Genomic DNA, 57,671 nt, shown 5'->3' with positions numbered 1-57,671 from the left:
CGTTTCTCGCTGGCGCGTTCAGCTCCGTACGATCAACGCTTGAGCGCGGCACCGAAACGCTTGTTGAAGCGCTCGACGCGACCACCGGTGGTGGCCTGCTTCTGCTTGCCGGTGTAGAACGGGTGGCACTGAGAGCAGACGTCCAGGCTCAGGTCGTGGCCAGCGGTGGAACCGACCTCGAAGGTGGCGCCGCAGGAACAGGTCGCATTGACCGTCTTGTAATCCGGGTGGATACCTTGTTTCATCGTGAACCTCACTTTTCGGTATGCCGCCACCTGATCCATTGCCAGGCACCGCATACGGGTAATGGCACGGGCACTCGTTGGTGCGTCGTCAAGCCCCTGTGCCGGCCGGTGATCCGCTCCCATCAAGGAAGCGGCGGAGTATTCTAGCAGACTTCATTGTGGAGGCCAATTGGCTGACTCTCCTGCCCCGCGCGTGCTGCGGATCGCCATTCCATCCCCCCTTCGCCGCCTGTTCGACTACCTCCCCCAGGGGGTGCCCCCGCAAGGGGGCTGGTCGCCGGGACTGCGCGTGCGCGTCGAGTTCGGCCGCCGCCAGGTGGTGGGCGTCATCGTCGACTGTCGTGACGACAGCGACCTGCCGCTGGCCAAGCTGAAGCCGATCCAGGCCTGTCTGGACAAGGCGCCGCTGCCAGGCGATTGGCTGTGGTTATGTCGATTCACCTCGCGCTACTACCAGCACGCCCTCGGCGACACCCTGGCCCATGCCATGCCGGTGTTGCTGCGTCAGGGACGCCCGCTGGAGGCGCGGGTACGCGAACGCTGGCAGGTCGCTTTGAACGGCGATCCTGCCCGCCTGGGCCGAGCTCCGCGCCAGGCCGAACTGCTGGAGATGCTGCGCCAGCATCCCCAGGGCCTCACCACCCAGGTGATCCAGGCGCAATCCTTCACCCGCGACCAGCTCAAGGCGCTGGAAGCCAAGGGGCTGGTGAGCTGCCACGAGGAAACCCTCACCGGCCCCACCCCCGACGACAGCCAGGGCCTGCTGGCGAGCCCGGCGCTGGCCCTGAACGACGAGCAGGCCAAGGCGCTGAACCAGCTCCACCAGGGGCTCGATCGCTTTCACCCTTGCCTGCTGCACGGGGTGACCGGCAGCGGCAAGACCGAGGTCTACCTGCAGTTGATCGAGGCGGTGGTGGCCAAGAAGCGCCAGGCGCTGGTGCTAATTCCCGAAATCGGCCTGACTCCGCAGACCCTGGGGCGCTTTCGCCAGCGCTTCCGGGTCCCGGTGGTGGCACTGCACTCGGGGCTGACCGACCACGAGCGCCTGGACGCCTGGGAGGCGGCGGCCAGCGGGAGGGCGCCGATTGTCATCGGCACCCGCTCGGCCATCTTCACCCCGCTGGCTCGCCCAGGCCTGATCATCGTCGACGAAGAGCACGATGGTTCGTTCAAGCAGCAGGACGGGCTACGCTACCACGCCCGCGACCTGGCGGTGGTGCGCGCCAAGCGCCATGGCATTCCGCTGCTGCTGGGGAGCGCCACGCCGTCGCTGGAGAGCCTGCACCGCGCGCGCACCGGTGACTACGCTCACCTGCGGCTGACCCGGCGGGCCACTCGCCACGCTCCCGCTCGACTGGAGCTGGTCGACCTCAAGGGGCGCCCTCGACGCGGCGGTCTGATTCCGCCGGTCATCGACGCCATCAAGGCAACGCTGGATGCCGGCCACCAGGTGCTGGTGTTCATCAATCGCCGCGGTTTCGCCCCCACCCTGGCCTGTCACGCCTGCGGCTGGATGGCCGAGTGCGACCACTGTGACGCACGCATGACCTGGCACCGCCAGCCGCCGATGCTGGCCTGCCACCACTGCGACCGCCGCCGGGTCATTCCCGACGCCTGCCCCGACTGCGGCAGCGCCGACCTGCGTCCGCTGGGTAGCGGCACCGAGCGTACGGAGGAGAGTCTGGCCGAAACCTTTGCCGAGACCCCGGTCCACCGCATCGACCGCGACAGCACCCGGGCCAAGGACGCGCTCGAGAAGATGCTCACCGAGGTCCGGCGTGGCGAACCAGCGATTCTGGTCGGGACCCAGATGCTGGCCAAGGGCCACCATCTGCCCCACGTCACCCTGGTCGTGGTGGTCAACGCCGACGCCGGCCTCTACGCCAGCGACTTTCGCGCGCTGGAGCACTCGGCCCAGTTGCTCGAGCAGGTGGCCGGGCGCGCCGGCCGCGCCGCCCACCCTGGCCGAGTGCTGGTGCAGACCATGCACCCGGACGACCCCAGCCTTCGCCTATTGGCCGAGCGCGGCTACGACGCCCTGGCCGAGTCGCTGCTGGAAGAACGCCGCATCGCCGCCCTGCCGCCACTGCGCTTCATGGCCCTGGTCCGCCTGGAAGGCCCCCGGGAAGACGCCCTGACGGCACTCGCCCGGGAGATCGCCGGCGAATTGCGCGAGCAGGTACGTAGCCTGGCTCTGGATCTCGACTGCCTCGGCCCGGTACCTGCCCCCATGGAGCGCCGTCAGAACCGCTACCACCTGCAGATCGCGCTGATGGCGGAGCGACGCAGTCAGCTGCACCCCGCGCTCGAATGGCTAGCCCACCGTCTGGAAGCCTGGCCCGAGGCGCGGCGCATCCGCTGGTCCATTGACGTCGATCCGCAGACCCTGAGCTGAGGTCCGATACGCTGAGCTTTGCCGCCCCGGCCTTTAAAGGCCAGGCGCAATCATCGATAATACGCGGTCTGCCCGCCGACAGGTGCTCCCGCCAGGATTCGCCACGCTCGGCCACCGTGCCACAGGACATAGACGCCTCATGAAAGACACCATCGTTGCGCTGCTGGATGCCGCTCTTGCCGAGCTCAAGCAGCAGGAAGTCGTTCCCCAGGAGCTTTCCCCGGCCTACAAGGTCGACCCGACCAAGGACAAGGCCCACGGCGACTACGCCACCAACCTCGCCCTGATGCTGGCCAAGCCGGCCAAGGCCGCACCGCGCCAGGTGGCGGAAAAACTGGTCGCGGCCCTGCCCGAAAGCGCCGCCGTGTCCAAGGTCGAGATCGCCGGCCCCGGCTTTATCAACTTCTTCGCCGCCACCGACGCCGCGGCCCAGGTGGTGCGCCAGGTGCTGGACGCCGGCGACGCCTTCGGCCGCAGCCTGGCCGGCGCTGGCGAAAAGGTGCAGGTGGAGTTCGTTTCCGCCAACCCCACCGGCCCCCTTCATGTCGGCCACGGCCGAGGCGCCGCGGTGGGCGACTGCCTGTGTCGCCTGCTCGAGGCCACCGGCTACGACGTCACCCGCGAGTTCTACTACAACGACGCCGGCGCCCAGATCACCAATCTGGCGCTGTCGGTGCAGGCCCGCGCCAAGGGGCTGGGCCCGGACTGCGACGGCTGGCCGGAGGACGGCTACCGCGGTGGCTACATCGAGGACGTGGCCAAGGCCTACCTGGCCGGCGAGACCATCCACGCCGACGACCGCCACGTCACCGCCAAGGGTGACCCGGAGGATCTCGACGCCATCCGCGAGTTCGCAGTGGCCTACCTGCGTCGCGAACAGGACCTGGACCTGCGCGCCTTCGGCGTCGGCTTCGATGTCTACTTCCTCGAGTCCTCGCTGTACCAGCAGGGCAAGGTCGAGGAGACCGCCCGTCGCCTGACCGATAACGGCCACACCTACGAGCAGGACGGCGCCCTGTGGCTGCGCACCACCGACTTCGGTGACGACAAGGATCGGGTGATGCGCAAGAGCGAGGGCGGCTACACCTACTTCCTGCCCGACGTGGCCTACCACCTGGACAAGTGGCAGCGCGGCTTCACCAGCGTGATCAACGAGCAGGGTGCCGACCACCACTCCACCGTGACCCGGGTACGCGCCGGCCTGCAGGCGCTGGATGTCGGTATCCCCCAGGGCTGGCCGGACTATGTGCTGCACCAGATGGTGCTGGTCACCCGTTCCGGGGTCGAGGTCAAGCTGTCCAAGCGGGCCGGCAGCTACGTCACCCTGCGCGACCTGATCGACGAGGTCGGCCGCGACGCCACCCGTTTCTTCCTCGCCGCCCGTCGCGCCGACTCCCAGCTGACCTTCGACATCGATCTGGCGCGCTCGCAGTCCAATGACAACCCGGTGTACTACGTCCAGTACGCCCACGCCCGGGTGTGCAGCGTGCTGCGCAAGGCCGAGAGCGAAGGCCTGGCCTTCGACCACGCCACCGCCATGGCCAACCTGGGCCTGCTTGAGGCAGACCAGGAAAAGGCCCTGCTCAATCGCCTGGCGCGCTATCCCGAGGTGGTCGAGCACGCCGCCAAGGCCCGAGAGCCGCAGCAGATCGCCCAATATTTGCAGGATCTGGCAGCCGACTTCCATAGCTGCTACAACGCCTGCAAAGTCATGGTCGACGACGACGCCCTGCGCAATGCGCGCCTGGCGCTGGGCCTGGCCGCGCGTCAGGTGCTGCGTAATGGACTCGACCTGATGGGCGTCGGTGCACCGGAGGAGATGTAAGCCATGGCCACTCGCAAGGCGCCCCCGCGCAAGCGCGGAGCAACCACCAGCCAGAAGCGCAGGCAAGCACCCAAGCAGGCCCGCGGAGGTATCCCCGGCTGGCTGTGGGCCGCCGTCGGCGTGGTCGCGGGCTTCCTGCTGGCCCACCACCAGAACGGTACCGCTCCCTGGCAGGATCCCCGTTCACCGGTGGCGGCGGTACTGCCCAAGCCCTCCAGCGGCGAGCAGCAGGGCAACAATGCGAGTGGCAGTGCACAAGGCGGACAGGCCAGCGAAAGCGAGCCGCCGATGCCGACGTTCGAGTTCTATACCCTGCTGCCGGAGTCCGAAGTCATCGCCTCCGACGAGGAGATGCCGGCGTCCACCGCCAAGCGCCCCGAGGCGGCCCAGCCGAGCGAGGACGAGATCTCCGCGGACGACCCCATCGCCGCGGTGATCGCCGCCAACTCCCGCGAAGAGGAAGCGTCGTCCACGCCATCCGAGACACCGCGCAGCGCCGAGCGTCGCTACATGCTGCAGGCGGCCTCCTTCCGCGAGGTCAACGATGCCCGACAGCTCGCCGGGCGACTCAAGGACTTCGGCCTGCTGGCCAAGATCAGCGAGGTCGAGGCCACCGGCGGCGCCACCTGGCATCGCGTGCAGGTCGGCCCCTACAGCGATCGCAATGAACTGTCGCGGGCCCAGGATCTAATGAGCACTCAAGGCATCGAGCCACTGCTGATCCAGCTGCAGAACTGACGTCGGCACACCTCCTCCTTCTGAAGCTACGCCCACCAGGCCCAGAACATCACGTCTGGGCCTGGTGCGTGCTGGCCACCGCTCAAGCACCCATCGTGGCGGCGTCTCTCTTCCTCTGTTGCACCGTCTTCTTGGCGCAGCGAGCCGCATTCCCGAGTCGCCCGCGCTTGAAATCCTTGCGACCCGCCCGCACCTACCAGCCTATCGCTTATGCAGAGGGCTCTGCCCCTCGACAGTCACCGGAGGCCTCGGCTTCCCCAAGGAGAATTCTCCATGACCACGATCGTTTCCGTTCGCCGCGGCGACCAGGTGGCATTGGCCGGCGATGGCCAGGTGTCACTGGGCAACACGGTGATGAAGGGCAACGCCAGCAAGGTGCGTCGCCTCTATCACGGCCAGGTGCTGGCCGGTTTTGCCGGCGGCACCGCCGACGCCTTCACCCTGTTCGAACGCTTCGAGGCCCAGCTGGAGAAGTACCAGGGCAACCTGGTCAAGGCCGCGGTGGAGCTGGCCAAGGACTGGCGCACCGATCGCGCCCTGCGCCGCCTCGAGGCGCTGCTGGCGGTGGCCGACAAGAAGGCCTCGCTGATCATCACTGGCAACGGTGACGTGGTGGAACCCGAGCGTGGCATCATCGCCATCGGCTCCGGCGGCAACTACGCCCTGTCCGCCGCCCGCGCGCTGCTCGAGAACACGGAACTGTCGCCCCGCGAGATCACCGAGAAGTCGCTGGAGATCGCCGGTGACATCTGCGTGTTCACCAACCATCACGTGACCCTGGAAGAGCTTTGATCATGACCCAGATGACGCCCCGCGAAATCGTCCACGCGCTGGATCAGTACATCGTCGGTCAACAGGATGCCAAGCGCTCCGTGGCCATCGCCCTGCGTAACCGCTGGCGCCGCATGCAGCTCGACGGCGAGCTGCGCCAGGAGGTCACCCCCAAGAACATTCTGATGATCGGCCCCACCGGCGTCGGCAAGACCGAAATCGCCCGGCGCCTGGCCAAGCTGGCCAAGGCTCCCTTCATCAAGGTTGAGGCGACCAAGTTCACCGAGGTGGGCTACGTCGGCCGTGACGTCGAGTCGATCATCCGTGACCTGACCGAGGCAGCGATCAAGCTGGTACGCGAGCAGGCCAAGGAAGAGGTCGGCCACCGCGCCGAGGACGCCGCCGAGGATCGCATCCTCGACGCCCTGCTGCCGCCGCCCCGTGGCCAGGAAAACGAGCCGCGCGAGGACTCCTCGACGCGCCAGATGTTCAGGAAGAAGCTGCGTGAAGGCCAGCTCGACGACAAGGAGATCGAGATCCAGGTGTCGCCCCAGGCGCCCAACCTCGAGTTCCAGACACCGCCGGGCATGGAAGAGATGACCAGCCAGCTACAGAACCTGTTCTCCGGCATGGGCAAGGGCAAGACCGAGACCCGCAAGGTCACGGTCAAGGAGGCCTTCACCATCCTGCGCGACGAAGAGGCCGGCAAGCTGGTCAACGAGGACGACATCAAGTCCCGCGCGGTGGAGGCGGTGGAGCAGAACGGCATCGTCTTCCTCGACGAGATCGACAAGGTCGCCAAGGGCAGCGGTCAGTCCAGCGGCGGTGAGGTCTCCCGCGAGGGCGTCCAGCGCGACCTGCTGCCGCTGATCGAAGGCTCCACGGTGTCGACCAAGTACGGCATGGTGAAGACCGACCACATCCTGTTCATCGCCTCCGGCGCCTTCCACCTGTCGCGTCCCTCGGATCTGATCCCCGAGCTGCAGGGCCGTCTGCCGATCCGTGTCGAGCTGTCGGCGCTGACGCCGGACGACTTCAAGCGCATCCTGACCGAGCCGTCCGCCGCCCTGACCCGTCAGTACGAGGCGCTGCTGGCCACCGACGGCCTCGAAGTGCGCTTCACCGATGACGGCATCGAGCGCATCGCCGAGATCGCCTTCAACGTCAATGAAGGCACCGAGAACATCGGCGCCCGTCGCCTGCACACGGTAATGGAGCGGCTGCTCGAGGAGGCCTCGTTCAAGGGCTCGGATCTCGGCAACCCGCTGATCATCGACCGTGCCTACGTCGATTCTCAGCTCGGCGAACTGGCCATGGACGAGGATCTGAGCCGGTATATCCTGTAACCACCGGCCAAGCACCCTCGATGACCGGGCCGCCGCGCACTGCGCCGCGGCCCGGTCGTGCTTTCGATGCCGCAAATGCTGAAGTCAGGGCACGCCCACCGTGCTGAAACAGAGAGGATCGCCATGAGCGCCCCCACTCCGACCCTGGTGCACTACCACAGAAAGGCCCGCGAGCTCGAGATCGGCTACGCCGACGGCTCCCGCCACCGCCTGTCGGTGGAGTACCTGCGGGTGTTTTCTCCTTCCGCCGAGGTCCGTGGCCACGGCGGCGACACCGCCACCCTTCAGGTGGGCAAGAAGGACGTGGGCCTTGCCGACATCACCCAGGCGGGCCGCTACGCCCTCAAGCTGCACTTCGACGATGGCCACGACAGCGGCCTTTACAGCTGGGACTATCTGGACTGGCTGATCCGCGAGCGCGAGGCCAACTGGACCGACTATCTCAAGCGTCTGGACGAGGCCGGCGCCAGTCGCGAGCCGCTGGGTATCGAGATCCGTCAGCTGTAGCGATCGACACCGGTGTGGCGACAAGCCGGGTGACGGTCAAAGACAAGCCACCTCGGCAAGGCTACAATGGCCGCTGCCAAAGAGCCCCCATCGGCTCTTCTCGCAATCGCTCACGACTCGGGAGTCCCATGGATAAGCGCACCACCCACTTCGGTTTTCAGGACGTGCCGGTCGAGGAAAAGGCCTCACGTGTCGCCGATGTCTTCCACAGCGTGGCGGCTCGCTACGACGTGATGAACGACCTGATGTCCTTCGGTATCCATCGGCTGTGGAAGCGCCTGACCATCGAACGTTCCGGCGTCCGGCCTGGTCATAACGTACTCGACATCGCCGGCGGTACCGGCGACCTGGCGCTGAAGTTCTCGCGCATGGTGGGACCGCGCGGCAAGGTGGTGCTGGCCGACATCAACGCCTCCATGCTTGGGGTGGGACGCGACAAGCTGATCGACCGTGGTGTCGGTGGCAACGTCGAGTACGTCCAGGCCAATGCCGAATGCCTGCCATTTCCCGACAATACCTTCGACTGCATCACCATCGCCTTCGGTCTGCGCAACGTCACCGACAAGGACGCCGCCCTGGCCTCCATGGCGCGCATCCTCAAGCCCGGCGGCCGCCTGCTGGTGCTGGAATTCTCCAAGCCCGACAATCCGCTGTTGACCCGCGCCTACGACGAGTACTCCTTCCGTCTGCTGCCGAAGATGGGCGAAATGGTGGCCGGCGACGCCGACAGCTATCGCTATCTGGCCGAGTCGATCCGCATGCACCCGGATCAGGAAACGCTCAAGGGCATGATGGAAACCGCCGGACTCGAGCGCGTCGAATACACCAATCTCACCGGCGGCATCGTCGCGCTGCATCGCGGCATCAAGCTTTGAGGACATGATGGCCTTGACCCCGACCCTGCTGCTGGCCGGCATCGAGAAGACCGTCAACGCCCTGCTCGCACGCGACCCTGCCTCGCCTTCTCGGCTGCGCTCGCTGGCCGGCCAGCGGGTGCTGATGTGCCTGGAGTCCCCGCGTGTCCGGCTGGCGCTGTGCTATCACCCCCAGGGGGTTGACCTGCTGCTGGTGGACGAGGTCGATGAAGGCGCATGGGACGCCATCGTCGAACTGGACAGCGACACCCTGGGCCGGCTGGCCGGCGGCGCCGACATGGAACGGCTGATGTTCGAGGGCCGTCTGGCGGTGCGCGGCAAGATCCACCTGCTCGAGGCGACCCGCGACCTGCTGCTGGATCTCGACCTGGACTGGGAGGCTGAGCTTGCCCGCTATCTCGGCGACCTGCCGGCTCACCAGCTCGCCGAAGGCCTGCGCGGCCTGTCCCGCTGGGGCCTGCGCACCCACCGTGAGCTGTGCGCCGATGTCTCCGAGTACGTCTTCGAGGAAGCCCGCTGGCTACCCGGCCGCCATCAGCTCGAGGCCATGCGCGAGGCGCTGACCGAACTGGAGCTGGCCACCGACCGTACCGAGGCACGTCTCAAGCGCCTGACCCGTCGCCTGGCCCGGGAGAACGACGTCTCATGATCCTCCGCCCGCTGCGCATCATCTGGGTCGTCACCCGCTACCGTCTCGACACCCTGCTGCCGCTGGAAAAGCTGCCCTGGTGGCTGCGACTGATATTCACCTGGTCGCCGCTCAAGCTGATTCCCGTCGGCGAGCGCTCCCGCGGCGAACGCCTGCGTCTGGCGCTGGAGTCACTGGGGCCGATCTTCATCAAGTTCGGCCAGATGCTGTCGACCCGTCGCGACCTGTTCCCCGACGATATCGCCAACGAACTCAAGCGGCTGCAGGATCAGGTACCGCCCTTCCCCGGCGAGCAGGCCGAGGCACTGATCGAGGAGTCCCTGGGCGAGCCGCTCGAGGTACTGTTCGCCGAATTTTCCCGTGAGCCGCTGGCCTCGGCCTCGATCGCCCAGGTCCACACCGCCAGGCTGCCCGACGGCCAGGACGTGGTGGTCAAGGTGATTCGCCCAGGCATCGAGCGGGTCATGCGCCAGGACATGGCGCTGATGTACCTGGTGGCGCGAGCGCTGAACAAGGTGCCGGAAGCGCGCCGGCTGCACCCGGTGGAAGTGGTCCGCGACTACGAGACCACCCTGTTCGACGAGCTCGACCTGACCAAGGAAGCGGCCAACACCTCCCAGCTCAAGCGCAACTTCGACAAGTCGCCACTGTTGTATGTGCCGTCGATCCACTGGCCGCTGACCCGCCACAAGGTGATGGTCCAGGAACGCATCCACGGCGTGCCGGTGGCCGACATCGAGGCACTCAAGGCCCAGGGCACCGACCTGAAGCGCCTGGCCGAGCGCGGCGTGGAGATCTTCTTCACCCAGGTGTTCCGCGACAACTTCTTCCACGCCGACATGCACCCGGGCAACATCTTCGTCTCCCGCCAGGCGCCGTCCGACCCCCAGTACATCGCCATCGACTGCGGCATCGTCGGCAGCCTTACCCGGGAAGACCAGGACTACCTGGCGCGCAACCTGCTGGCCTTCTTCCACCAGGACTACTACGAGGTCGCGGCGCTGCACATCGAGTCCGGCTGGGTGGCCGAAGATACCCGCGCCAACGAGTTCGCGGCGGCGGTACGCACGGTGTGCGAGCCGATCCTCGAGAAACCGCTCAAGGACATCTCGTTCGGCCAGGTGCTGCTGGGCCTGTTCCAGACCGCGAGGCGTTTCAACATGGAGGTCCAGCCCCAGCTGGTGTTGCTGCAGAAGACCCTGCTCAATATCGAGGGGCTGGGCCGTCAGCTCTACCCGGACCTGGACCTGTGGGCCACCGCCAAGCCCTACCTGGAGCGCTGGATGAAGGAGCGCGCCGGCGCCCAGGGCCTGTGGGAGTCGTTCAAGCGGCAGGCGCCGGAGCTGACCCGACAGCTACCGGAATTGCCGGTGCTGGCCCACCAGGCGCTGTCCCAAACCGAGAAGCGATCGCGCCAGATCACCCAGCAGGGCGAGGTCATGACCCACATCCTCGGCCAGCTGACCCGCCAGGCCAGGCGCATACGCCGGACCCGACTGGGGCTCGCCCTGGCCGCGGTGGCGCTGGCCTGGCAACCGCTGTTCGGCTGGTTGACCGATCAGCCCTGGCCGGTTCTGGTCGCTGCGGGCATCGGCACACTGCTGGTGATCTGGAACTGATCTTTTAATGGAATCTTCACCGATGAGCGATATTCTGAACCAGCTCGACGCCGCCCTCAGCGAACGTCGGCACGCCGATCCTGACACTTCCTACGTTGCCTCCTTGCATCACAAGGGGCTGAACAAGATACTCGAGAAGGTGGGCGAAGAGGCGGTGGAGACCGTGCTTGCCGCCAAGGATGTTGACGCGGATCCAGCCAGTCGCGAGGCGTTGATCGCCGAAACGGCAGACCTGTGGTTTCATAGTCTGGTGATGCTCTCGCACCTGGGACTCGACCATCGGCAGGTGCTGGATGAACTCGCCCGACGCTTCGGCGTATCGGGGCACGAGGAGAAGGCCTCGCGCCGCTCCTGAGCCTCGGCGGGAACCAACGATTCACGGCGCCTGGCGCCGCATATTGAGGAAGTTCTTATGTTAGGTGGTATCAGTATCTGGCAACTGCTGATCGTACTCGGCATCATCATCCTGATCTTCGGCACCAAGAAGCTGCGCAACGTTGGCAGCGACCTGGGTGGCGCGGTCAAGGGCTTCAAGAAGGCCGTCAACGAAGATGAGGACAAGTCGGAGGAGGCCAAGCCCCAGGCCCAGGTCCGTCATGACGAGACCGATACGCCCAACAACACCTACGACGTCGAGGCGGAGCGCAAGCCCGAATCCTCCGACGAGCGCAAGTAACGCCACATGTTCGATATCGGCTTTCTGGAACTGCTGATCATCGGGGTGGTGGGACTGCTGGTGCTGGGTCCCGAGCGCCTGCCCAAGGCCGCGCGTACCGCCGGCCTGTGGATCGGACGCATCAAGCGTTCGGTGGCCGGCATGCAGCGCGAGATCAGCGCCCAGCTCGAGGCCGAGGAACTGCGCCAGAAGCTCAAGGAGCAGGAACGCAAGCTGGACGACAGCGTCAACCAGGCCAAGCGCAGCGCCGAACAAGCCAAGCGCAGCGTGGAATCCATCGCCGACACCCCGAACACGGGCAACGGCGGGCAGGCGGATTCCACCGGCGCCCAGTCTGCCTCGGCCGGCCAGCGGCTGGACGACGCCGTCGACAGTGCCGCACGCGCCTCGTCGTCCAGCGCTTCGGCTTCCACGCTCTCCCCCGCATCAGCGCCCAGCGATGACACCGCCTCTTCCGAGCACAAGGACTCCGCCACCCGATGAGCGATACCGGTGACACTCCGCCGTCAAGCCAGGGCCACGCCCCACTGATCGAACACCTGGTGGAGCTGCGCTCGCGGCTGATGCGCGCCGTGATTGCCATCCTGGTGATCTTCCTGGCGCTCTACGCCTTTTCCAACGACATCTACCAGTTTGTCGCAGACCCCCTGATGGAGCTGCTGCCGGAAGGCTCCCAGATGATCGCCACCGAGGTGGCGTCGCCCTTCCTGGCGCCGTTCAAGCTGACCCTGGTAGTGGCGGTGTTCGTGGCCATTCCCTTCGTCCTGCACCAGGCCTGGGCCTTCGTGGCACCAGGGCTGTACGACAAGGAAAAGGCCCTGGCACTGCCGCTTCTGGCCTCGAGCGTCCTGCTGTTCTATCTCGGCGCGGCCTTCGCCTACTACGTGGTCTTTCCCCTGCTGTTCGCCTTCTTCACCCAGACCGGGCCGGAGAACGTGCAGGTGATGACCGATATCAACCAGTATCTCAACTTCGTGCTGAAGCTGTTCTTCGCCTTCGGTATCGCCTTCGAGATCCCGATTGCCACCTTCCTGCTCATTCTCACCGGCGCCGCCAGCGTCAAGAGCCTGAGCGCCAAGCGCCCCTACGTCATCCTCGGCTGTTTCGTCATCGGCATGCTGATGACCCCGCCGGACGTGGTCAGCCAGAGCCTGCTGGCGGTACCCATGTACCTGCTCTACGAGGTCGGGCTGCTGTTCGGCCGGCTGGTCAAGAGGCGGAGCAGCGATGACGAGGAAGCGCCGGACGAGGCGTGATCGCCACACCGGCAGAGCCCCCGTCAGCAGAATGCACAAAGCCCGAGGCATTGGCCTCGGGCTTTGCTTTTTTACCGCTCTCGCACCGGTGGTGTTCAAGGCGCTTGGCGACAATGATCCGCCATCGTCTGGCGTCTCAGGTGTTGACGTCCATCATCTCGTCGATACGATCCACCAGCTTGTTGATGCCCAGCGCCGCCTCGCTGATGCGGGTGGCCAGCATATAGGCGGGGGTGGTCACCAGGCGATGCTCGAAGTCCACCACGATATCGTCCACCGCACAGCTGCGATGTAGGCCGCCCATGGCGCTGATGCAGCCACACACCTCGGGGTCGGTACCGATGGTGACGGCGATGCCCGGCCCCAGCACCTTGGGCACCAGCACCGGCGCGATGCACATCAGACCGATCGGCTTGCGCGCATCGTGAAACTCGATCAACAGCTCGGCCAGGTCTTCGTGGACCTCCATCTCGGACTTGGCCGTGGCGTAGTTCGAAAGATTCTTGGCCGCCCCGAAGCCACCGGGCAGGATCAGGGCATCGAAGTCCGATGCCGACAGTTCGTCCAGCGGCGAAATCTCGCCACGAGCCAGGCGGGCGGACTCGACCAGCACATTGCGCGTCTCCTCGACGGCCTCCCCGCTGTGGTGGTCGATCACCTCCTGGTGAGCGATATCCGGGGCAAAACAGCGATAGGCGATGCCCAGCTGGTCCAGGCGCAGCAGGGTCAGGGTGGTCTCGTAGATCTCGGAACCATCCTGTACGCCGCAGCCCGACAAGACGATCGCTACCTGTTTACTCATGTCATTCTCCTTTATAGCGCGTCGCGAACGGGCCCGGACGCGGCCAAGACTGCCACTACTCTAGAGAGTCGCCACGGGTGCGACAAGACGCGACTTTCGGCGAACGGGAGAGGAGGAATATACTCAATCAATGTCATGCTTTTGTCATGAAGTGCCACCAGACTAGCGCGTGGCGCCGAATCCTTGCTTCCGTGGAGTGCCGTCTTGAGTGCCATTACCCCTCGTCTTTACCCCGCCAGCCGTCCTCGCCGCATGCGCAAGGACGACTTCTCCCGCCGCCTGATGCGCGAGAACCAGCTGAGTGCCGACGATCTGATCTGGCCAGTCTTCGTGCTCGAGGGCGAAGGCCGCCGTGAGGCTGTACCGTCCATGCCCGGGGTCGAGCGCCTGTCGCTGGACCTGTTGATCGAAGAAGCCCGCGAGGCCGTCGAGCTGGGCATTCCCGCCATTGCGCTGTTTCCGGTGGTCGACGCCGACAAGAAGAGCGAGCTGGCGGAGGAAGCCTACAGCGCCAGCGGCCTGGTCCAGCGTAGCGTGCGCGAGCTCAAGGCCGCCCTGCCCGAGCTCGGCGTGATCACCGATGTCGCCCTGGACCCCTACACCAGCCACGGTCAGGACGGCATCCTCGATGAAGACGGCTATGTGGCCAATGACCGCACCGTCGAGACCCTGATCAAGCAGGCGCTGTCCCATGCCGAGGCCGGGGCCGACGTGGTCGCCCCTTCCGACATGATGGACGGGCGTATCGGTGCCATCCGTGAACTGCTCGAGCGTGAAGGCCTGCCCAACACCCGCATCATGGCCTACAGCGCCAAGTACGCCTCGCGCTACTACGGCCCCTTCCGCGATGCGGTGGGCTCGGCGGCCAACCTGGGCAAGGCCGACAAGTCGACCTACCAGATGGACCCGGCCAACAGCGACGAGGCCCTCCACGAGGTCGCCATGGACATCACCGAAGGTGCCGACATGGTGATGGTCAAGCCCGGCATGCCCTACCTGGACGTGGTCCGCCGGGTCAAGGACGAGCTGCGGGTGCCCACCTACGCCTACCAGGTGAGCGGTGAATACGCCATGCACATGGCCGCCTTCGACAACGGCTGGCTGGACGCTGACACTGTCATCCTCGAGTCGCTGATGTGCTTCAAGCGTGCCGGCGCCGACGGCGTGCTGACCTACTTTGCCAAACGCGCGGCCAGGCTATTGGCCCGCTGATCAGGGGAGGGAGCGGCGCCCTTCCCGAGCCCCGATGAGGAACCACCATGGAAGACGCGCAGAGCGACAACGCCACGATTGAACATGCGACCCTGGGCAAGTCCGACGTCTCGATGAGCGACGCGCCCCAGGCCGATACCCCGGTGCCGCGCCTTAACCAGACGCGCACCGGCATCAAGCCCAAGGCAATGCCGGACCCTGAGGCCGACCTCACTGACCCGAGCCTCTACTTCAATCGCGAGCTGTCGCATCTGCAGTTCAACATCCGGGTGCTGGAACAGGCGCTGGACCAGGCGCACCCGCTGCTCAACCGCCTGATGTTCCTGTTGATCTTTTCCTCCAACATGGACGAGTTCTTCGAGATCCGGGTGGCCGGACTGAAGAGCCAGCTGGCCCTGGGCGACGACACCACCGGTGCCGACGGCCGCAGCCCGCGTTCGGTGCTCGACGAGATCTCGAAGATCGCCCACGAGCACGTGGAGCGTCAGTACCGCATCCTCAACGAGCAGCTGATCCCTGCCATGGAAGCCCACAACATCCGCTTCCGTCGGCGTGGGGACTGGACCAAGCAGCAGCGCAAGTGGGTCCATGATTACTTCTCCACCGAGATCATCCCGGTGGTCAGCCCCATCGGGCTGGACCCCTCGCACCCCTTCCCGCGGCTGGTCAACAAGAGCCTCAACTTCATCGTCGAGCTCGAGGGCAAGGACGCCTTCGGCCGCGAGGGCGGCCTCGCCATCCTGCCGGCGCCACGTTCGCTGCCCCGGGTCATCGCGCTGCCGGAAGAGCTGTGCGAGGAAGGCTTCACCGAGTACCTGTTCCTGTCGTCGATGATCCACGCCCACGCCGACGAGGTGTTCCCGGGGATGAAGGTCAAGGGCTGCTACCAGTTCCGTCTGACCCGCAACGCCGACATGACGGTCGATCCCGAAGAAGTCTCGGACCTGGCCTCGGCCCTGCGCGGCGAGCTGCTGGCCCGGCGATACGGCAGCGGCGTGCGCCTGGAGGTGGCCGACAACTGCCCCGAGGAGCTCTCCGACTTCCTGATCAAGCAGTTCCAGCTCGAAGCCAGTGACCTCTATCGGGTCAATGGCCCGGTCAACCTGACCCGCATGATGTCGGTACTGGGTGACGCCGACCGGCCCGATCTGATGTACCGCTCCTTTACCCCCGGCGTGCCCAAGCAGGTCAAGCAACCCAACTCCATCATGCAGTCGATGCAGGAAGGCGACATCCTGCTGCACCACCCCTTCCAGTCGTTCACCCCGGTGGAGGACCTGCTGCGCGAGGCCGCCCGCGACCCCGACGTGCTGGCGATCAAGCAGACCCTGTATCGCACCGGTGCCGACTCCCCCATCGTCAACGCCCTGGTCGAGGCCGCCGGCCACGGCAAGGAAGTGACGGTGGTCATCGAACTGCGCGCCCGCTTCGACGAAGCCGATAACCTGGCGCTGGCGTCACGCCTGCAGGAGGCCGGCGCCATCGTCATCTACGGGGTGATGGCCTACAAGACCCACGCCAAGATGATGCACATCGTGCGTCGCGAGAAGGGCGCGCTGCGCCACTACGCTCATCTCGGCACCGGCAACTATCACTCCAAGACGGCCAAGCTCTACACCGACTACAGCCTGCTCACCGCAGACCCGGTGCTGTGCGCCGACGTGCACAAGGTGTTCCAGCAACTGTCCGGCATGGGCCGCACCCGCCAGATCGAGAAGCTGCTGCACGCCCCCTTCACCCTGCACGAACGGGTCGTGGAAATGATCGAGCGGGAGGCAAGCTACGCGCGCAAGGGCAAGCGCGCCCATATCATCGTCAAGTGCAACTCGCTGACCGAACCCAAGCTGATCCAGGCGCTCTACCGCGCCTCCCAGGCCGGCGTCGAGTGCGACCTGATCATCCGCGGCATGTGCTGCCTGCGCCCTGGCCTGCCCGGTATCTCCGAAAATATCCGGGTGCGCTCGGTGATCGGTCGCTTCCTCGAACACACCCGGGTGTTCCACTTCCACAACGACGGCAAGCCCGAGATATGGGGCTCCAGCGCGGACTTCATGGCGCGCAACATGTTCCATCGGGTCGAGACCTGCTTCCCGCTGCTCGACAAGAAGCTCGCCGCCCGGGTGCGCAAGGACCTCGAGACCTACCTGGTCGACAACTGCCAGAGCTGGCTGCTGCAGGCCGACGGCACCTACATCAAGCAGGACCCGGGCGAGGCCGCACCGATCTCCGCCCAGGAAACGCTGCTGTACGCCTACGCCGCTCGCGCTTGAATAACGCCCCGCGTTGACGCGCCATCGGCGCGTCGATAACACCACCCAGGCCCCTCGCCAGCGACGCTGGCGAGGGGCTTTTTCATGTTGTCGTCATGTGTCCTGACGGCTGCCGGTTGCCGCTCGAGCTGCGCCTTGGCCGACCCAAGCGGTTCCCGGACCAACCGCCTCCCGCTTCAGGCTGCCGATCATCCAGCCCTGGACACCCAGACCCTAGAAAAAACACCCCGGCTCCCTGAAAAGGGAGCCGGGGTGCTGGGGCGGCGCAAGACGTCAGACGTCGACAACGCCCCTGGAGGTTTCCCGAAAGGCCGACGCAAGCCGACACCTTTCGGACACGTCCTAGACGCCGATCTGGCCGCCGTCTTCGCGCTGGATCACCACCGTGGCGGCGCGCGGTCGCACGCTGGCATCAGACGCCTGGGTCGCGTCGTCACTGGCCGGCCAGTTGCCCGGATGCTGGATATTGATAAACAGCGCGGTCTTGTCCGGCGTGGGGAAGATGCCAGTGACCTCGCAGCCGTTGGGGCCCACGCAGAAGCGCTTGAGCTTGTCCTGGTTGGCCCCGGAGATCACTGCGGCGGCACCATCGGCACGCTCGAGCTCCGCCGGCACGACCGCCAGCACCTGGTCATTGGTGCTCTCGGTGACGCCCTCGTAGCCGTTGTCGGTCTGGATCCACAGGATGCCCTGGCCGTCGCCGCGCTCATCGAAGTAGAGCCCATCGGGACTGGCGAATTCGTTGTCGGCGGTCAGCCCGGACAGGTTGTTCTGGTCACTGGCCGCGGCACCGAACACGAATACCTCCCAGTCGAAGGCGGTGGCATCGCTGCCCTCGCGCCAGCGGATGATCTGACCGGCCTCGTTGTTCGCCCGCGGGTTGGCCGCATTGACCGGTGCCGTGGCGTAGCCGTTGCCCAGCGCGGTGATGTTGTCGCCGTCGCCGGTCAGGGTCGCCTCGGTGCCGTCTTCGGTACGCTTCGAGTTGTTGGTCAGGGTCATGTAGACCTCGCCGGTGGACGGGTCCACCGCGCCCCACTCCGGGCGATCCATCGGCGTGGCACCCATCAGGTCGGCGGCGTCACAGGTGTGGATGATCACCCCGGCCAGGTCATCGGCGTCGAGTTCCAGCGCCTCGGCCAGGGTACGGCCATCTTGGGTGGAAGCGTCCGGCGTCAGCGGCAGCCACTCGCCGCTGCCATCGGCGTTGAAGCGAGCGACGTAAAGGGTGCCGCTGTCCATGTACTTGTCACCGATCGCCAGGCGATCGGCCTCGGCGCCGGGAGCGATGGCATCCGCCGGGTCCCAGGCCGCCTCGGAGACAAACTTGTAGATGTACTCGTTGCGCGAGTCGTGACCGGAGTAGAACACCACCGGCTCGCCTGCTACCAGCTTGCCCGGCCAGCAGCCCTCGTGGCGGAAGCGGCCCAGCGCCGTGCGCTTGATCGCCTGCCTGCCGGTATAGGGGTCGATCTCGACGATATAGCCGAACTGACGCGGCTCGTTGCGGTAGTCACCGCTGGCGTCGTCGGCGACGGGGTCGCCGATCAGACGGGTAAATTCGTCGTCGCGTTCGCTGTCATCACCCGCGGCGGTCTCCCAGCCGTAGCGTCCGCGACCACTGGCGATGCCAAGACGGTCATCGTCCAGGGTACGGCCTTCGTTCTTGACGAAGTAGGCCGGCCAGTTCTCCTCGCAGGTGAGGTAGGTACCCCAGGGCGTGTAGCCGTGGGCACAGTTGTTGTTGGTGCCGCGAGCCTGGGTGCCGCCCGGGGAATACCTGGTCTTGACGTAGTCGCTGCCCGCCACCGGCCCTGACAGGTGCATCGGGGTGGCGCTGGTGTAGCGACGGTTATGGGCGGAACCCTTGACGTGGCTCCAGCGACCATCGGCGTCCTTCTTCACCTCGACCACGGTCACCCCGTGGGCGTTGATCTCGGTGCGCACCTCGTCCGCCGGACGCTTGCCTTCGGTCATGTTGGTAGGGCCGCCCTGGGGCGCCCACAGCGCGTTCTCGTCGATGTATTCGTTGTTCATCACCAGCAGGAAGCGCTCGGAGGCCGTGCTCTCATCCAGCGCGAAAGGATGCATGCCGTCGTGATGCATGCCGACGCTGGCCGCCTGGGCCTGGGGCGTCATCGTCAGATCCTCGCTCCATTCGGGCGCGCTGTCGTCAAGCGGCGTACCCCAGGGCACCAGCACCTGGGCGGTATAGCCCGGCGGCACCACCACGGCGTCGCTGCGCGAACCGGCAATCGACTCGAAGGCCAGCGCCAGCGGCGTCTTGGCCATCCCTGACGACGGCTCGTTGGCGAAGGCCGAGAGACCAAAGCTTCCCAGCATGGTCATGGCCGCCATGCCCATGCCACCCTTCATCACCGCTCGCCGGGAAAGACGACGGTCGAGCACCGAGGAGAAGGGTTCATTACGGCTGGGGTTCAACAGACGATGATCTTCAATTTCCTTGCTCATTGCGCAGTCCTCTTCTTGCAGCCCTCTGTTCGCCGTCAAGGCGTGGGCTGTCGGTGCCAGTCACTGTTGCCGGCCTCGGGTATCGGAGGGGAAAGTCGATCACAGGGGCGACGGCGGTCCGCCGACAACACTAGGTAGTCCAGATGACACTCGTATGACGATAGACGAGGTTGACGCAGAGCACAGGAAGTAGCGCTATTGTAAAAAGAGTAACAGTTGGTGAAAGAAAATGGCTTCGCTCGTCGACACAGTGCACCAACAATCGCTATCGACAGGACCAGAACCATGTGGAATCTGGGACACCGACATCAGCGCATACTTCTTATGCCCCAACGCGCCCCTTCAGCCGACGAAGATCCCGAGCCTCGTTGGTACTGGGTCCACTGTGTCGATCAACAGAGCCTCGACCGGGGCAGCGCCGCCAATGTCCAATCGCTTTCATGCCTCGACCAGGCACTTCCCTGTTGTCTCGTCATACCGCCACAATCGGTTACCCTGGTAACGCTGGACGGCGCCCTGGCCGAGGAGGTCGACAGCAGGGAGTCACTGGATGAACTGGTTGAGCGGGAGCTTTGCGTAATACCGCACACTCTCGCGCTCCATGTGCTCTATCGTGATGACAGCGCCCTGGATGTCATGGTGGTGCAGCGTACCCTGCTGGCCCAGTGCAGCCGACGCCTGGGACGCCATCACCTCTCGCCCCGCTGGTGGGCCAGCGCCTTCCAGGGTCTGCCGCCGCCCGAACCCGACACCCTGGGCGTACTGCCCTGGGGCGACGACTGGATGCTGAAGTGGCGCCACCCCGAGACCCCTGAACGGGAGCGCTGGCTGTGCTGGCCCAAGAGTCAGGACATGGAGGACCTGAGCGACCATCTTCCGGAAGTGCTGCGCGAGTCGCCATGGAATTGTCCACTGGCCCCCCAGGCCGTCAACGGCCTCGACTGCCTGGACTTCTGTGCCCGCCACCTGCCCGAGGACCTGCCACTGGTGCCCTCGGACATCGGAGGTGAGGGTCAGCCAAGGGAGAAGAAGCCCGAGCCCGCGTAGAGGCAGCGTGATCGCTATCGCTAAACTTCGCTGCCGCTGGCCCAAAAAACGTGTAGAGGCGTTTGAAGCGACGAGAGGGAGTGCTGAAGTCATATCGTGAGCGATGACGAGCCGGATGCCGCCGGAGCGCAAAGGCTGGAGTTTACCTCCGACGAAATGAGAACCTTTAGCGCCGGCGGCGGAGTTGCAGTGCATCGCCATCTATCCCGTGTTTCTTCAATCTCCGAGCATGACTCCTATACTTTCCGTTTGGCTACCAACTCCGTTGACCGCCGTAATATCCTGGGGACAGCATGACATGACTACGTAACAGGTCATCATTGCCTTGAACACGATCCTGTCGTCTCTTTTGGCCACGGGTGGCACAAATGTCAGTGAGCCATCACCATCAAGTGGAACATTCATCCACACATTGAATGGTGATGGAACATGCGAAACCTCCTTGCCGATGGCAAGCAATGCCATTCGAAGATTATCAACACAGTTGTCATGGTATTCGCTTACGCCAAGCTGTCTATAGCGATTGATATCGCAGGCGGCAATCAATGTGTCATGCACCCCAGGCGAAGTATCTTCCACTAGTTCCAGCATCTCGTTTCTTCTATTGGAAACCATACTGTCACCGACAACCGGCACCAAGCGCCCAAGATGGGTTCGAGTATGTTCCATGGATAGAAATTCGTCTGGATCACTCGTATTGAAAGCCCACATATCGCAGACCTGCAATCCACTTACGTTAATCAGCGTAAGCATCTGCCCTTTTTCCAGTACAACGGCAGCGCCACACCTCGCGGGAATGAAATAGACCTTTCCTGGCTGCAGAACACCATTGCGCGCAAGCGGTTGGCTCACTGACAACTGTTTTTCTTCCAGCGCACCGAAAGAAGCCGCCAGATCAGGCTCCCTATCTCTACTTATATAACCACCCATCATCCACCTCGCTCACTGATTTTTCCGACTTATCATGAAGAATACATTGTTGGAAATCAGACACTCCCTCTCACCACATCGGCCCTCTGACGGCGAGACGCGCAAATTTCTCATCCCGCGAGACTATTCTTATTTCAAGTTCTGCAATACAGACGTTTGCTGGACAGGGAATCACATCTGTTGCCGAGCATCTGGTACCCAGCAGGGGACGATCGTAGAAGCGGTCACGGAGGTGCGCTCACCCCGAGACTGGATCGGAAACAACGCGAGGAACGTCCAGACTGGCCGCCAGCCTGTCGACCAACGCCTCAACGCGTTGCTCCGCCTGAATCAGAGACTGCTGCAGCCGCTCGTCGGCAAACTCGTCATACTCCACGGCGATGCTGTGCAACTCCTCTATGCCGAGATAGGCGAAAACGGTACGCAAGTGTGGTTCGACGTGGTTGGTGTGCTCCATTCGCTCACCAGACTCATAGCCATAATCACCCCGGGCACCAAGCACTACCAAGCGCTTGCCCATGGCGCTCAGCATCGGCCAATAGGGCAAGCCTGGGCGGGAGCGATCAAAGCCGAAAGTCCGCCCGACTCGCACGATATTGTCGATATAAGCCTTGAATCCGGCCGGAACGCCGAAGTTGTACATCGGTACGCCAGCAATGATCAGATCCGCCTCGAGCAGTTCGTCGACCAGGGAATCACTCTCCGCGAGAACCTCGTGCATCCACCTATCCCGCGCTTCCGGCTTGGTGAAGGCGGCATGAATCCAATCACCGGTGACAGGACGAGGCGGCTGCTGGCCGACATCGCGATAGACGACCCTGTCGTCAGGACGTGCCCGTTGCCACTGTGTGACGAAGTGGGCGCTGAGGCGTCTCGAATGCGATCCGTGGGGTTGACTACCGGAAAGTCCGGAGCGTGCGCTGGCATCAAGGTGCAACAGTGTAGCCATGAAGATTCTCCTTTGGGATTAGTACCGCTCATGCTTGGTGGTGCACGAACGACAGAATCTTCCAATCGATTCGGGCCGACAAACGATCTATTCTTTGCAGATACACAAAAATTTTTTGTCCATAGGGATGCGATGCAACGACGCCGACTACCACTCTCGCAGTTGCGTGCCTTTGAGGCGGCAGCACGTCACCGTAGTTTCAAGGGGGCGGCTGAAGAGCTGGCGGTAACGCCCGCCGCGATCAGCCACCAGGTACGTGAACTGGAAAGCTGGCTCGGCGTAGCGCTATTCGAGCGTCGCACCCGCCAGGTGATCCCGACCGACGCGGCAACGGAGCTTTCTCCCGTGCTACGCCAGGGCTTTGACGCCTTCGCCGACGCATTGGAAAGTCTGCTCAAGCGAACGACACCCGCCAGCGTCACCCTCTCCTGCACTCCGGCCTTCGCCAGCCAGTGGCTGCTTCCTCGACTGACCGACTTTCATTCGACGAATCCCGATATCGCCTTGAATATCCATGCCAGCGAGAGCGTGCTTGATCTGACGCATGGAACCCGCCTGGCGATTCGTTACGGTATGGGCCCCTATCCGGACCATGAGGTGGTGACCCTGGCGACCGATCGCATTGCCCTGGTCGCCAGCCCGCAACTCCAGCTGGCTGGCGTCGACGACCTCAGGGGTGTTCGTCATATCGATTTCGACTGGTACTGTCCGAACCTTGGCCTGCCCGGCTGGGCTCAGTGGTGTCAGGCGGTGGGGTCTACCCCTGCCGTGCTGGGGCCTCGACTCGCCTTCTCCGAAGAAAGTCACGCGATCCAGGCCGCTATCTCCGGCCAGGGCGTGGCCCTGCTGGGCTTGACCCTGGTGCAGGATGAGATCGCTCGTGGTGTGCTGGAGGTGCCATTCGGCCCGTTTCTACCGGGACTGCACTACCACCTGATCAGGAGCCAAACAATGTCCGACAATGCCATCCTCGACAAGGTGGTGGTTTGGCTTCAACAGGCGTTTTCAGCGGCAACCGCTACCATAGGCGAACAACAGGCACCTTGATACAACCCGTTTGCCTTCCCGCAAGAAATGACCGTCCTGGCCTTGAGCGTGGCGCTGGATGATCGAACTCAGACGTCATCGGACATCGAAGGCGTTCGCCCCATCGCCCCCTCTCCGATGACCCGAAGCAGCCGGTGGGACATGTGAGGATGACCCGACAGTGCACGGGGGGGCATACTGGGGGCGATATCACTAAAACGGGAAAATGTTGTGAAACGGGCCATGCCAGGGATGCGGTCTGCTCTACTCACTACGGTGCTTGCCGCGGCGCTTGTTACTCTCAGCGGCTGCGCCGCCTTCGCCCCGGCGCCGCCGAGCCATCAGGACAATCTGTGCGAGATCTTTCGCCAGCAGCCTGACTGGTACGACGCCACCCAGGCCTCTTATGAAAAGTGGGGCACGCCCCCCTGGACCCAGATGGCCTTCATCAAGCGCGAGTCGTCGTTTCGCAGCCACGTCAGGCCGCCACGTACCAAGTTGCTGGGCTTCATTCCGTGGACGCGCCCGTCCTCGGCCTACGGCTATGCCCAGGCCCAGGATCCGGTATGGGGCGAATACGACGATGACGCCGGCGGGCTGTTCACCAGTCGCACCGACATGGACGACGCCACCGACTTCATCGGCTGGTACAACGCCCGCACGCGGCGCATGACGGGGGTGTCACTGTCCAACCCCGAGCACCTGTACCTGGCCTACCACGAAGGCCAGGGCGGCTATCAGCGCGGCAGCTATCGCGCCAAGCCGGCGGTGCAACGTGCGGCGCGGGAGGTGGCAAGCACCGCCTCCCGCTACCGCAGCCAACTGGCAGCCTGCGAGGCGGAATTCCGCTGCGACAGCTTCTATCAGGTATGGCCCTTCTGCCGCTGAGTCACGTCCCCACTCACGGCGCGAGCCAGTTACGCCGGACATAAACGACCAGAGGCCCGAAAGGGCCTCTGGTCTGGTTCGTTCGCATCGTCGGGCTCAACCCTGCTGGGCAAGACGCTCGGCAGCCAGGCTCAACAGGTGTTCGGTGGTCTCCCATCCGATGCAGGCGTCGGTGACCGAGACACCGTAGCGCAGCTTGCCGGGCTCCAAGGGTTGTTTACCCTCGTTCAGGTGGCTTTCGAGCATCACCCCGATCAGCGAGGTGTCACCGGCCAGGCGCTGGGCCAGCACCTCGAGCAGGACTTCGCTCTGACGGCGATGGTCCTTGCGCGCATTGGCGTGACTGCAGTCCACCATCAGCCGCGGCGGCAGGCCGGCGCCGATCAGCGCCTTCCTGGCGGCGGCGACCGCATCGACGCCGTAGTTGGGCTCACCGTGGCCGCCCCGCAGCACCACATGGGTGTAGGGGTTGCCGGCGGTCTCGCGCATGACCGGCTGCCCCTGCTCGCCCACCGCGAAGTGCTGGTGGGGGTGGGCGGCCGAGCGCATGGCGTCGAGTGCCACCTGGACGTCGCCGCTGGTGGCGTTCTTGAAGCCGACCACCGCGCCGATGCCACTGGCCATCTCGCGATGCAGCTGGGATTCAGTGGTGCGTGCGCCGATCGCGACCCAGGCCAGCAGGTCCTCAAGGTAAGGAGCGATCATCGGCTGCAGGATCTCGGTGGCCACCGGCAGGCCCAGCTCGACGATCTCGCGCATCAGCTGGCGTGACAGCTCGAGCCCACGCGCCATGTCGCCCTTGCCATCCAGGTCCGGGTCATAGGCCAGGCCCTTCCAGCCCACGGTGGTGCGGGGCTTCTCGACGTACACCCGCATCACCACCAGCACTCGATCACGGATGCTGTCGGCCAGGGAGGCCAGGCGCCGGGCGTATTCAAGCGCCGACCTGGGGTCATGGATCGAGCAGGGCCCGACTACCGCCAGCAGGCGATCGTCACGACCCTCGAGAATGTCACGGATCTGCTGACGCTGAGCGTCGACGCGATCGCTCAGGGTCGTCCCGAGTGGGCACTGGCGCTTGAGCGCCTGCGGGGTCGGCAGGGTCATCTGGGGGGCGGTCTCTTGCGTCGCGGCAGCGTTGAGGTCGGCGGTGGCAAGCGAAAGGCTGGCGGTCATGGTATCAGCTCCGTGTGGTCGTACATCGTTGGGTGCGTCGACCACCGAGGCGCTCACGGTCGGAGGTGGCCAGTTGGGCCGACCGCGCGTCGATAAATCGCCAGCTATCGCCATAGGCATAGCCATGGGAAATGGTGCTGGCGAAGAGTCGATATGCGGTCATGTCATTGCTCCGGTTGCCTGCCTTTCGCAGGTGAGTGCTACTGAGTGAAAACGTCTGGCCACACAAACAAGGAACCCCCGGACGGGCAGCCGTCCGGGGGTTCTGGGAGGCGGCCCTGGGGGGGGAGCGCCTCGCGAGTGCCAGATACTTGGATCAGGCCTCGCGCACCAGCGCCCCGGTATCAAACCAATACCAGGAAAAGCTGGGCCAATAAAAGGACACCGCGTCCGCATGCACACAATCCGAACCCACGACGGCACCGACGAGGGCGCTGTCGCTGCCATCGGGTCGGGGTCGGGTCGGGTTTGCGTGATCGGTCATCGGTGTCTCCTCGAATCTTGCTTCATCCTGCCCCGCGCCGGAGCAAATGGCAACCCCTGTGCACGGGCAGGAAAAGCGCCGTGCCGTCGACCGTGGTCTGCTGACGCCCCTGGCTAGCCTGTCGCCAGTTGCACCCAGCCGATGGTCGCCGGCAGACAGGTCATGCCGACCATCACTACCAGGCCGAGAAAGATCGTCAGGAATCCGCTTTCGTCATGAAAGCCGTCGTGAGAGCTGTCACCATGCAGGTCGTCGTCGTGATGGGCCATGGGTCGCCTCCTTGTGATGTTGTTGTCAGGGTCATCCAGAGTCTAGGGGGATTCCTCGGGTCAGGCGAGTCCGCCGGCGATTCAGCGCAGGTGGCGTCCACCGTCCACGGCCAGGGTCGTCCCGGTCACATAGCGGTTGTCGAGCAGGTAGCGCAGGCTCTGGTAGATGACCCCGGGCCCCGGCACCATGTCCATCGCCGACTTGGCCCTGGCCTTGGCGGCATAGTCCTCGTCATCGCCCTGATTGAGCATGATCAGCGCGGGTGCAATGGCGTTGACCTGGATCTCAGGGGCATAACGCGCGGCGAAGGACAGCGTCAGATTGTCGAGCCCGGCCTTGGTGGCGGCGTAGGCGGCGTGCTTGCGCGAGCCCTTCTGCACCACGTAGTCGGTCATGTGGACGATATCCCGCTGAGGCTCGCTGCAGGCGTCGAGCAAGGGCTTGGCGTGGAGGTTGATCAGGTAAGGCGCCAGCATATGGATACGGAACAGCCGCTCGAAGGCGGCCCCGGCATCCTCGCCATCGCTGTCCGGTGCCCAGTCGCTGGCGTTGTGGACGATGGCACGCAAGGCGTCTGTCTCGTCCTTGAGCCGCTCCAGGAAGTCGAGGATACCGTCTTCGCTGGAGAAGTCCGCCTGGAGGGTGACGATGCCGCGCTCGCGCATGGCCTCGAGCTCCGGGCGCTCGCGGCGATAGCTGATGATCACCGGCTGGCCGTCCTGTACCAGGCGCTCGGCGCAGTGACGCCCCAGACGCTGGGCGCCACCGGTAATCAGGATCGGCGACGCGCTCATGACTGCTTTTCCCCGACCAGGCTACCGACCACCGGCACCAGAGGGTCGCGTGGCGCGTAGGCGAAGACGTCCGAGAACACCCGTGACGGGTCCAGCCCCAGCGAGGCGAGCACGTCGACACAGGCATAGACCATGCCGGGCGAGCCCGACAGATAGACGTCGTGGCCCGACACATCGCCAAGCTCGGCGGCGAGTGCGGCGTCGATACGGCCATGATGGGCGTGCACCCGCTCGTCGGCGAAGCCTTGCTCGAAGCCTTCCTCGCAGACCGCGTGGAAGCTGACCTTATCGGACTCGGCGACCCACTGCCGGGCCAGGCTCTCGGCGTACAGATCACGGCGTTCCTTGGCCGCCCACCACAGGCTGATGGAGCGCTCGGGGTTGGCGTGGAGCGCCGCCTCGACGATCGCCTTCATCTGGGCGAAGCCGGTACCGGCGGCGATCAGCGTCAGCGGACGATCGCTTTCACCATCCAGCACGCAGTCGCCCCCCGGCAGACGCACGGTCAGGTGCTGGGCCTCGACCAGCATGGCCCTGAGCTGGGCCGAGTTGGAGCGTTCGGGCCAGTGCTGAATATGCAGCTCGAGTCGCCCATCGTCACGATGGCGGCTGGCGATGGAAAAGGGCACCCAGCAGTCATCGTCCAGGCACATTTCCAGGTACTGGCCCGGGGCATGGGCCATGGCCTCGGCGCGTCCTTCCAGAATCACGCGAAACACGTCAGGGGTGAGGTCCTCGACCTCGATGACCTGGCAGGTCAGGGTCCTTGCCGTCATGTCGACCTCTTGTTGCTGTCGGGGAGAGGAATGTCGAATTCGTCCCAGCGCTCGCTGACCCGGGACTTGATGCTGTCGTCCATGGCAATCGCCACGCCCCACTCCCTGTCCGTTTCACCCGGCCACTTGCTGGTGGCGTCCAGGCCCATCTTGGAGCCGAGCCCAGCCACCGGAGAGGCGAAATCGAGGTAGTCGATCGGGGTGTTCTCGACCATCACGGTGTCGCGGGCCGGGTCCATGCGGGTGGTGATGGCCCAGATCACGTCCTCCCACTGGCGAGCGTCGACGTCATCATCCAGCACGACCACGAACTTGGTGTACATGAACTGACGCAGGAAGCTCCATACCCCCATCATTACCCGCTTGGCGTGGCCCGGGTACTGCTTTTTCATGGTCACGACCGCCATGCGGTAGGAGCAGCCTTCCGGGGGCAGATAGAAGTCGACGATCTCAGGGAACTGGCGGCGCAGGATCGGCACGAACACCTCGTTCAAGGCGAGCCCGAGGATCGCAGGCTCGTCCGGTGGACGTCCGGTGTAGGTGGAGTGGTAGATGGCGTCCTTGCGCATGGTCATGCGCGTCACGGTGAACACCGGAAAGGTCTCCACCTCGTTGTAGTAGCCGGTATGGTCGCCGTAGGGACCTTCCGGCGCGGTATCATCGGGGTACAGGAAGCCCTCGAGGATGATCTCGGCAGACGCCGGTACCTGCAGGTCGGCGTGACCGCAGTTGACCAGTTCGGTGCGCGAGCCACGCAGCAGCCCGGCGAAGGCGTACTCGGACAGCGAGTCAGGCACCGGGGTCACCGCCCCCAGAATGGTCGCCGGGTCGGCGCCCAGCGCCACCGCTACGGGGAAGGGCTCGCCGGGGTGCGCCTGCTGGAATTCCTGGAAGTCCAGCGCGCCGCCACGATGGGACAGCCAGCGCATGATCAGGCGGTTCTTGCCGAGCTTCTGCTGGCGATAGATACCGAGATTCTGACGACTCTTGTGCGGGCCCTTGGTGATCACCAGCGGCCAGGTCACCAGGGGGGCGGCGTCACCGGGCCAGCAGTGCTGGATCGGCAGTCGATCCAGGTCCACCTCATCGCCCTCGAAGACTCGCTGCTGGACCGGTGCCGAGCGCACGGTCTTGGGACCCATGCTCATGATCTGCTTGAAGATCGGCAGCTTTTCCCAGGCATCGCGAAAGCCCTTGGGAGGTTCCGGCTCCTTGAGAAAGGCCAGCAGCTCACCGACCTCGCGCAGCGCCTCCACCGAGTCCTGGCCCATGCCCATGGCGACGCGTTTGGGGGTGCCGAAAAGGTTGCCGAGCAGCGGCATTTCGCTGCCCTTGACGTTCTCGAACAACAACGCAGGGCCACCGGCGCGCAGGGTGCGATCGCAGATCTCGGTGATCTCGAGATAGGGGTCCACCTCGGCGGTCACCCGCTTGAGTTCGCCGGCGGCCTCGAGACCCGCGATAAAGTCACGCAAGTCACCATATTTCATGCGATTGCCTCGCTCCCCTGAACACAAAAGGGGCAGCATAGCATGCTGCCCCTCGTCTTGACCTCGGTCACCTGGACCTTGCGTCTGGCGACCGCCCAGGCGCGGCGTTGGCCAACGCTAGCGGCGCTTCATCGCCTCGAAGAATTCGAGGTTGGTCTTGGTGTCCTTGAGTCGGTCGATCAGGAACTCGGTGGCCGCGGTATCGTCCATCGGGTTGAGCAGCTTGCGCAGGATCCACATGCGCTGCATCTCCTCGTCGGAGGCGATCAGGTCCTCACGACGGGTGCCGCTGCGGCGGATGTTGAGCGCGGGATAGACGCGACGCTCGGCCAGACGGCGATCCAGGTGGGCTTCCATGTTACCGGTGCCCTTGAACTCCTCGAAGATCACTTCGTCCATCTTGGAGCCGGTGTCCACCAGGGCCGTGGCGATGATGGTCAGGCTGCCGCCTTCCTCGATGTTACGCGCGGCACCGAAGAAGCGCTTGGGCTTTTCCAGGGCGTGGGCGTCGACACCACCGGTCAGCACCTTGCCGGAGGACGGCACCACGGTGTTGTAGGCGCGCGCCAGACGGGTGATGGAATCGAGCAGGATGACCACGTCCTTCTTGTGCTCGACCAGACGCTTGGCCTTCTCGATCACCATCTCGGCCACCTGGACGTGACGCGCCGGCGGCTCGTCGAAGGTCGAGGCGACCACTTCGCCGCGCACGGTGCGCGACATCTCGGTGACCTCCTCGGGGCGCTCGTCGATCAGCAGCACGATCAACTGGCACTCGGGGTTGTTACGCGTGATCGAGGTGGCGATGTTCTGCAACATCAGCGTCTTACCCGCCTTGGGCGGCGACACGATCAGGCCACGCTGGCCCTTGCCGATGGGTGCGGTCAGGTCGATGATGCGCGCGGTCAGATCCTCGGTGGAACCATTGCCGATCTCCATGCGCAGACGGTCCTGCGGAAACAGCGGCGTGAGGTTCTCGAACAGGATCTTGTGCTTGGCGTTCTCCGGCCGGTCCAGGTTGATCTGGCTGACCTTCAACAGCGCGAAGTAGCGCTCGCCTTCTTTCGGCGGGCGAATCTTGCCGGAGATGGTGTCGCCCTTGCGCAGGTTGAAGCGCCGGATCTGGGACGGCGACACATAGATATCGTCGGGGCCGGCCAGGTAGGAGCTGTCGGCGCTGCGCAGGAATCCGAAACCGTCCTGAAGGATCTCCAGCACGCCATCGCCGAAGATGTCTTCGCCGCTCTTGGCGTGCTTCTTCAGGATGGCAAAGATGATGTCCTGCTTGCGGGACCGGGCCAGGTTGTCGATACCCATCTCGCGGGCGATATCGAGAAGCTCCGGCACGGGCTTTTGCTTGAGTTCGGTCAGATTCATCAGAGTTCAGAAATTACTCGTGGAAGCCGGGCGGCAAGGCGCCGAGGGGCGAAAAGACACGCCGATTGAGTGCGTTCAGAGCCCGAGGCTGCTCGTGCGAGGCCAGGTAAAGATAATAGGGCCATTGACTGGATTCTCCGGAGGGGAGATCCACGCCAGCGTCTGGACGAGGGAGCAGGTTCATTCGCCGTTGCCAGCGTCTCGCGGGCTTGGGCCGGGGCCTTGGCCGGGAGCGGAGCTGACGTCGTGCGGGCTGTCTGACGACTTGGGATGGTCACGTCGCGGCGGCGGCGCGACCGGGAAAACACATTCGAAACAGGCGAATGACCCGATACTAGACAAGCCGGAAGGGGAACGCAAGCCCCGTGGCGGACCCGGATCATTGACATCCCCCGGGGCGAAACGCAACCTTGATCCATCTCCAGTGAAGGACCCGCCATGAATCAACCCTCGGATACGCTCAGCACCCTGCGCGAGTCGCCCCACGACGCCACCAAGGACCCCGCCCGCCTGGCCGCCATCGATCTGGGCTCCAACAGCTTTCACCTGCTGGTGGCCAACTATCAGGATGACCGGCTGCAGGTGGTGGCGCGGCTGGGCGAAAAGGTCCAGCTGGCGGCCGGCCTGGACGACGACGGCTACCTCAACGAGGACGCCATGACGCGGGCGCTGGACTGCCTGGCTCGCTTTGCGCCCTTTCTCGAGGGCATCCCCGCCTCGCGTATGCGGGTGGTGGGCACCAACGCCCTGCGCGATGCCCACAATAGCCAGGAGTTGATCGACCGCGCCGAGGCCATGCTCGGCACGCGCATCGAGATCATCGCCGGGCGCGAGGAGGCACGCCTGATCTACCTCGGCGCGGCCCACGCCCTGGCCGAGAACGGGCGCCGGCTGATCGTCGATATCGGCGGCGGTTCCACCGAGTTCATCATCGGCGAACAGTTCGAACCCAAGGCGCTGGAAAGCCTCTCCATGGGCTGCGTGACCTTTACCCGACGCTTCTTCGGCGACGGCGATATCAGCGAGAAGCGCATGCGCAACGCCGAACTCGCGGCGTTGTCGGAACTGGCTAATATCCGCAGACCCTACCAGCGTCTGGGCTGGGATGACCCGGTGGGCTCCAGCGGCACCATCAAGGCGGCGGCGGCGGTGATGCACGCGGCAGGCGACGCGCCGGAAGGAGTGATCACTCGCGACGGTCTGGCCAAGTTGAGAAAGCGCTTGATCAAGACCAAGCAGCTCGACAAGGTCTCCATGGACGGGCTCAAGGCCGATCGTGCCCGGGTCTTTCCCGCCGGTGTCGCGATTCTGTGCGCGATCTTCGAGGCCTTCGACCTCAGCGAAATGCGCTACGCCGACGGCGCCCTGCGTGAAGGGGTGCTCTACGACATGGCTGGCCGCAACAGTCCCGAGGACTCGCGTCTAAAGAGCCTGGAGACCCTGGCCCGCTACAACGCCGTCGACGTTCGCCAGGCCGACAATGTGGCCGCCTCGGCCAAGGCGCTGTTCGCCCAGGTCGCCGACGACTGGGGGCTCGATGAGGAACGTGGCCGCTATCTGGAGTGGGCCGCCTGGGTGCACGAGATCGGCCAGTCGATCTCGCACAGTCAGTTCCATCGCCACGGCGCCTATCTGCTCGAGCACTCGGATCTGGCCGGCTTCTCGCGCCCGGAACAGCGCCTGCTGGCCTTCCTGGTGCGCGCCCACCGACGCAAGTTCCCGAGCAAGGAATGGCAGCTGTTGCCGAAGGCCGAACAGCGTGACAGCCAGCGCCTGGCACGCCTGCTTCGACTGGCGGTGATCCTCAACCATTCGCGCCCGGAGCAGCCGCCGGCGACGCCGCGGCTCGAGGTGGACGGCGAGGTCCTGCATCTGCACTACCAGGGCAGCGACGAGCCAGGCCTCTTGTGCACCGACCTGGAACGCGAGGCCGACTACCTGGCCAATACCGACTTCGCGCTCAAGCTGCACGCGGGCACGGCCCACGCCGAGGCCTGAGCCCTCTCACACGGTCCCTGGCCAGAGCCCTTGGTCAAAAGCCACGGCCAGAGCCCTTGGCCAAGCCATCAGCCGGCCCCAGGCGTTGCCCGTAAGGGCGACGCCGTCCAGCCCTCGGCCAGGGCGATCCAGCACCCCCTGCCGGCGTCCAGCGCAGCCACACAGACCTCGCCCTGCCACACCACCAGCACCTGGGCACGCCGCCAGGGCGGCACACCAGCTTCCTGCAGCAGCCGCTTCAGGTCGCGACTTCCTCGCCCGGCAAGCCTCAGCCTTTCGCCGCCCTGGCGCTGGCGCAGCCACAGTGGCAGCGGCGTTTCCTCCTCTGTCGTCGGCAGCTTCATCGACACCCCCGCGACCACCAGGGCGCTCCCTGGCGACCAGGGGCCTTCGGCAACCTCCAGCGGATCTCCGGCACCCTCCCCCATCAGCCACAACGCACCGCGCCAGAGCCGCGCCTCTGCCCCAGGCCAGCTCACCTTGACCTCGGCGTCACGCCGGGCATGACATTGCTCGAGCAGATCGTCCAACCGTGGTCCCGGTGCCGGCGCAAGTCCCAGCCGACGCATGCACAGCCCGATCAACCAGCGCTGACGGCGCCGTGACAGCGACAGCAGGCCCTCGAGTTCCAGCCTGGCGGGGTCGCCACCCAGCCGCGCCAGATCCTCAAGCGCGTATTCGTCCAGCAGTGCCGCCGCCTCGCCGGCATGCCGTGCACTCACTGCCAGGGCGTCCGCGGCGTCGGGCCAGCGCTGCTCCAGCGCCGGCACCACCTCATGACGCAGATAGTTGCGATCGAACTCGCGACTGGCGTTGCTGGGGTCCTCGACCCAATCGAGCCCGCGACGCCGGGCTTCGGCTTCCAGTTCGCTTCGCCGGACCTCCAGCAAGGGGCGCTCGATCGAAAGGCCACGCTCCTCACGCCGCGCCGGCATGGCGGCAAGGCCCGCAACGCCTGCGCGCCTGAGTGCGGCCAGCAGCAGCGTCTCGGCCTGGTCATCACGGTGCTGGGCCAGCCACAGCACATCACCGGCGTCCAGGCATTCGACGAAGGCGTCGTAGCGCGCCTGGCGCGCCGCCGCCTCCAGGCCCTTGCCGGAGGTACGGTCCACCCTTGCCCGGACGACCTCGAGGGTTACCCCCTGCTGCGCGCACAGCCTGCGACAGTGGCGCTCGAAGTCATCCGCCGCCGCCTGCAGGCCATGGTGCACGTGGATCGCCCTCAATCGGCGCGACCGCTGCCCGTAGGCCCTTGCCGCCAGCGCCAGCAGCACGCAGGAGTCGAGCCCACCGGACAGCGCGATCCACAACGACCGCTGTCGCGGCACCCGGTCGAGGGCCCGCTCGATTCGCGCTTCAAGGGTGGGAGACGTCGGCATGTCGGCGATTCCTGAGGGTCAGGGTGGGCGGTGGCACCTACTATGCATACGGCCCCCATCGCAGGACGATGGGGGCCGCACAATCGATGCAGAGCATTCGAGCTCAGGCCGGGCGCCGTGGCTCATCAGACGCTCATCGATGCAGAGCGTTCGGGCTCAGGCCGGGGCGCCGTAGCTCATCAGACGCTCGTAGCGACGTTCGAGCAGCGCCGCGGTATCCATGGCGTCGAGGCGCTCGAGGCTTTCGCCGATGGCGTCGCGGACCCGGGTGGCGGTTTCATGGGGGAAGCGATGGGCGCCGCCCAGGGGTTCCTTGATCAAGGTGTCGACGAAGCCCAGCTCCTTGAGACGGCTGGCGGTGATCCCCATGGCCTGGGCGGCGTCGCTGGCCCGCTCGGCGCTCTTCCACAGGATCGAGGCACAGCCCTCCGGCGAGATCACCGAGTAAGTGGAGTATTCGAGCATCATCAGCTCGTCGCACACGCCGATGGCCAGGGCGCCGCCGGAGCCGCCTTCGCCCACCACGGTGGAAATGATCGGCGTCTCAAGCCGCGACATCACCGCCAGATTGTAGGCGATGGCCTCACTCTGACCGCGCTCCTCGGCGTCGATGCCCGGGTAGGCACCAGGGGTGTCGATAAAGGTCAGCACCGGCATCTTGAAGCGCTCGGCCATCTCCATCAGACGGCAGGCCTTGCGATAGCCTTCCGGCCGCGGCATGCCGAAGTTGCGGCGCACCTTCTCCTTGACGTCGCGGCCCTTCTGGTGGCCGATGATCATCACCGGACGATCATTGAGTCGCGCCACACCGCCGACGATGGCAGCGTCATCGGCGAACTCGCGATCACCGTGCAGTTCGTCGAAGTCAGTGAATACGTGCTCGAGGTAGTCCAGGGTGTAGGGACGCTGGGGATGGCGCGACAGCTGGGATACCTGCCACGGCGACAGGTCCTTGAAGATCGACTCGGTGAGCTTGCGGCTCTTTTCCTCGAGTCGGGAAATTTCGTCCGCCAGGCTGACCTGGCTGTCGTTGCCGACCAGACGCAGTTCTTCGATCTTGGCCTGCAGTTCGGCGATGGGCTGTTCGAAATCGAGATAGTTGGGATTCATGGGCCAGCCTTGTGGTCATGGTCAGGCGGGCGCGACGCAGTCGTCGCAAGCCCACCCATGGCAAAGAAAAAGTGGTGTGCATTATCGCACCCTGACCGGGCCACGCAAGGCGCAGCGGGTCAAGATCGTCGTAGAGGCGCCCTCGCAACCCCGCGCCGCTAGCGATACTTGAGGCGGACGCCGTCCTGGCCCTCGACCTCACGCAGCGCGATCAGCAGGTCGTCGGATGGCAGCACCTTCCACTGCTCGTCGAGTTCGAGCCAGCCAGTGGCCTCCAGATTGCGGTAGCGCAGGCGCACCGGCAGGCCTTCCTGGTGACGATGCGGCTCGAGGCTCGTGCGCAGGCTGTCGATCAGTCGACCGTTGGCCTCACGCCCATCCACCGAGACTTCCACCGCCTGACCGAAGCGCGAGCGCGCCTGGACCATGGGGGTGACCTCCTTGCCGCGCAGGCGCAGGCCGCCGGAGTAGTCGTCGCTGGACACCTCGCCTTCGATGATCAGCACCTCGGCGTTGTCGAGCTGCTCACGCACGCTGTCGTAGAGTTCACCAAACAGCGACGCCTCGATGCGTCCGGTACGGTCGTCCAGGGTCACGAACGCCATGGTGTCGCCACGCTTGGACTTCATGGTGCGCTGGGCCACCACCAGGCCGGCGACCCGCTGGGGCTCGCGGGACGGTTTCAAGTCGGCGATGCGGGTCGAGACGAAGCGCGAAAGCTCTTCCTCGTATTCATCGATGGGATGGCCGGTCAGGTAGAGGCCCAGGGTGTCCTTCTCGCCGGCCAGGCGCTCGCGGTCGCTCCACTCACGCACGCGCAGATAGTCGGCGTAGGGATCGCTGGCGCTGTCGTCCTCGTCCGGGGCGAAGGCCTCGCCAAACAGATCCATCATCCCGGCGCTCTGGTTCTTGTGGCTCTGGGCCGCGGCCTTCAGGGCGTCATCCAGGGAGGCGGCCAGCACGGCGCGGTTTGGCCCCAGGTTGTCCAGCGCCCCGGAGCGGATCAAGGCCTCCAGGGTGCGCTTGTTCATGCGCTTGGGGTCGATCCGCCGACAGAAGTCGAACAGGTCGCTGAAGGGGCCGTCTGCGCTGCGCGCCTCGACGATGGCGCCGATGGGACCTTCGCCCACCCCACGGATCGCGCCCAGGCCGTAGACCACCCGCCCCTCTTCATCGACGGTGAACTTGTAGCCACCGACATTGACGTCCGGCGGGGTCACCGTCAGCTTGAGGTGACGACACTCCTCGATCAGCGGCACCACCTTGTCGAGGTTGTCCATCTCGGTGGACATTACCGCCGCCATGAAGGGACCCGGATAGTGGGCCTTGAGCCAGGCGGTCTGGTAGGACACCAGGGCGTAGGCGGCGGAGTGCGACTTGTTGAAGCCGTAGCCGGCGAACTTCTCCACCAGGTCGAAGATGTTGCCCGCCAGGTCGGCATCGATGCCGTTGGCCGCGCAGCCCTCCATGAAGCCGGCGCGCTGCTTGGCCATCTCTTCCGGCTTCTTCTTGCCCATGGCACGCCGTAACAGGTCGGCCTGGCCCAGCGAGTAGCCGGCCATCACCTGGGCGATCTGCATCACCTGCTCCTGGTACAGGATGATGCCGTAGGTGGGCTGCAGCACCGGCTTGAGCAGTTCGTGCTGGTAGTCCGGGTGCGGATAGGATATCTCCGCCCGACCGTGCTTACGGTTGATGAAGTCGTCGACCATGCCGGACTGAAGCGGACCGGGACGGAACAGCGCCACCAGGGCGATCATGTCCTCCAGCGAGTCCGGCAGCAGGCGCTTGATCAGCTCCTTCATGCCGCGGGATTCGAGCTGGAACACGGCGGTGGTCTCGGCCTTCTTGAGCATCTCGAAGGTCTTGCCGTCATCCAGCGGAATGGTGTCGATATCGAGCGGTCCCTGGCCCTCCTTCGAGCGCACCTTGTCGACCATCTCCAGGGCCCAGTCGATGATGGTCAGGGTACGCAGGCCAAGAAAGTCGAACTTGACCAGGCCGGCGTCCTCGATATCGTTCTTGTCGAACTGCACCACCAGGCCGGAGCCGTCTTCATCGCACAACAGCGGAGAGAAGTCGGTCAGCTTGGTGGGGGCGATCACCACGCCACCGGCGTGCTTGCCGGTGCCTCGGGTCACGCCCTCGAGCTTGAGCGCCATGTCCCAGATTTCCTGGGCCTCCTCGTCGGCCTCGAGGAACTCCTTGAGCTGAGGCTCCTCCTCGATGGCCTTGGCCAGGGTCATGCCGACCTCGAAGGGGATCAGCTTGGACAGCTTGTCACCCAGCGAATAGGGCTTGCCCTGGGCCCGGGCCACGTCGCGAACCACCGCCTTGGCGGCCATGGTGCCGAAGGTGACGATCTGGGACACCGCGTTGCGGCCATAGCGCTCGGCCACGTAGTCGATGACCCGGTCGCGCTTCTCCATGCAGAAGTCGACGTCGAAGTCGGGCATGGAGACACGTTCCGGGTTGAGGAAGCGCTCGAACAGCAGGTCGTACTGGATCGGGTCGAGGTCGGTGATCTTCTGGGCGTAGGCCACCAGCGAGCCGGCACCGGACCCCCGCCCCGGCCCCACCGGCACGTCGTTGTCCTTGGCCCACTGGATGAAGTCCATCACGATCAGGAAGTAGCCAGGGAACCCCATCTGCAGAATGATGTTCAGCTCGAAGTCCAGGCGCTCGCGGTAGCGTTGCTCGAGGGCCGCCCATTCGTCACTGTCGCGGGGGTGCTGCGCCACCGGATAGAGCGCCTCGAGGCGCTCGGTCAGACCGTCGTGGGAGATCTTGCGGAAGAACTCGTCCTGGGTCATGCCCTCGGGGATGCCATACTCCGGCAGGAATATCTCGCCCAGACGCACGTCGACATTGCAGCGCGCGGCGATCATCACGCTGTTTTCCAGCGCCTCGGGGATATCGGCGAACAGCTCGGCCATCTCCTGGGGCGACTTCAGGTACTGCTCTTCGGTGTATCGGCGCTCACGTCGGGGATCGTCGAGCGCCTTGCCCTCACCGATGGAAACCCGGGTCTCGTGGGCCCAGAAGTCCTCGCGCTTCAAAAAGCGCACGTCGTTGGTGGCCACCACCGGCACCCCGGTGTCCAGCGCCAGCGCCACCGAGGCGTGTAAGCAGTCCTCTTCCAGCGGGCGGCCGGTACGGGTCAGCTCCAGATAGAAACGTCCCGGGAAGGCCTGGCACCAGTCGTCCAGCAGGCGCCTGGCATCGGCGTGAAGGTCGCTGAGCAGGTGGCGTCCGACATCGCCGTCGCGCCCTCCCGACAGCGCAATCAGCCCCTCGTTCTGCTCGAGCACCCAGGCCTTTTCCAGGTAGGCCCGCCCCTGGCGCTGGCCCTCGACCCAGCCACGCGAGATCAGCTCGGTCAGATTGCGGTAGCCGACGTCGTTCATCGCCAGCAGGGTCACCCGATAGGGATGATCCAGGTCGTGGCCGTTGACCAGCCACAGATCTGCGCCGATGACCGGCTTCATGCCGGCGCCCTGGACACCGTTGTAGAACTTCACCAGGCCGAACAGGTTGGCCTCGTCGGTCAGCGCCAGCGCCGGCGCCCCGTGCTCGATGCCCGCCTTGACGTACGGCTTGAGGCGCACCAGGCCATCGACGAGGGAGAACTCGCTGTGGACGCGAAGATGAACGAAGGGAGCGGACATGAGAAAGCCTTACCTCGACCCGCCGTGGCGGGTGTGTGAAAACGGGTCAGAACAGCGCCAACTGACGCTTTACCGGTGCAAACGACCGGCGATGCTCGGCCAGCGGCCCGAAGCGTTCGAGCGCGGCCAGATGCTCAGGCGTCGGGTAGCCCTTGTGGCGGGCGAAGCCGTAGTCGGGATAGCGCTCGTCGAGGGCCAGCATGGCCGCGTCACGGGCCACCTTGGCCAGGATGGAGGCGGCGGCGATAGCCGGATGGCGGGCATCGCCCTTGACCACGGCCTGGCCCGGAATATGATGCCCGGGCAGCCGATTGCCGTCCACCAGCAGGTACTCAGGAGCCGGCGCCAGGCCATCGATGGCCCGGCGCATCGCCAGATGGGTGGCGTGATAGATATTGAGCCGGTCGATCTCTTCGGGGCTCGCCTCGGCCACATGGTAGGCCAGTGCATGCTCGCGGATCTGGCCGTCGAGCGCCTCGCGACGCTTGGCACTCAGCGCCTTGGAGTCATTGAGCCCGCTGATCGGCACCGAGGGATCAAGGATCACCGCCGCCGCCACCACCGCGCCCACCAGCGGGCCTCGACCGACCTCGTCGACACCGGCCAGCAAGCTGCCATCATAGTTCACCACCAGCGGCGGCAAGGCGGGCTTGTTGCTGCGCCTTGGCTTCGCTTCAGCGACCACCGCCAGCCTCCTGACGGACATCATCCGTTTCATCAGCCGTGGCCTCGGCCACCTCCTCGGCCAGCCGAGGCGATACGCTGTCCGGCAACGGCTGCCCCGCTACCAGCGCTTCGATGGCCTCCGCAGCACGCCGGCTGGCGTCTCGCTGCAGCCCCTCGTGCATGGCGGCAAAGCGAGCCTCGAGCGCCGTCCGCGCCGCTTCATCGTCGAGCAACTCGCCCAGGCGGGTGGCAATGGCCTCGCTGCTGGCCTCGTCCTGGATCAACTCCGGCACCAGCGATTCGCGGGCGATCAGATTGGGCAGCGAGATCCACTCGGTCTTGACCATCAGCCGAGCGATGCGATGGGTCATCGGCGCCATGCGGTAGCCCACCAGCATGGGGCGATGACACAGCATCGCCTCCAGCGCCGCGGTGCCGGAAGCCAGCAGCACCAGGTCGCTTGCCACCATGGCCTCCCGGGCCTGGCCATCGAGCAGGCTGACGCAGGCCGCAAGCGCCGGCCGCGCGGCCAGCAGCGCCTCGAGCTCCTGCCTGCGCTCGGGCGTGGCCGCCGGGATCACCACCGCAAGCCCCGGCCTTGCCTTGACCAGGCGCTCGGCAGCCTCCAGGAAGGTCTCCCCCATGAAGCGGATCTCGTTGCGCCGGGAGCCGGGCAGCAACGCCAGCACCCGGGCGTCGGCGGCAATCCCCAGCGCCTCGCGCGTGGCCCGGCGGTCGTTGACCAACGGCAGTTCGTCGGCCAACGGATGGCCGACGAAGGCCACCGGCACCCGGTGCTTGACGTAGAAGGCCGCCTCGAACGGCAGAAAGGTCAGCATGGCGTCGACCGAGCGGGCGATGCCCTTGACCCGCCCCTGACGCCAGGCCCACACAGACGGGCTGACGTAGTGGGCGGTGGTAACACCTGATTCGCGCAGCTGGCGCTCGAGACCAAGATTGAAGTCCGGGGCGTCGATCCCGACCATGATGTCGGGTTCCCAGTCCAGCGCATCCCGGCGCAGGGTACGGCGCACGCGGATCAGCTCTGGCAGGTGCTTGATCACCTCCACCAGCCCCATCACCGACAGGGTCTCCAGCGGATACAACGACTCGAGCCCCTCGGCGATCATGCGCGGGCCACCCAGTCCTCGGAATGCCACCTCGGGATGACGCGCCTTGAGCGCGCGCATCAGGCTAGCTCCGAGAATATCGCCGGACAGTTCACCGGCCACCAGATAGACGCGGCGGATTGAGCCTGTCTCGCTGGCGACATCGCGTGCAGCGTGGGTCATGACGGATACCTGACTGGCTGAACAAGTCTGACGATGGAAGGGTGCCCAAGCCGACGACGGCCATCAAGATGACCGACGACGCTGGGGCTGACGCCCGCCGCTGCGGGCGCCGACCGCCGGGCCGACGACTGCCTAGCGGATGATGCCCCGCGAGGACGCCTCGATCGAGGCCACGAAGGCTTCGGTCTCGGCCAGCGAGAAGCGCTGGCGGATCTCGCCGATGGCCTGTTCCACGGTAAGCCCCTGACGGTACACCAGCTTGTAGGACTCGCTGAGGGCGCGGATGGCTTCCGTCGCAAAGCCGCGGCGCTTGAGCCCGACCACGTTGAGTCCGTGGGCCTGGGCCGGATTGCCGTTGATCATCACGAAGTCCGGGGTGTCCTTGGTGATGATCGAGCCACCGCCTGCCATGGCGTGGGAGCCGAAACGACAGAACTGATGGATGGCGGATAGCCCGCCAATGATCGCGAAGTCGCCCAGGTGCACGTGGCCCGCCAGGGTGACCTGATTGGCCAGGATGCAGTCGTCGCCGATCACGCAGTCATGGCCGACGTGGACGTAGGCCATGAACAGGTTGCGCGAGCCGATGGTGGTCTCGCTGCGATCCTGAACGGTGCCCCGGTGCAGGGTGACGCCCTCGCGCACGACGTTGTCGTCACCCATCACCAGGCGGGTCGGCTCGCCCTGATACTTCTTGTCCTGGCAGGCCTCCCCCACCGAGGCAAACTGGAAGATGCGGGTACGCTCGCCCAGCACGGTGGGGCCCTGCACCACGACGTGGGGGCCGATGACCGACCCGGCGCCAATCTCGACGTCTGAGCCGATCACACTGAAGGGCCCCACCTCGACATCGTCGGCCAGGCGGGCGCCGGGGTCTACGATGGCGGTCGGATGTATCAAGCGATCTTCCTCTCGGCACAGATGATGTCGGCCTCACAGGCCAGCTCGCCTTCCACGGTGGCACGGCACTTGAACTTCCAGATACCCCGCTTGGCCCGCTCGACCTCAGCGCGCAGCTCAAGCTTGTCGCCCGGCATCACCGGGCGCTTGAAGCGCACGTTGTCGCTGCCGACCAGGTAGTACACATAGCCATCGGCGGGCAGCTTGTTGACGGTCTTGAAGCCCAGGATACCGCAGGCCTGGGCCAGCGCTTCCACCACCAGCACGCCGGGCATGATCGGGTGGTGGGGGAAGTGACCATTGAAGAACGGCTCGTTGATGCTGACGTTCTTGTAGGCAACGATGGTTTCGCCAAGGGTCAGTTCCGTGACCCGATCCACCAGCAGAAAAGGATAGCGGTGGGGCAGATATTCGCGAATCTCGTTGATGTCCATAACCATCGTAGCGACCTCTGAAATGACAAGAGCCCTTCTCCCTGGAAGGACATGACCGGCGGGGGCCAAGGGCACCATACCGGCAATAGGCGGTGGATTATACCGACCTGTACCCGCCCCTCAAGCCTCGCCGGAGCCTCGCTTCTCCAGACGATTGACCCGCTTGGCGATACTGTCGAGCTGCTTGAAACGCACCGCATTGCGGCGCCACTGACTGTTTTCCATGGCCCCGGTGCCCGAGGAATAGACCCCGGGTTCGAGGATGGAGTTGGTCACCAGGCTCATGCCGGTGACCTGGACGCCGTCGCAGATGGTCAGGTGGCCGGACAGCCCCACTCCGCCACCCAGCATGCAGTGGCGGCCCACCCGGGTGGAACCGGCGATGCCGACACAGCCGGCCAGGGCGCTGTGGTCACCGATGTGCACGTTGTGGGCGATCTGCACCTGGCTGTCGATCTTGACGTCGTTGCCGATCACGGTGTCACCCAGCGCCCCACGGTCGATGCTCGAGCAACTGCCGACCTCGACATCATCGCCGAGCACCGCGCCACCGAGCTGGGCGATCTTGCGCCAACCGCCACCGTCGTGGGCAAAACCGAAGCCATCGCCACCGATCACACAACCGCTGTGCAAGATGACACGCTTGCCGACGACCACGCCATGATAGAGGGTGACGTTGGCGTGCAGGAAACCGTCCTCGCCAATCTCGCAGTCCGCCCCGACCACCGAACCGGGCCCGACCACCACACGATCCCCCAGGCGAGCACCTGACTCGATCACCGCATTGGGGCCGATCGAGACGTCGGCACCCAGACTGGCGTCCTCGGCCACCACCGCACTGGGATGGATGCCCGGCTGGTGCGCGTCGGCCTGGGGGTCAAGCATGCGCGAAAGCTCGGCGTAGCCGAGGTAGGGATTGTCCAGCACCAGCGCTGGCACCGGGCAGGCGTCGAGATGGTCGGCGTGAAGCAGCACCGCCGCCGCCCGGGTGGACGGCAGGTCCTTCAGATAGGCGCGATTGGCAAGAAAGCTCACCTGATCGGGGCCGGCGTCCTTGAGCGTCGCAAGGCCAACGATACGTTGGCTGCCGTCACCGTGCAGGCGAGCGCCCAGGCGAGAGGCGATATCGGAGAGGTTTGGCTGTGTACGTGTCGATTTCATGTATGACCGTAATGCGGTGACGACGGAATTCGGGACAGGCGCTGTCGGCGATTCCCTCAGTACGTGTTGAGCAGCCGGGTGACCTCGGCCGTCAGGTCCGGCAGATCACGACCGCTGTGCAGGACACCGTCCGGTGTCACCAGCACCTCGACCTCGTGACGCTCGATGACCTGAGCGACCGCCTGGTCGACCCTGCCTTCCAGGCGACTTATCAAACGCTGTTCGGCTTCCTGGCGAGCCTCGAGGATATCACGTCTGAGGCGATCGAAACGCTGCCCTTTTCGCTGAAATTCCTGAACCCGTGAGGGGCTCGGCTGCCCTTCGGCAGCCGCCAGGTCGTCGGCCAGGGCCTCGAGCTCAAGGCGTAGCGTTTCGGCCTCGCGCTGCCAGGGTGCGACCTGTTGCTGCAGGCTCTGCATGGCACTGCGGGCGGCCTCGGTGTCGAGCACGGCGCGACGCCAGTCGAGCACCGCCACCTGGGACGCCGATGCCGACACCGGGCTGCTCAGTGCAGCGGCCAGCGCCAACCACACCAGCCAGCGGCGACGGCCGCCTGTCCTCATCAGAAGGTCTGACCCAGCGAGAACTGGAACACCTGGGTGTCGTCCTCGTCCTCGTCATTGAGCGGCTCGGCCACGCTGAAGGTCAGGGGACCCACCGGCGTCAGCCAGGAGACGCCCACGCCCACACTGTAGCGTATATCGCTGAATTCCACCCCGGAGTTGCACTTCTTGCGATCCTCGTCCTCGGACAGCACGTCGTAGCACTCGGTGAGGAAGGTGTTACCGGCATCGACGAACAGCGACGGCTGCACCGAGCGCTTGTCCTCGACGAACGGCATCGGGAAGATCAGCTCCATGCTGCCCTCGAGCAGCACGTTACCGCCGAGGGTCTCGTCATCACCGTCCTCACGTTCGGTGGTGAGCTGGCCAAGGGTGTTGTCGGTGAAACCACGCACCGAGCCCAGGCCACCGGCGAGGAAGTTCTCGTAGAACGGATAGGGATCGCTCGAATTGATGGCATCGGCGTAGCCCAGCTGGCCACTGAACTTCAACGACCAGGTCTGCTCTTCGTTGAACGGGAAGAAGTGCTTGGCCTGGGCCCTGGCCTTGTAGTACTCGGCGTCACTGCCGGGCACCCCGAGTTCCAGCGACAGCCGCTGGTAATTGCCCGCCGTCGGCATGATGCCGCGGTTGAGGTCGTTGCGGGTCCAGCTGCCGGTGGCCGACAGGGTACTGGCGTCGTCACCCTCGTCGAGCACGTAACGCTTGATCTCCGACGGGGTGTCGTCGTAGGTGTCGATCTCGAGCTTCTCGATATTGGCGCCGAAGTTCATCCGCGTCAGCTCGTTGATCGGGTAGCCGAAGTTGATCCCGGCACCGAGGGCATCGGTGGAGTAGGTGGAGATGTCGGAATCTTCGTAGTCCGTGGCCCGGTAGTAGAAGTTGTAGCCGCGGGAGATGCCGTCCAGGGTCCAGTAGGGATCGGTGAAGCCGAAGTTGACGCTGGTGTAGGTATCACTCTTCTGGGCGCCGATGTTGACCCGGTTGCCGCTACCCAGGAAGTTGTTCTGGGACAGCGAGGCGCCGTAGATGACGCCGGCACTCTGGGAGAAGCCGAGACTCGCCGACAGCGAGCCTGAGGGCTGTTCCTCGACGGTGTAGGTGACGTCGAGCTGGTCGCTCTCGCCGGGGACCGGCTCGGTCTGCACCTGCACCTGCTTGAAGAAGCCAAGGCGCTCGAGGCGCTGGCGCGACTGGGAGATGGCCTCGGTGGAGGCAGGCGCGCTCTCCATCTGGATCATCTCGCGGCGCAGCACTTCATCCTTGGTGGTGGTGTTGCCGACGAACTGGATACGCCGTACGTAGGCGCGACGCCCCGGCGCCACCTGGAAGCTCAGGTCCACCGTCTCGCCGTCGCTGCGCACCTCGGGGATACCATTGACCTCGGCGAAGGCAAAGCCCTCGGCACCCAGGCGCGAGCGCATGGCCTCGGAGGACGCCACCACGTCGCTGCGCGAGAAGGTATCACCGGATTCGAACTGCAGCAGCTCGCGGGCCTCGGCCTCGGCCACCTTGAGGTCGCCAACGAAGCTGATGTCGCCGACCCGGTAGCGATTGCCTTCATTGACGTTGATGGTGATGAAGATGCGCGACTTGTCCGGGCTGATCGATACCTGGCTCGAGGTGATCTCGAAGTTCACGTAGCCGCGGTCTAGGTAGTAGGAGCGCAGCCGCTCCAGGTCGCCAGCCAGCGCCTCGCGGGAGTACTCGTCGGCGGAGAACCAGCCGAAGAACAGACCGGGATCGTCCTCGAGCTCGAACTCGTCGAGCAGGATCTCGTCGGAATAGGCTTCATTGCCGACGATGTTGATCTGGCGGATCTTGGCGACGGCGCCTTCATTGATGTTGATGTCGACCCGCACCCGACCCTGGCCCACCGGCGTAAGCTCAGTGTCGATGCGCGCGCTGTAGCGGCCCTGGGACTGGTAGAGGCCTTCCAGCTCACGCTTCATCTCGTCGATGGTCGAGAGCTGCAGCACCTGGCCTTCGCTGATGCCGGCCTGCTTGAGGCCCGCACGCAGGTCCTCGTCGGGAATCTGGGAGTTGCCTTCGATATTCAGCGCCGAGATCGTCGGGCGCTCCTCCACCTGGATGATCAGGACGTCGCCTTCACGGGCCAGCTGGATATCTTCGAACAGTCCGGTGGCAAACAGCTGGCGAGCCGCTTCGGCCAGTTCACTGTCGTCCACTCGATCGCGAGCGTTGACGGGAAAAGCATTGAAGACGGAAGCCGCAGAGACCCGTTGAAGGCCTTCCACGCGAATGTCCGACACGGTGAAAGGGGCCGCGTGCGCCACCTGGGCACAGGCGGTCAAGAGTGTCGCCAATCCGATGGTCTTGATTTTCATGCAGTCGTTTCGCTCGCGTTGAGTCAGCGTACCTGTCCAGACAGGCACCTTATACATTTCTCCGCCTTACTGACAAGTTGGCGGCGGCGTCTCGCTTGGTGACGTCCCCGGCAAAGCGCGATTCACCTGGGCGCTCGTTGTTGCGCACGCACCACGTCGATGGCGGGGGCAACTTCTACCACAAGCGCATCACATCGAAGTACAGGGCCATGATCATCAGGGTGCCCACCAGCGCCAGCCCGACCTTGAGGCCAACGGCCTGGGTGCGCTCGGACACCGGGCGCCCACGTACCGCTTCGACCAGGTAGTACAGCAGATGGCCGCCGTCGAGCACCGGAATCGGCAGCAGGTTGAGCACCCCAAGGCTGATCGACAGATAGGCCATGAAGTTGATGAAGCTCTCGAGCCCGGAACGCGCCGTGTCACCGGCGATCCGAGCGATGGTGATGGGCCCGGACAGATTGGTCGGCGAAATCAGGCCAACCACCATCTTGCGCACGGCGTCGAACGTCAGAAGCGTCATCTCGGCGGTACGTGAGGCCGCCTGCCCCACTGCGTCCAGGGGGCCGTAGCGGATTTCCCGCTGGTACTGCTGGGGCCAGTCTACCGGGGCAACGCCGGCACCGATATAGCCGATCTCGCTTCCATCATCCAGCCGGTTGATCCGCGGCGTCAGACTCAGCGCCTTCGACTCGCCGTTGCGCTCGACCTCCAGCGACAGTGTCTGGCCGGGTCGCGCTCTAACCCGCTCGACCAGATCAGGCCAGTCGCTCACCACCTGATCGTCGATACTCAGCACACGATCACCGGCTTGCAACCCTGCCTCGGCCGCGGGCTCCCCTTCCATCACCTGGCCGATGACGGCAGGCATGTCGGGACGCCAGGGGGCGATACCGAGCGTTGCCAGCGGCGCGGGCGGGTCCTGCCCCACTAGCCAGTTCTCGACCGGCGCGCGATAGCTGCGGGAGGCACTCGAGCCCTCCTCGCGGGCCTCGATCTCCAGGCTGCCACTGGCGCCGATGGCCGCCACCAGCTTGAGATTGACCTCGTCCCAGGAGCGCACCGTCTCGCCACCGATGGCGGTCAGCTCCATCCCCGACTCTAGGCCAGCCTCGGCCGCTGGCGTCTGCGGGGCGACGTCACCCACCACCGGCACCACCGTAGTGGTCCCGGCGACGAACAGCGCCCAGTAAGCCACCAGTGCCAGCAGGAAGTTGGCCAGCGGACCCGCCGCAACGATGGCCATGCGGGCCCACACCGACTTGCGATTGAACGCCTGATCGAGCTGGTCCTCGGGCACCTCGCCTTCGCGCTCGTCGAGCATCTTGACGTAGCCGCCCAGCGGAATCGCGGCGATGGCGAATTCGGTGCCATGGCGATCGAAACGTGACCACAGCGGGCTACCGAAACCTACCGAGAAGCGCAGTACCTTGACCCCGCAACGCCGCGCCACCCAGAAGTGACCGAACTCATGGAAGGTGACCAGCAGGCCGAGTACGACGATCACGGCCAGAATATTTTGAATCAGGCCCACGCAAGCCTCCTTGGCTGTATCACGACGGCCGCCGTCGCCGCCGCTTCCCAGGCTCCGGCAGCGCCAAAGGCAAAAGGTTCAACCGGGTGCGCGATCATCACAACGCCTCCAGCCAGGCACGGGCACGCGCGCGGGCGTCATGGTCGGCGGCGAGTACCGCCTCCAGATCATCGGCACCACCACCGGGGGCACCTGCGCGCACCGCCTCGACCAGCCGGGGGATCTCGGTGAACCCAAGCCGCCCGTCGAGAAAGGCCTCGACCGCCACCTCATTGGCAGCGTTGAGTACCGCCGGCTGCAGCCCACCCTCGTCCATCGCCTCACGGGCCAACCGCAGGCACGGAAAGGCGGCCTCGTCGGCAGGTTCGAAGTCGAGCCTGGCCACCTGAAACAGGTCCAGCGCCTCGACCCCTGCCTCGATCCGCTCGGGCCAGGCCAGGCCGTAGGCGATGGGGGTGCGCATATCGGGATTGCCGAGCTGCGCCAGCACCGAGCCATCGCTGTAGGCGGCCATGGAATGGATCACGCTCTGAGGGTGCACCACCACCTGGATCTGCTCGGGGCGGGCGTCGAACAGCCAGCAGGCCTCGATCAATTCCAGCCCCTTGTTCATCAGGGTGGCGCTGTCCACCGAGATCTTGCGCCCCATGGACCAGTTGGGGTGGGCGCAGGCCTCATCCGGGGTCACCCGGGCCAGACGCTCGGCATCGAATCCACGAAAGGGGCCGCCCGAGGCGGTCAGCAGCAGCTGAGTCACGCCGTGGCGCCCGAGTCCCCCACGATGCTGGCCAGGCAGACACTGGAAGATCGCATTGTGCTCGGAGTCGATGGGCAGCAGCGCCGCACCACTTTGCTCCACCGCTTTCATGAACAGGGCCCCGGACATCACCAGGGCCTCCTTGTTGGCCAGCAGCACGCGCTTGCCGGCCCGCACCGCCGCCAGCGTCGGCAACAGGCCCGCCGCGCCGACGATGGCCGCCATCACCACCTCGGCCTCAGGGGCGCTTGCCACCTCGGCCAGAGCCGCTTCGCCGTGACGCACCTCGGTGGCAAGCCCAGCCTCTTTCAGCTGCGTGGCCAGCCAGTCGGCGTCGGTCGGCGTGCCGAGCACCGCCACGTCGGGACGATGGGTCAGGCACTGACGATAGAGGGCCTCGCGGGAGCGATGGGCGGTGAGAGCGTGGACCCGATAGCGGTCGGGGTGGCGGGCGATGACGTCCAGGGTACTGGTTCCGATGGAGCCGGTAGCACCGAGCACCGAGACGCCCTTGATGGTGGTCGAGGAGGTTTGGGACGAGGCAGAAACTGCAGATGCCGTCATGCTTGCACCAGCCAGGTAAAGAACAGGGCGAACACCGGGACCGCCGCGGTAAGACTGTCGATGCGATCGAGCACCCCGCCGTGCCCCGGCAACAGCGCGCTGGAGTCCTTGAGGCCGCGATGGCGCTTGAGCATACTCTCGAGCAGATCGCCGAGCACCGACACCAGGGTCACGCCGAGGGTCAACGCCACCAGCGCCAGACCGGCCGACAGCGACAGCTGCTGCCACAGCGCGAACACCAGCGCCAGCGCAGCGGTGACCGCCATGCCCCCATAGACGCCCTCCCAGGACTTGCCGGGGCTGACGTTGGGTGCCAGCTTGCGCCGCCCCAGGGCACGCCCGACAAAGTAGGCGCCGATGTCGGCACCCCACACCAGCAGCAGCACGAACAGAAGCCAGGCGCTGCCGCTCTCGCGCAGCAGATTGAAGCCGACCCAGGTCGGCAGCAGCACCCAGGCTCCCATGGCCAGGCGCATCGCCCGCGAGGACCACTGATGGCTGCGCCCAGGATGACCGAGCACCCACCACAGATTCAGCGCCCAGCCCAGCGCGCCAATGACCAGCGGCCACAGCGCCAGGTGCTGGCCGAAATGCCACAGCAGCGCCATGCCAAGGGCCAGCACCAGCGGTGGCAGCAGGCGCGAGGCCCCGCGCTCGAGCCCCGCCAGATTGGCCCACTCCCAGCCCGCCAGCACCACGATGGCGGCGGTGAACAGGGCGAAGGGGCCGCCCTCCAGACCGAACAGCCCGGCCAGCGCCAGCGGCGCCAGCCAGGCTGCGGTGATGATCCGCTGTCTAAGCACCCTGGGCCTCGAGCTGTTCGTCGGTCATGCCGAAGCGGCGCTTGCGCCGGCAGAAATCCTCCAGGGCGTCATCGAAGGCCTCGCCATCGAAGTCCGGCCACAGGACGGGCGTGAAGTACAGCTCGGCGTAGGCCAGCTGCCACAACAGGAAGTTCGAGATGCGCCGCTCACCGCTGGTTCGAATGCACAGATCCACCGGCGCGGCGTCACTCAGACTGACCTGATCGGCCAGCGCCTGCTCGTCGATGGCGCCGGGGTCGAGCTCGCCGGCGGCCACTCGCTCGGCCAACCGCCGCGCAGCCCGGGCGATGTCCCACTGACCACCGTAGTTGGCGGCGATCACCAGGCGCAGCCCCTGGTTGTCGCAGGTCAGCCGCTCGGCCTCTTCGATGCGCTTCTGGATGGCCGAAGAAAACCCCGAGGTATCGCCGATCACCGACAGCCGGATGTCGTGCTCGTGCAGCTTCTTGACCTCACGCTTGAGCGCCATCAGGAACAGTTCCATCAAGGCGTTGACCTCGGCCGCCGGGCGCTTCCAGTTCTCGCTGGAGAAGGCGAACAGCGTCAGCGTCTCGATACGGCGCTCCGCCGCCCGACGAATGACGGCCCTGACCGCCTCCACGCCGGCGTGGTGTCCACGCACTCCTGACAGGCCGCGCGCCTTGGCCCAGCGATTGTTGCCGTCCATGATCACCGCCACATGGCGAGGCAGGCTCGCGGTCGGCGGTAACGGGCGGAGTTCGGGAGACGGCGTTGACTTCATGGTGTCTCGCATGACGGTTGAATCAGGCCCCGAGGCATCCCTGACCCGGGGAGTCCAGACAGTATGACCGATGGCGGAGTCGCCAGGGATCGCTGAACGACGGTAGTACCCAGCGGCCGACCGGCCACGCCAGGCGTGACCGCTCGGTATCGCGCCCCCTCCCGGCCGCACAGGCAGGCCGGTACGGGTATCGCCAGGGCGCCTCAGACCTGCATCAGGTCCTCTTCCTTGGCGGTCAGGGTCTTGTCGATCTCGGCGACAAAGCGATCGGTGATCTTCTGGATCTCGTCCTCGCCCTGACGCTCCTCGTCCTCGGAGATATCCTTGTCCTTGAGCAGCGCCTTGAGGTCGTTGTTGGCGTCACGACGCACGTTGCGAATCGCCACCCGGGCGTTCTCGGCCTCCTGACGCGCCTGCTTGATGTAGCCCTTGCGGGTCTCCTCGGTCAGCATGGGCATCGGTACGCGGATCACGTTGCCGGCAGACGCCGGGTTGAGGCCCAGGTCGGAGGTCATGATGGCCTTCTCGACCTTCGGCACCATGCTCTGCTCCCAGGGCACCACGGCCAGGGTGCGGGCGTCCTCGACGTTGACCGAGGCCACCTGGTTGAGCGGCATCATGGAACCGTAGTATTCGACCTGCACCGCGTCCAGAATGCTGGGATGAGCACGACCGGTACGAATCTTGTTCAGGTTGTGATGCAGCGACTCGACGGTCTTCTGCATTCTTGCTTCTGCGTCTTTCTTGATCTCGTTGATCACGATGTCACCCTCTGTGAATCAGCGTGCCTTCCTTGCCGCCCACCACCAGGTTGAGCAGGGCGCCAGGCTTGTTCATGTTGAAGACCCGGACCGGCATGTCATGGTCCCGCACCAGGCAAATCGCGGTCAAATCCATCACCCCGAGCTTCTGATCGAGGGCGTCATCATAGGACAGTTCGTCGTACTTCACGGCATCGTCGAACTTGACCGGATCCTTGTTGTAGACGCCGTCCACCTTGGTGGCCTTGACCACCACGTCGGCGTCGATCTCGATACCGCGCAGACAGGCGGCGGAATCGGTGGTGAAGAAGGGATTGCCGGTACCGGCGGAGAACAGTACCACGTCACCGGAGGTCAGGTAGCGAATCGCCGTGCGCCGATCGTAGTGCTCCACCACGCCACTCATGGGAATGGCCGACATTACCCGCGAACGGATGTTCGAGCGCTCCAGCGCATCACGCATGGCCAGGGCGTTCATCACCGTGGCCAGCATCCCCATGTGGTCGCCGGTCACGCGCTCCATGCCGGCCTCGTGCAGGGCGGCACCGCGGAACAGGTTGCCGCCACCGACCACGATACCGACCTGGACACCGATACCGACCAGTTGCCCGATCTCCAGCGCCATGCGGTCCAGTACCTTGGGGTCGATGCCAAAGTCGGCATCCCCGGTCAACGCCTCACCCGAGAGCTTCAGCAGGATGCGCTTGTACTTCGACACCGCGGCACGGGGCTTCTCGGACTTGGACAGGGGGGAAGAATCGACGCTGCTCATGGCATTTCTCCGCTTTGGGCTTGACTGGGTCGGGTGGCGGTCGGTCAGGCCGCGAGACACCCACCGCTGACGCATACACGAAGGCGTGCGCTTTCGCGCACGCCATCATTACACTGTGCAGGCACAGTTTGGAACCTTGGACCTTAGCTACGCTTGGCCTGTTCCATGACTTCCTTGGCGAAGTCGACCTCTTCCTTCTCGATGCCCTCGCCCACTTCAAAGCGAGTGAAGCCGACCACTTCACCACCGGCGGCCTTGACGAACTCGGCCACGCTCTGGTTCGGGTCCTTGACGAAGGGCTGCTCGGTCAGGCTGTTCTCGGCCAGGTACTTCTTCAGACGGCCCTGGACCATCTTCTCGGCGATCTGCTCAGGCTTGCCAGCCATGTCCGGCTGAGCCAGGATGATGGCCTTTTCCTCGTCGAGGGCAGACTGGGGCATGTCCTCAGGACGGGCCACGGTCGGGTTGATCGCGGCAACGTGCATGGACACGTCCTTGGCGGCTTCCTGGGTGCCGCCCTTGAGCTCGGTCAGCACGCCGATGCGGCCACCGTGCACATAGGCACCCACCAGGTTGCCTTCAGCGGCGTCGACGACGACGGCACGGCGCACGCCGATGTTCTCGCCGATCTTCTGCACCAGCTGCTCGCGGGCGGTTTCCAGCTCGCCTTCGGTCACCGCGGCCACGTCGTCGCTCTTGGCGGCGAAGAAGGCGTCGGCGATCTTGTCGGCGAAGGCCTTGAAGTTGTCGTCACGGGCAACGAAGTCGGTCTCGGAGTTGATCTCGACCATCACACCGTAGGCACCGTCTTCGGCCACACGAGTGACGACGACACCTTCAGCGGCGGTACGACCGGCCTTCTTGGCGGCCTTGAGGCCGGAGTTCTTGCGCAGATCCTCGATGGCCTGCTCGATGTCACCGCCGGCTTCGGTGAGTGCCTTCTTGCACTCCATCATGCCGAGCCCGGTACGCTCGCGCAGTTCCTTGACCTGGGAGGCGCTGATAGCTGCCATGGTATTCACCTCTAAATGGTTCGACCTGGGTGTCGGAGAGACCCTCGGTATTACCGCGGGCCTGAAGTAGAGAAAAGGGGGCCACGGCCCCCTTTGCGCCTGTCCGGCGTGGATCGCTCGCGCGATCGGCTGGCCCAGGCGGGCCGAAGCTTACTCGGCAGCGGCAGCGGCGGCGTCGCCTTCGCTGTCGGTCACTTCGACGAACTCATCGGGGCGACCTTCCTTCGCACGGCCACAGGCATCGGCGATGGCCTTGACGTAGATCTGGATGGCGCGGATGGAGTCATCGTTGCCCGGGATCACGTAGTCGACGCCGTCCGGATCGGAGTTGGTGTCGACCACACCGATGACCGGGATGCCCAGCTTGTTCGCCTCGTTGATGGCGATGCGCTCGTGGTCGACGTCGATCACGAACAGTGCGTCCGGCAGGCCGCCCATGTCCTTGATACCGCCGATGGAACGCTCGAGCTTGTCCTGCTCGCGGGTGGCCATCAGGACTTCTTTCTTGGTCAGCTTCTCGAAGGTGCCATCTTCGTGCATGGTTTCGAGTTCGCGCAGACGCTTGATGGACTGACGAATGGTCTTGTAGTTCGTCAGCATGCCGCCGAGCCAGCGGTGGTTGACGAACGGCTGACTCACACGGTTCGCTTCTTCCTTGATGATCTTGCTCGCGCTACGCTTGGTACCGACGAACAGGATCTTGTTGTTGGAAGCGGCCATCTTCTCGACCACATCGATCGCCTCGTTGAGCGCCGGAAGGGTATGCTCGAGGTTGATGATGTGAATCTTGTTACGAGCGCCGAAGATGAACTTGCCCATCTTCGGGTTCCAGTAACGGGTCTGGTGACCGAAGTGTGCGCCTGCCTTGAGCAGGTCACGCATATTGACGTGTGCCATGGATGACTCCTGAAAAATCGGGTTAGGCCTCCACGCACCCCATGGATCCGACCAGAGGTTTCCCTCAGGCACCCGGGACCATGTGTCGGTGCGTGTGTGTTTTCAAGGCGCGAGGCTCCGTCATGGAGACCTCTTCTACTGTTTGTCGCTCGCCAGCGGGCTATCCCGTTGCAGGCGATCGCAAGACCAGGGTCTCGACGAAAACACCAGCAAGGAACGGCGATTGCAGGAAAGCGCGCAGCTTTATACCATGGATGACCTTCGAATTGAAGTCGCCCAACGTCTCGCGCACCTCGACGCGTCCCTCCCCGGAGTCGCCGCGGTCATCGTCGCCGCGAGCCAGCGACTCGGCTCAGCCGCCTGCGCCGGGGCGACACCACCCAGACCGAGATTCCATGAACGTACCCATCAAGACGCCCGAAGAAATCGAGAAGATGCGCGAAGCCGGCCGCCAGGCCGCCAGTGTGCTGGAGATGATCGCCCCCCACGTGGAAGCCGGCGTCAGCACAGGCCACCTGGACAAGCTGTGCCACGACTACATCGTCAACGAGCTCGGCTCCACCCCGGCGCCGCTCAACTATCACGGCTTTCCCAAGTCGATCTGCACCTCGATCAACCACGTGGTCTGCCACGGCATCCCCGACGACAGCAAGAAGCTGAAGAAGGGTGACATCATGAACATGGACATCACCGTAAGGACCGCCGACGGCTACCACGGTGACTCCAGCGTGATGTTCATCATCGGCGAGACCATCCAGGGCGAGCGGCTGTGTCGGGTCACCCAGGAGTGCCTCTACCGCAGCATGGCGCTGGTGCGCCCTGGTGCCCGCCTGTCGGAGCTGGCCCGGGCCATCGAGAGCCACGCCAAGGCCAACGGCTATTCGGTGGTGCGTGACTTCTGCGGCCACGGCATCGGCGCCGGCTTCCACGAGGACCCCCAGGTACTGCACTATGACGGCTACGCCCCCGAGGCGGATATCGAACTGGCCGCCGGCATGTGCTTCACCATCGAACCGATGATCAACGTCGGCGACCATCGCACCAAGGTACTGCGCGATGGCTGGACCGCCGTGACCAAGGACAAGGGGCTGACCGCCCAGTGGGAGCACACCCTGCTGGTGACCGAGACGGGGGTCGAGGTGCTGACCGCCCGTTCCGACGAAGACCTGTCCTTCCTCGAGCGCTGAGAGCCCATGCTGCTGCACCACTATCGCTTCGCACCGGAATTCGAGCTGTTCGACTTCGACGACTTCGCTCGCCAGCTCGAGGGCCAGCGCTCCCCCATCGCGCCCTTCAAGGGCGCGCTCAAGGAGATCCAGTCGCGGCTGGACGAGCGCTTCCTCGGCGGCGCCGACATCCGCGACCTGGTGCGAGGACGGGCCTGGTGCCTGGACCAGCTGCTGGCGCTGGCCTGGGCGCGCCAGCCAGGCCTGGACGATGGTGTAGCGCTACTGGCGGTGGGTGGCTACGGCCGCGGTGAGCTGCACCCTCATTCGGACATCGACCTGATGTTCCTGCTCGAGGACGATGACGACACGCCCTACCGCGAGCCGCTGACCGCCTTCATCACCTTCCTGTGGGACATCGGTCTCGAGATCGGCCACAGCGTGCGCTCGCTCAACGACTGCGAGCGCGAGGCGAAGGCCGACGTCACCGTCATCACCAATCTGCTCGAGTCACGCACCCTGGCCGGCCGCGAGGCCCTGCGCCAGGCCATGCGCGAGCGCCTGTCCGGTGAGCGCATGTGGCCGGCAGACCGCTTCTTCGAGGCCAAGTGGCAGGAGCAGATCACCCGCCACTACCGCTTCAACAACTCCGAGTATCACCTCGAACCGAACATCAAGAGCTCCCCCGGGGGGCTTCGCGATATCCAGATGATCGGCTGGGTGGCCAAGCGCCACTTCGATACCGAGTCCTACGAAGACGTGGTCGCCAAGGGCTTCATGAACGATGCCGAGCATCGCATCCTGAGCCAGGGCCAGGCCTTCCTGTGGCAGGTCCGCTACGCCCTGCACATGCTCACCGGGCGCGCCGAGGATCGGCTGCTGTTCGACCACCAGAACACCATCGCCGAGCTGTTCGGCTACCGCGACAGTCCCGAGCGCCTGGCGGTGGAACAGTTCATGAAGCGCTACTACCGCCATGTCACCGCCCTGGCCGGGCTCAACGACATGCTGCTGCAGCACTTCGACGAACAGATCCTGAGGCCCGATACCCCGATCAACGTGACCCCGCTGAACGAGCGTTTCGAGATCGCCGGCGGCTACATCCAGGTGCGCTCGCGGACCCTGTTCCGCGACCAGCCGGCGGCGCTGCTCGAGCTGTTCTACCTGATGGCCGAGCATCCCGAGATCGAAGGCGTGCGCGCCGACACCATCCGCCTGATCCGCGACCATCGCCACCTGATGGACGACCGCTACCGCAACGACCCGCGTCACCAGGCGCTGTTCATGGCGCTGTTGCGCTCCGGTGGCAATGTCGCCCGCCAGCTGCGCCGGATGAATCGCTACGGGGTGCTGGGCAAGTATCTGCCGGCCTTCGGCCAGGCGGTCGGCCTGATGCAGCACGATCTGTTCCATATCTACACCGTGGACGCCCACACCCTGCGCCTGCTGAAGTGCCTGCACGGCTTCCGCAAGCCCGAGGCGAAGAAGGAGTTCCCGGTGGCGGCGACCCTGATTCACCAGGCGCCGAAGATGGAGATCCTGTGGATCGCCGGGCTGTTCCACGACATCGGCAAGGGCCGCGGCGGCGATCATTCGCTGATCGGCGCCCGCGAGGTCGAGGATTTCGCCGAACGCCACGGGCTCAGCCAGCGTGATACCCGACTGGTCAGCTGGCTGGTGGAAAACCACCTGCTGATGTCGATGATCGCCCAGAAGCGCGACATCACCGACCCCGAGGTGATCCGCGACTTCGCCGCCAGCGTCGGCGACGAGACCCGCCTGGACTATCTTTACATCCTCACCGTGGCCGACATCACCGCGACCAATCCCACCCTGTGGAATGGCTGGCGCGCCTCGCTGATGCGCCAGCTCCACGCCGAGACTCGGCGGGCACTGCGGCGTGGCCTCGAGAACCCGCTGGAGCGCGCCGACTGGGTCCGCGAGACCCGTGAGGAGGCGCACTCGCTGCTGGCCACGATCGGCGCCGACATGGCGCGGGTCGACGCCCTGTGGGAGTCGCTCGGCGAGGACTTCTTCCTGCAGTACGCCTCCAGCGAGGTGGTGTGGCAGACCCAGGGCATGCTGGCCCACGCCGGCAGCGAGCTGCCACTGATCCTGATCAACGCGCCCACCGACGACATGGCCGAGGGCGGGACCAAGGTATTTATCCATACCCGTTCGGTGGATGACCTGTTCGCCGCCACCGCCGCCGCCATGGAGCAGCTCGGGCTGTCGATCCACGACGCGCGCATCGCCA

At 65.2% G+C, this 57,671-nt stretch carries 51 protein-coding genes (1 of these 51 cut by a window edge); 21 read left to right on the top strand and 30 right to left on the bottom strand.

Going from position 1 to position 57,671, the window contains the following annotated elements:
* Positions 1–32 precede the first annotated feature (32 nt).
* Positions 33–245 (bottom strand): 50S ribosomal protein L31, encoded by a 213-nt coding sequence (gene rpmE / locus KUW00_RS20525; protein ID WP_045991147.1) that lies wholly within the window; start codon positions 243–245, stop codon positions 33–35.
* A 169-nt stretch (positions 246–414) separates the two neighbouring features.
* Between rpmE and KUW00_RS20520 the strand changes: the two genes are divergently transcribed.
* The 13 genes from KUW00_RS20520 to tatC all read left to right on the top strand — a co-directional run bounded on the left by KUW00_RS20520 (position 415) and on the right by tatC (position 12,902).
* Positions 415–2,640 carry a primosomal protein N' gene (locus tag KUW00_RS20520; protein WP_222570014.1) on the top strand — a complete coding sequence of 742 codons (2,226 nt, stop codon included), beginning with the start codon at positions 415–417 and terminating at the stop codon, positions 2,638–2,640.
* Between the two features lie 139 nt (positions 2,641–2,779).
* Complete coding sequence (gene argS / locus KUW00_RS20515; RefSeq protein WP_222570013.1) at positions 2,780–4,465, top strand: arginine--tRNA ligase; 1,686 nt, start codon at positions 2,780–2,782, stop codon at positions 4,463–4,465.
* Positions 4,466–4,468: 3 nt separating this feature from the next.
* On the top strand, positions 4,469–5,203 hold the full coding sequence (locus KUW00_RS20510) for an SPOR domain-containing protein (protein WP_222570012.1): 735 nt from the start codon (positions 4,469–4,471) through the stop codon (positions 5,201–5,203).
* Positions 5,204–5,476: 273 nt separating this feature from the next.
* Positions 5,477–5,995, top strand: a complete 519-nt coding sequence (gene hslV, locus KUW00_RS20505; protein WP_045991151.1) for an ATP-dependent protease subunit HslV — start codon at positions 5,477–5,479, stop codon at positions 5,993–5,995.
* 2 nt (positions 5,996–5,997) lie between these two features.
* Positions 5,998–7,320 (top strand): ATP-dependent protease ATPase subunit HslU, encoded by a 1,323-nt coding sequence (gene hslU, locus KUW00_RS20500; RefSeq protein ID WP_222516054.1) that lies wholly within the window; start codon positions 5,998–6,000, stop codon positions 7,318–7,320.
* A 123-nt stretch (positions 7,321–7,443) separates the two neighbouring features.
* The gene (locus tag KUW00_RS20495) at positions 7,444–7,827 is read left to right on the top strand and encodes a gamma-butyrobetaine hydroxylase-like domain-containing protein (protein ID WP_045991153.1); all 384 of its coding nucleotides are present in this window, start codon (positions 7,444–7,446) and stop codon (positions 7,825–7,827) included.
* Between the two features lie 128 nt (positions 7,828–7,955).
* Positions 7,956–8,702 carry a bifunctional demethylmenaquinone methyltransferase/2-methoxy-6-polyprenyl-1,4-benzoquinol methylase UbiE gene (ubiE, locus tag KUW00_RS20490; protein ID WP_222570011.1) on the top strand — a complete coding sequence of 249 codons (747 nt, stop codon included), beginning with the start codon at positions 7,956–7,958 and terminating at the stop codon, positions 8,700–8,702.
* Positions 8,703–8,709: 7 nt separating this feature from the next.
* Complete coding sequence (locus KUW00_RS20485) at positions 8,710–9,351, top strand: SCP2 domain-containing protein (protein ID WP_222570010.1); 642 nt, start codon at positions 8,710–8,712, stop codon at positions 9,349–9,351.
* Complete coding sequence (gene ubiB / locus KUW00_RS20480) at positions 9,348–10,970, top strand: ubiquinone biosynthesis regulatory protein kinase UbiB (RefSeq protein ID WP_222570009.1); 1,623 nt, start codon at positions 9,348–9,350, stop codon at positions 10,968–10,970. Before KUW00_RS20485 ends, ubiB begins: the two co-directional genes overlap by 4 nt.
* 22 nt (positions 10,971–10,992) lie before the next feature.
* Entirely contained in the window at positions 10,993–11,325 is a 333-nt protein-coding gene (locus KUW00_RS20475; protein WP_045991156.1) for a phosphoribosyl-ATP diphosphatase, read from the top strand.
* 57 nt (positions 11,326–11,382) lie between these two features.
* Positions 11,383–11,646 carry a Sec-independent protein translocase subunit TatA gene (gene tatA, locus KUW00_RS20470; protein WP_045991157.1) on the top strand — a complete coding sequence of 88 codons (264 nt, stop codon included), beginning with the start codon at positions 11,383–11,385 and terminating at the stop codon, positions 11,644–11,646.
* Between the two features lie 6 nt (positions 11,647–11,652).
* Positions 11,653–12,129, top strand: coding sequence for a Sec-independent protein translocase protein TatB (tatB, locus tag KUW00_RS20465; RefSeq protein ID WP_222516056.1), 477 nt, complete (start codon positions 11,653–11,655; stop codon positions 12,127–12,129).
* Positions 12,126–12,902, top strand: coding sequence for a twin-arginine translocase subunit TatC (tatC, locus tag KUW00_RS20460; RefSeq protein ID WP_045991159.1), 777 nt, complete (start codon positions 12,126–12,128; stop codon positions 12,900–12,902). Before tatB ends, tatC begins: the two co-directional genes overlap by 4 nt.
* 136 nt (positions 12,903–13,038) lie before the next feature.
* Here the strand turns inward: tatC and elbB are convergent, their stop codons facing one another.
* The gene (elbB, locus tag KUW00_RS20455; protein ID WP_045991160.1) at positions 13,039–13,704 is read right to left on the bottom strand and encodes an isoprenoid biosynthesis glyoxalase ElbB; all 666 of its coding nucleotides are present in this window, start codon (positions 13,702–13,704) and stop codon (positions 13,039–13,041) included.
* A gap of 204 nt (positions 13,705–13,908) precedes the next feature.
* Here elbB and hemB point away from each other — a divergent pair, with 204 nt between their 5' ends.
* Together hemB and ppk1 are read left to right on the top strand one after the other, a co-directional pair.
* Complete coding sequence (hemB, locus tag KUW00_RS20450) at positions 13,909–14,916, top strand: porphobilinogen synthase (protein ID WP_108132299.1); 1,008 nt, start codon at positions 13,909–13,911, stop codon at positions 14,914–14,916.
* A 47-nt stretch (positions 14,917–14,963) separates the two neighbouring features.
* The gene (gene ppk1, locus KUW00_RS20445) at positions 14,964–17,186 is read left to right on the top strand and encodes a polyphosphate kinase 1 (RefSeq protein WP_181248595.1); all 2,223 of its coding nucleotides are present in this window, start codon (positions 14,964–14,966) and stop codon (positions 17,184–17,186) included.
* 342 nt (positions 17,187–17,528) lie between these two features.
* On the opposite strand, the gene KUW00_RS20440 is transcribed toward ppk1, so the two are convergent.
* Complete coding sequence (locus KUW00_RS20440) at positions 17,529–19,658, bottom strand: PhoX family protein (protein ID WP_124803460.1); 2,130 nt, start codon at positions 19,656–19,658, stop codon at positions 17,529–17,531.
* A gap of 324 nt (positions 19,659–19,982) precedes the next feature.
* Here KUW00_RS20440 and KUW00_RS20435 point away from each other — a divergent pair, with 324 nt between their 5' ends.
* The gene (locus KUW00_RS20435; protein ID WP_222570008.1) at positions 19,983–20,705 is read left to right on the top strand and encodes a hypothetical protein; all 723 of its coding nucleotides are present in this window, start codon (positions 19,983–19,985) and stop codon (positions 20,703–20,705) included.
* Between the two features lie 216 nt (positions 20,706–20,921).
* Here the strand turns inward: KUW00_RS20435 and KUW00_RS20430 are convergent, their stop codons facing one another.
* Both KUW00_RS20430 and KUW00_RS20425 read right to left on the bottom strand, forming a co-directional pair.
* Positions 20,922–21,638: a DUF1989 domain-containing protein gene (locus KUW00_RS20430; protein WP_204248908.1), complete on the bottom strand. Its 717-nt coding sequence runs from the start codon at positions 21,636–21,638 to the stop codon at positions 20,922–20,924.
* Between the two features lie 235 nt (positions 21,639–21,873).
* On the bottom strand, positions 21,874–22,584 hold the full coding sequence (locus tag KUW00_RS20425) for an FMN-dependent NADH-azoreductase (protein ID WP_222570007.1): 711 nt from the start codon (positions 22,582–22,584) through the stop codon (positions 21,874–21,876).
* 132 nt (positions 22,585–22,716) lie between these two features.
* Between KUW00_RS20425 and KUW00_RS20420 the strand changes: the two genes are divergently transcribed.
* Together KUW00_RS20420 and KUW00_RS20415 are read left to right on the top strand one after the other, a co-directional pair.
* On the top strand, positions 22,717–23,631 hold the full coding sequence (locus KUW00_RS20420) for a LysR substrate-binding domain-containing protein (protein ID WP_222570006.1): 915 nt from the start codon (positions 22,717–22,719) through the stop codon (positions 23,629–23,631).
* 231 nt (positions 23,632–23,862) lie between these two features.
* Entirely contained in the window at positions 23,863–24,498 is a 636-nt protein-coding gene (locus KUW00_RS20415) for a lysozyme-like domain containing protein (RefSeq protein ID WP_261392286.1), read from the top strand.
* Positions 24,499–24,594: 96 nt separating this feature from the next.
* Here the strand turns inward: KUW00_RS20415 and KUW00_RS20410 are convergent, their stop codons facing one another.
* From KUW00_RS20410 to rho, 7 genes are all read right to left on the bottom strand, one after another.
* Complete coding sequence (locus tag KUW00_RS20410; RefSeq protein WP_108449749.1) at positions 24,595–25,674, bottom strand: 3-deoxy-7-phosphoheptulonate synthase; 1,080 nt, start codon at positions 25,672–25,674, stop codon at positions 24,595–24,597.
* A 316-nt stretch (positions 25,675–25,990) separates the two neighbouring features.
* The gene (locus tag KUW00_RS20405; protein ID WP_185696395.1) at positions 25,991–26,158 is read right to left on the bottom strand and encodes a hypothetical protein; all 168 of its coding nucleotides are present in this window, start codon (positions 26,156–26,158) and stop codon (positions 25,991–25,993) included.
* Positions 26,159–26,271: 113 nt separating this feature from the next.
* Positions 26,272–26,427 (bottom strand): hypothetical protein, encoded by a 156-nt coding sequence (locus KUW00_RS20400; RefSeq protein WP_181248593.1) that lies wholly within the window; start codon positions 26,425–26,427, stop codon positions 26,272–26,274.
* Positions 26,428–26,508: 81 nt separating this feature from the next.
* A complete protein-coding gene (gene folM / locus KUW00_RS20395) occupies positions 26,509–27,222 on the bottom strand; it encodes a dihydromonapterin reductase (RefSeq protein ID WP_124803466.1) in 714 nt (237 codons plus the stop codon).
* On the bottom strand, positions 27,219–27,998 hold the full coding sequence (locus KUW00_RS20390; protein ID WP_108132291.1) for an NAD(P)H-flavin reductase: 780 nt from the start codon (positions 27,996–27,998) through the stop codon (positions 27,219–27,221). Before KUW00_RS20390 ends, folM begins: the two co-directional genes overlap by 4 nt.
* Positions 27,995–29,488, bottom strand: coding sequence for a 4-hydroxy-3-polyprenylbenzoate decarboxylase (gene ubiD / locus KUW00_RS20385; RefSeq protein ID WP_045991170.1), 1,494 nt, complete (start codon positions 29,486–29,488; stop codon positions 27,995–27,997). The genes KUW00_RS20390 and ubiD overlap by 4 nt, the downstream gene beginning before the upstream one ends.
* Positions 29,489–29,605: 117 nt before the next feature.
* Positions 29,606–30,865 (bottom strand): transcription termination factor Rho, encoded by a 1,260-nt coding sequence (gene rho / locus KUW00_RS20380; RefSeq protein ID WP_045991171.1) that lies wholly within the window; start codon positions 30,863–30,865, stop codon positions 29,606–29,608.
* Between the two features lie 438 nt (positions 30,866–31,303).
* Between rho and ppx the strand changes: the two genes are divergently transcribed.
* A complete protein-coding gene (ppx, locus tag KUW00_RS20375) occupies positions 31,304–32,863 on the top strand; it encodes an exopolyphosphatase (protein WP_108449746.1) in 1,560 nt (519 codons plus the stop codon).
* A 68-nt stretch (positions 32,864–32,931) separates the two neighbouring features.
* Here ppx and tilS read toward each other — a convergent pair whose 3' ends face one another.
* The 18 genes from tilS to rpsB form a co-directional block, all read right to left on the bottom strand.
* Positions 32,932–34,242, bottom strand: a complete 1,311-nt coding sequence (gene tilS / locus KUW00_RS20370; protein WP_222570005.1) for a tRNA lysidine(34) synthetase TilS — start codon at positions 34,240–34,242, stop codon at positions 32,932–32,934.
* A 156-nt stretch (positions 34,243–34,398) separates the two neighbouring features.
* Positions 34,399–35,352: an acetyl-CoA carboxylase carboxyltransferase subunit alpha gene (locus KUW00_RS20365; RefSeq protein ID WP_045991173.1), complete on the bottom strand. Its 954-nt coding sequence runs from the start codon at positions 35,350–35,352 to the stop codon at positions 34,399–34,401.
* Between the two features lie 158 nt (positions 35,353–35,510).
* Positions 35,511–39,020, bottom strand: coding sequence for a DNA polymerase III subunit alpha (gene dnaE, locus KUW00_RS20360; RefSeq protein ID WP_222570004.1), 3,510 nt, complete (start codon positions 39,018–39,020; stop codon positions 35,511–35,513).
* A gap of 46 nt (positions 39,021–39,066) precedes the next feature.
* On the bottom strand, positions 39,067–39,705 hold the full coding sequence (gene rnhB, locus KUW00_RS20355) for a ribonuclease HII (protein WP_315901213.1): 639 nt from the start codon (positions 39,703–39,705) through the stop codon (positions 39,067–39,069).
* Complete coding sequence (gene lpxB, locus KUW00_RS20350) at positions 39,695–40,978, bottom strand: lipid-A-disaccharide synthase (RefSeq protein ID WP_124803474.1); 1,284 nt, start codon at positions 40,976–40,978, stop codon at positions 39,695–39,697. Before lpxB ends, rnhB begins: the two co-directional genes overlap by 11 nt.
* 132 nt (positions 40,979–41,110) lie before the next feature.
* Positions 41,111–41,878 carry an acyl-ACP--UDP-N-acetylglucosamine O-acyltransferase gene (gene lpxA, locus KUW00_RS20345; protein ID WP_124803476.1) on the bottom strand — a complete coding sequence of 256 codons (768 nt, stop codon included), beginning with the start codon at positions 41,876–41,878 and terminating at the stop codon, positions 41,111–41,113.
* Complete coding sequence (fabZ, locus tag KUW00_RS20340) at positions 41,875–42,318, bottom strand: 3-hydroxyacyl-ACP dehydratase FabZ (RefSeq protein WP_045991177.1); 444 nt, start codon at positions 42,316–42,318, stop codon at positions 41,875–41,877. Before fabZ ends, lpxA begins: the two co-directional genes overlap by 4 nt.
* Positions 42,319–42,432: 114 nt before the next feature.
* Entirely contained in the window at positions 42,433–43,473 is a 1,041-nt protein-coding gene (gene lpxD, locus KUW00_RS20335) for a UDP-3-O-(3-hydroxymyristoyl)glucosamine N-acyltransferase (RefSeq protein ID WP_045991178.1), read from the bottom strand.
* A 56-nt stretch (positions 43,474–43,529) separates the two neighbouring features.
* Positions 43,530–44,036 carry an OmpH family outer membrane protein gene (locus tag KUW00_RS20330; RefSeq protein ID WP_222516070.1) on the bottom strand — a complete coding sequence of 169 codons (507 nt, stop codon included), beginning with the start codon at positions 44,034–44,036 and terminating at the stop codon, positions 43,530–43,532.
* On the bottom strand, positions 44,036–46,384 hold the full coding sequence (gene bamA / locus KUW00_RS20325; RefSeq protein ID WP_222570002.1) for an outer membrane protein assembly factor BamA: 2,349 nt from the start codon (positions 46,382–46,384) through the stop codon (positions 44,036–44,038). The genes KUW00_RS20330 and bamA overlap by 1 nt, the downstream gene beginning before the upstream one ends.
* Positions 46,385–46,559: 175 nt before the next feature.
* Positions 46,560–47,918 (bottom strand): RIP metalloprotease RseP, encoded by a 1,359-nt coding sequence (gene rseP, locus KUW00_RS20320; RefSeq protein WP_222570001.1) that lies wholly within the window; start codon positions 47,916–47,918, stop codon positions 46,560–46,562.
* 97 nt (positions 47,919–48,015) lie between these two features.
* Complete coding sequence (gene ispC / locus KUW00_RS20315; protein WP_108449741.1) at positions 48,016–49,239, bottom strand: 1-deoxy-D-xylulose-5-phosphate reductoisomerase; 1,224 nt, start codon at positions 49,237–49,239, stop codon at positions 48,016–48,018.
* Positions 49,236–50,042, bottom strand: a complete 807-nt coding sequence (locus tag KUW00_RS20310; RefSeq protein ID WP_045991182.1) for a phosphatidate cytidylyltransferase — start codon at positions 50,040–50,042, stop codon at positions 49,236–49,238. Before KUW00_RS20310 ends, ispC begins: the two co-directional genes overlap by 4 nt.
* Complete coding sequence (gene uppS, locus KUW00_RS20305) at positions 50,035–50,805, bottom strand: polyprenyl diphosphate synthase (RefSeq protein WP_045991283.1); 771 nt, start codon at positions 50,803–50,805, stop codon at positions 50,035–50,037. Before uppS ends, KUW00_RS20310 begins: the two co-directional genes overlap by 8 nt.
* Positions 50,806–51,008: 203 nt before the next feature.
* Positions 51,009–51,566: a ribosome recycling factor gene (gene frr, locus KUW00_RS20300; protein ID WP_045991183.1), complete on the bottom strand. Its 558-nt coding sequence runs from the start codon at positions 51,564–51,566 to the stop codon at positions 51,009–51,011.
* 4 nt (positions 51,567–51,570) lie between these two features.
* The gene (gene pyrH / locus KUW00_RS20295; RefSeq protein ID WP_045991184.1) at positions 51,571–52,338 is read right to left on the bottom strand and encodes a UMP kinase; all 768 of its coding nucleotides are present in this window, start codon (positions 52,336–52,338) and stop codon (positions 51,571–51,573) included.
* 143 nt (positions 52,339–52,481) lie between these two features.
* Complete coding sequence (gene tsf, locus KUW00_RS20290) at positions 52,482–53,351, bottom strand: translation elongation factor Ts (protein ID WP_045991185.1); 870 nt, start codon at positions 53,349–53,351, stop codon at positions 52,482–52,484.
* A 150-nt stretch (positions 53,352–53,501) separates the two neighbouring features.
* Positions 53,502–54,248 (bottom strand): 30S ribosomal protein S2, encoded by a 747-nt coding sequence (gene rpsB, locus KUW00_RS20285; protein WP_045991186.1) that lies wholly within the window; start codon positions 54,246–54,248, stop codon positions 53,502–53,504.
* A 395-nt stretch (positions 54,249–54,643) separates the two neighbouring features.
* On the opposite strand from rpsB, the gene map reads away from it, so the two are divergent.
* Together map and KUW00_RS20275 are read left to right on the top strand one after the other, a co-directional pair.
* Entirely contained in the window at positions 54,644–55,435 is a 792-nt protein-coding gene (gene map, locus KUW00_RS20280; RefSeq protein ID WP_045991187.1) for a type I methionyl aminopeptidase, read from the top strand.
* A 6-nt stretch (positions 55,436–55,441) separates the two neighbouring features.
* Positions 55,442–57,671, top strand: partial view of a [protein-PII] uridylyltransferase gene (locus tag KUW00_RS20275; protein WP_045991188.1) — the 5' portion only. The gene runs 446 nt beyond the window's last position; the window shows 2,230 of its 2,676 coding nt (coding positions 1–2,230); it begins with the start codon at positions 55,442–55,444; the stop codon falls past the right edge of the window.

The sequence above is a fragment of the Halomonas sp. DP5N14-9 genome, from assembly GCF_019802175.1.
Taxonomy (GTDB): domain Bacteria; phylum Pseudomonadota; class Gammaproteobacteria; order Pseudomonadales; family Halomonadaceae; genus Halomonas; species Halomonas litopenaei.
The sequence above is the reverse complement of the archived record's forward strand: the minus strand, read 5'-3'. Positions and strand labels throughout refer to the sequence as shown.

Bases quoted from the DNA above. Each gene is read 5' to 3' on its own strand.
- rpmE (WP_045991147.1), bottom strand. From the start codon at position 245: ATGAAACAAGGTATCCACCCGGATTACAAGACGGTCAATGCGACCTGT.
- argS (WP_222570013.1), top strand. From the start codon at position 2,780: ATGAAAGACACCATCGTTGCGCTGCTGGATGCCGCTCTTGCCGAGCTC.
- KUW00_RS20510 (WP_222570012.1), top strand. From the start codon at position 4,469: ATGGCCACTCGCAAGGCGCCCCCGCGCAAGCGCGGAGCAACCACCAGC.
- hslV (WP_045991151.1), top strand. From the start codon at position 5,477: ATGACCACGATCGTTTCCGTTCGCCGCGGCGACCAGGTGGCATTGGCC.
- hslU (WP_222516054.1), top strand. From the start codon at position 5,998: ATGACCCAGATGACGCCCCGCGAAATCGTCCACGCGCTGGATCAGTAC.
- KUW00_RS20495 (WP_045991153.1), top strand. From the start codon at position 7,444: ATGAGCGCCCCCACTCCGACCCTGGTGCACTACCACAGAAAGGCCCGC.
- ubiE (WP_222570011.1), top strand. From the start codon at position 7,956: ATGGATAAGCGCACCACCCACTTCGGTTTTCAGGACGTGCCGGTCGAG.
- KUW00_RS20485 (WP_222570010.1), top strand. From the start codon at position 8,710: ATGGCCTTGACCCCGACCCTGCTGCTGGCCGGCATCGAGAAGACCGTC.
- ubiB (WP_222570009.1), top strand. From the start codon at position 9,348: ATGATCCTCCGCCCGCTGCGCATCATCTGGGTCGTCACCCGCTACCGT.
- KUW00_RS20475 (WP_045991156.1), top strand. From the start codon at position 10,993: ATGAGCGATATTCTGAACCAGCTCGACGCCGCCCTCAGCGAACGTCGG.
- tatA (WP_045991157.1), top strand. From the start codon at position 11,383: ATGTTAGGTGGTATCAGTATCTGGCAACTGCTGATCGTACTCGGCATC.
- tatB (WP_222516056.1), top strand. From the start codon at position 11,653: ATGTTCGATATCGGCTTTCTGGAACTGCTGATCATCGGGGTGGTGGGA.
- tatC (WP_045991159.1), top strand. From the start codon at position 12,126: ATGAGCGATACCGGTGACACTCCGCCGTCAAGCCAGGGCCACGCCCCA.
- elbB (WP_045991160.1), bottom strand. From the start codon at position 13,704: ATGAGTAAACAGGTAGCGATCGTCTTGTCGGGCTGCGGCGTACAGGAT.
- ppk1 (WP_181248595.1), top strand. From the start codon at position 14,964: ATGGAAGACGCGCAGAGCGACAACGCCACGATTGAACATGCGACCCTG.
- KUW00_RS20440 (WP_124803460.1), bottom strand. From the start codon at position 19,658: ATGAGCAAGGAAATTGAAGATCATCGTCTGTTGAACCCCAGCCGTAAT.
- KUW00_RS20435 (WP_222570008.1), top strand. From the start codon at position 19,983: ATGCCCCAACGCGCCCCTTCAGCCGACGAAGATCCCGAGCCTCGTTGG.
- KUW00_RS20430 (WP_204248908.1), bottom strand. From the start codon at position 21,638: ATGATGGGTGGTTATATAAGTAGAGATAGGGAGCCTGATCTGGCGGCT.
- KUW00_RS20425 (WP_222570007.1), bottom strand. From the start codon at position 22,584: ATGGCTACACTGTTGCACCTTGATGCCAGCGCACGCTCCGGACTTTCC.
- KUW00_RS20420 (WP_222570006.1), top strand. From the start codon at position 22,717: ATGCAACGACGCCGACTACCACTCTCGCAGTTGCGTGCCTTTGAGGCG.
- KUW00_RS20415 (WP_261392286.1), top strand. From the start codon at position 23,863: ATGCGGTCTGCTCTACTCACTACGGTGCTTGCCGCGGCGCTTGTTACT.
- KUW00_RS20410 (WP_108449749.1), bottom strand. From the start codon at position 25,674: ATGACCGCCAGCCTTTCGCTTGCCACCGCCGACCTCAACGCTGCCGCG.
- KUW00_RS20405 (WP_185696395.1), bottom strand. From the start codon at position 26,158: ATGACCGATCACGCAAACCCGACCCGACCCCGACCCGATGGCAGCGAC.
- KUW00_RS20400 (WP_181248593.1), bottom strand. From the start codon at position 26,427: ATGGCCCATCACGACGACGACCTGCATGGTGACAGCTCTCACGACGGC.
- folM (WP_124803466.1), bottom strand. From the start codon at position 27,222: ATGAGCGCGTCGCCGATCCTGATTACCGGTGGCGCCCAGCGTCTGGGG.
- KUW00_RS20390 (WP_108132291.1), bottom strand. From the start codon at position 27,998: ATGACGGCAAGGACCCTGACCTGCCAGGTCATCGAGGTCGAGGACCTC.
- ubiD (WP_045991170.1), bottom strand. From the start codon at position 29,488: ATGAAATATGGTGACTTGCGTGACTTTATCGCGGGTCTCGAGGCCGCC.
- rho (WP_045991171.1), bottom strand. From the start codon at position 30,865: ATGAATCTGACCGAACTCAAGCAAAAGCCCGTGCCGGAGCTTCTCGAT.
- ppx (WP_108449746.1), top strand. From the start codon at position 31,304: ATGAATCAACCCTCGGATACGCTCAGCACCCTGCGCGAGTCGCCCCAC.
- tilS (WP_222570005.1), bottom strand. From the start codon at position 34,242: ATGCCGACGTCTCCCACCCTTGAAGCGCGAATCGAGCGGGCCCTCGAC.
- KUW00_RS20365 (WP_045991173.1), bottom strand. From the start codon at position 35,352: ATGAATCCCAACTATCTCGATTTCGAACAGCCCATCGCCGAACTGCAG.
- dnaE (WP_222570004.1), bottom strand. From the start codon at position 39,020: ATGTCCGCTCCCTTCGTTCATCTTCGCGTCCACAGCGAGTTCTCCCTC.
- lpxB (WP_124803474.1), bottom strand. From the start codon at position 40,978: ATGACCCACGCTGCACGCGATGTCGCCAGCGAGACAGGCTCAATCCGC.
- fabZ (WP_045991177.1), bottom strand. From the start codon at position 42,318: ATGGTTATGGACATCAACGAGATTCGCGAATATCTGCCCCACCGCTAT.
- lpxD (WP_045991178.1), bottom strand. From the start codon at position 43,473: ATGAAATCGACACGTACACAGCCAAACCTCTCCGATATCGCCTCTCGC.
- KUW00_RS20330 (WP_222516070.1), bottom strand. From the start codon at position 44,036: ATGAGGACAGGCGGCCGTCGCCGCTGGCTGGTGTGGTTGGCGCTGGCC.
- bamA (WP_222570002.1), bottom strand. From the start codon at position 46,384: ATGAAAATCAAGACCATCGGATTGGCGACACTCTTGACCGCCTGTGCC.
- ispC (WP_108449741.1), bottom strand. From the start codon at position 49,239: ATGACGGCATCTGCAGTTTCTGCCTCGTCCCAAACCTCCTCGACCACC.
- uppS (WP_045991283.1), bottom strand. From the start codon at position 50,805: ATGAAGTCAACGCCGTCTCCCGAACTCCGCCCGTTACCGCCGACCGCG.
- pyrH (WP_045991184.1), bottom strand. From the start codon at position 52,338: ATGAGCAGCGTCGATTCTTCCCCCCTGTCCAAGTCCGAGAAGCCCCGT.
- tsf (WP_045991185.1), bottom strand. From the start codon at position 53,351: ATGGCAGCTATCAGCGCCTCCCAGGTCAAGGAACTGCGCGAGCGTACC.
- rpsB (WP_045991186.1), bottom strand. From the start codon at position 54,248: ATGGCACACGTCAATATGCGTGACCTGCTCAAGGCAGGCGCACACTTC.
- map (WP_045991187.1), top strand. From the start codon at position 54,644: ATGAACGTACCCATCAAGACGCCCGAAGAAATCGAGAAGATGCGCGAA.